Source organism: Mycobacterium sp. H4Y, assembly GCF_000364405.1.
GTDB lineage: Bacteria > Actinomycetota > Actinomycetes > Mycobacteriales > Mycobacteriaceae > Mycobacterium > Mycobacterium intracellulare.
The window spans coordinates 922,113-979,783 of sequence record NZ_AKIG01000001.1 but is presented as its reverse complement, the minus strand read 5'-3'; the positions used below and the strand labels follow the sequence as shown (position 1 = coordinate 979,783).

The following is a 57,671-nucleotide window of genomic DNA, read 5'->3' as shown; positions in this document are numbered from 1 at the left end:
ACCAGGCGCCCGTCCACGCCTCGATCCAGGCGTGACTGCGCCCTTCCACGGTGTCCCCGACGACGGCGTCGCGTTTGGGATGCAGGTATCCCGAAACGTAGTGCGCGGGAATCCCCATGCCGCGCAACAACATCAGCGTCAGGTGTACGAAGTCCTGGCAGACACCCTTGCCCGCCTTGAGCGCGTCCAGCCCCGACGAGTGCACGCTGGTTGTTCCCGGCAGGTAGTCCAGTTCGTCGCGCACCCAATGGGCCGCGGCGACAACGGCTTCGGCCGGCGCGTGGGTTTTGCTGATCTTCTTGCCCACCGAGGCCACCCGCTTGCTGGCGGGGGCATGCCCGGTGGGGCGGAGCAAATCGTCGAAGCGATCGATCACGGCATCCGAGCGCAGGTCGTCCCAGCCCACCTCGGTGGCCGGGGCCTCGGCGCGTTCGGTCTCCACGACCGAAGAGGACATCACCGTCAAATCGGTGTGCGGCGCGTGCAAATCGAACGCCGTCACCGCGGTACCCCAATAGTCGATGTAGCGGTAGGACCGGGTTGCCGGGATGGTTTCGACGCGGTTGAGGATGACGTTCTGGCGGTTGTTCGACCGCGGCGTCAGCCGGGCTTCGTTGTAGGAGGCGGTCACCGGTGACTGGTAGGCGTACCCCGTGGTGTGCACCACCCGCAGCCGCCACATCAGCCGTCCTCTTTCCTGCTGACCAGTCGGGGGCGCTGACCGGCGTCCGACCACGCCACCCACGGCGTGATGTGAAAGTACTGCAGCGCCAAGGCTTCCCCGACGTCGTGGCAGGTGCGCTGCAGGCCCGCCAGCCGGCTTTCCAGCGTCTCGAGCAGTACCCCGGGCTGGACGAACTCCAACTCGCTGCGGGCCTGCCCGAGCAACCGCTGGGCCTCGGCGGTCGCCCCGATCCGGCTCTGCCGATTGCGGACCAGTTCGTCGAGGTTGTGTTCGGCCAGCCGCAGCGAGTAGAACACCGAACGCGGAAACAGCCGGTCGAGCAACATGAACTCGACCACCCGCCCCGCGTCGAGCACACCGCGATACGTGCGCAGATAGGTGTCATGCGCGCCCGCCGACCGTAGCAGCGTCACCCATGCCGGGGACGAGGCGCTGTCCCCGACCCGCGACAGCAACAGCCGCACCGTCATGTCGACGCGCTCGATCGCCCGGCCCAAGACCATGAAGCGATACCCGTCGTCGCGCGACAGCGTGGAGTCGGCCAGCCCGGCGAACATCGCCGCCCGCCGCTCCACGAACGACAGGAAGTCATGCGGCCCAAGGCGTTTGGCGGCGCGCTCGCGTTCGGGCAGGGCGTGGTAGGTGGTGTTGAGGCACTCCCAGATCTCGCTGGACGTCACCTCCCGCGCTGACTTCGCGTTTTCGCGGGCCGCGGTGATGGCGTCGACGATCGAGCAGCCGCCCTGGGCGTTTTTGCTGTAGGCCACCAAATCGGTCAACGACCACACGTCGAGTTCATGATCCGGTGGATCGATGCCGAGCACCCGCAACAGCAGGCGCGAAGCCTGATCGGGGTCGACGCTGGAATCCTCGAGCAACTGGTGCAGGACAACGTCCAGAATCCGCGCGGTGTCGTCGGCGCGTTCGACGTAGCGCCCGATCCAGTAGAGCGCCTCGGCGTTACGTGCCAGCATCGAACACCGCCCGTTGTTGCTGCTGCTGTTCGAGCTGCTCGCGCACGGGCCGTTCGGTGGGTTGCGGCTGTTGCGAGGCCAGCCGCGGCGAGTCGTCCAGCATGGGGTCGGGCATGGAGGTCGGCAACGCGCGCACCACCTCCGCCGCCTCGAGCTCGTGGTCGCCGGCTGATGCCCGCGACGCCAACACCCAGGTGTCCTTCGAGCCGCCGCCCTGGCTGGAGTTGACCACCCGTGACCCCTCGACCAGCGCCGTCCGGGTCAGGCCGCCGGGCAGCACCCAGACGTCGTTGCCGTCGTTGACCGCGAACGGACGCAAGTCGACGTAGCGGGGGGCGAGCGCGCTGCCGACCTGCGTCGGCACCGTCGAAAGCTCCATCATCGGCTGGGCGATCCAGCTGCGCGGATCGTCGCGGATCTTTTTGGCGACGGCCGCCAACTCCTTCTCGGAGGCCTCCGGGCCGAACACGATGCCGTAGCCGCCGGATCCCTCGACCGGCTTGAGGACCAACTCGTCGATCCGGTCGAGCACCTCTTCGCGTTCGTCGTCGAGCCAGCAGCGCAGCGTCTCGACGTTGGCCAGCAGCGGCTTCTCGCCCAGGTAGTACTCGATCATGGTGGGCACGTAGGTGTAGACGAGTTTGTCGTCGCCGACGCCGTTGCCGATCGCGCTGGAGATGACGACGTTTCCGGCGCGGGCGGCGTTGACCAGGCCGGCCACCCCGAGCACCGAGTCGGCGCGGAACTGCAGCGGGTCCAGGAAGGCGTCGTCGATGCGCCGGTAGATGACGTCGACTTGGCGCTCCCCTTCGGTGGTGCGCATGTACACCTGGTTGTCGCGGCAGAACAGGTCGCGCCCTTCGACCAGCTCGACGCCCATCTGACGGGCCAGCAGCGAATGCTCGAAATACGCCGAGTTGTAGACGCCCGGGGTCAGCACCACCACCGTCGGGTCGGCCTCGTTGGTGGCCGCGGAGTTGCGCAGCGCCCGCAGCAGGTGGGAGGCGTAGTCGTCGACGGAACGCACGCGATGCGTGGCGAACAGGTTCGGGAAGACGCGCGCCATGGTGCGGCGGTTCTCCATTACATAGGAGACGCCCGACGGCGAGCGCAGATTGTCCTCGAGGACCCGGAAATTGCCCTTTTCGTCGCGGATCAGATCGATGCCGGCGACGTGGATCCGGACGCCGTTGGGCGGGACGATGCCCATCGCCTGGCGGTGGAAATGCTCGCACGAGGTGACCAACCGGCGCGGGATCACCCCGTCGTTGAGGATTTCCTGGTCGCCGTAGATGTCGTCGAGGTACATCTCGAGCGCCTTGACCCGCTGGGTGATGCCGCGTTCGAGCCGGGCCCACTCGGCGGCCGAGATGACCCGCGGCACCAAGTCCAGCGGAAAGGGCCGCTCCTGGCCCGACAAAGAGAAGGTGATGCCCTGGTCGAGGAACGCGCGCGAGAGCGCTTCGGCGCGAGCCTTGAGCTCCGAGGCGTCCGACGGCGCAAGTTCGGCGTAGATGCCCTTGTAGGGGCCACGAACGGCGCCCTGGGCGTCGAACATCTCGTCGAAGGCCATGTCGTAGGCGTCCGAGGATGTGTTGTATCCGCCGAAAATCCGCTCAGAACGCGCAGCGCGAAAACCCCGCCTGGTCTCCTCAAGCTGGTTCGTCAGACTCACTGTTCAGATGCTGCCTCAAATCGATGTTCTGGCAGCCGACGTGTTCCCGTTTTGGGAGAAAACGTAACTCACTGATAACCTGGGCAATCGCTGTGGTGATTTCCGGCGCCCCAACCAAACGTCTGATCGAAGAAGGAACTCGAGCGTGGCCAACATCAAGTCGCAGCAGAAGCGCAACAAGACGAACGAGCGCGCTCGCCTGCGCAACAAGTCGGTGAAGTCGTCGCTGCGCACCGCCGTCCGCGCGTTCCGCGAGGCCACCAGCGCCGGCGACAAGGAGAAGGCCGCCGAGTTGCTGGTGTCGACCAACCGCAAGCTGGACAAGGCCGCCAGCAAGGGCGTGATTCACAAGAACCAGGCCGCCAACAAGAAGTCGGCGCTGGCGCAGGCCCTCAACAAGCTCTGAGGCCCGGCCTCAGCGTCCGCGCTGGGCGGCTAGCTCGGCAACCTGCCTGACCGCGGATTCCAGGGCGTAGTCGGCGTCGGCCACCGCCCCCTTGACGTTCGCGTTGAGCGCCGCGACCACCTGCATCGCCGCGGCCACCGTGTCGCGCGACCAATGCCGGGCCTGTTTCTGGGCCTTCTGCACCCGCCAGGGCGGCATGCCCAGCTGCGACGCCATCCGGTACGGATCGCCCGACAGCGGTCCGACCCGGCCGATGGTGTGGATCGCCTCGGCCAGGGCGTCCGCCAGTACCACCAAGGGCTCCCCTCGCATCATCGCCCAGCGCAGCGCCTCGGCTGCTCCCTCGATGTCGCCGGCCACCGCCTTGTCGGCGATGTCGAAGCCCTTCACCTCGGCCTTGCCGCTGTGATAGCGCCGCACCGCGGCGGCGTCGACGGCCCCGCCGGTGTCGGCGACCAATTGGGAGCAGGCGGACGCCAACTCGCGCAGGTCGGAGCCGACCGCGTCCAGCATCGCGGTCACGGTCTGCTCGTCGGCCTTGACGCGCAGGGCGCGGAACTCCTTGCGGACGAAGTCAATGCGTTCGCTGAGCTTGGTGATCCGCGCGCACGGGTGCACCTGGGCGCCGAGCTTCTGCAGGTCGGTGGCCAGCGCCTTGGCCCGCCCGCCGCCCGAGTGCACCACCACCAGCACGACGCCCGCCGGCATGTCGGTCGCGGCCGAAACAATCACTGCGGCAGCGTCTTTGCCCGCTTCGCCGGCCGCCTCCAGCACGACGATGCGTTCGTCGGCGAACAGCGAGGGGCTCAGCAGCTCGGCGAGCTCGTAGGTGCTGACGTCACCCGCCCGCATCCGGTTGACCGGAATGTCCGCGTCGTTGCCGGCCCGTTTCCGCGCCGACCGCAGCACGTCGGCCACCGCCCGCTCGACCAGCAGCTCCTCATCTCCCAGCACCAGGTGCAACGGCGAAACCTCGCTCACCCCATGATGGTGTCACGGCCGACCGACGATCCCGGACAGCGCCCAGGCCAGCCCGGCCAGCGCGGCCACTCCCGAGACGAGGCGGAACGGGCGCCACCGCCACAGCACGATCGCCAGCACGGTCACACCACCGACGAGCATCGTGCCGGGCGTGCCCTCCGGGACCGGCACCGTCGCCCCGGGCAGGCCGGCCGCCCAGCGGGCCACGCCGGCCACCCACCACAACTCGGGGCCGGTGAAGCGAATGAGCAGCCGCGCGGCGGCCGGCCATAGCGGGCAGAGTGCCGCGGCCGCGGTGCCCAACACCGTGATCGGCGCGATCACGGCCGCCACGACGAGGTTGGCGGCGGCGGCGACCACGCTGAACCGGCCGGAGATCGCCGCGACCAGCGGCGCGGTCACGATCTGCGCGGCCCAGGCGACGGCCAGCGCATCGGCCAGCGGCTTGGGCCAACCTCGGGCCGTCAGCCGCCGCGACCAGACCGGTGCGACGACGATCAGCGCGGCCGTGGCGAGCGCAGACAACGCGAACCCGACGTCGACGGCCAGCTGCGGGGCGACGGCAAACAACAGCAGCACCGTGGCGGCAAGGGCCGGAATGGCTTGGCGCCGACGCGAAGACAGCATGCCCGCCAACGCGATGGCGCCCATCACCGCGGCGCGCAACACGCTGGCGGTCGGTTGCACGACGATGACGAAGGCCACCAAAGCCAGCGCGGCAAGGACGACGGCCGTCCGGGGGCCGACCAATCGGGCCGAGAACAGCACGGCGGCACACACGATCGTCACGTTGGCCCCCGACACCGCCATCAGGTGCGTCATGCCGGCCGCGCGGAAGTCACGCCCCATGTCGCTGGACACCGCCGAGGTGTCGCCGAGCACCAGCGCGGGCAGCAGCGCGGCCTGCTCGCCGGGCAACGCCTCGCGGACCGCCGCGGAGAACCGGCTGCGCACGCTGTGCGCCACCCGTTGCACGGCGCCCGCGGCGCCCATGGTCGGCCGGCCCGACGCGTTGAGCACCGCGACCGTCAAATCGCGCCGCATCGGGCGGCCGATGCGCGCGCTGAACCGCAGCGGCTGTCCCACCATCAGCCCACCGAAATCCGCGGCGCGCGCGAAAACGACGACCCGCCCGGAGGTCTCGTCGTCCCGCAGGCGTTGCAGGGTGGCCCGAAACATCAACCGGGCGCTACCCAACGACACCGGGCTCTCGGTGGGGGTGACCGTGACCGCGGCGGTCATGCCGTACACCGCGGCGATCGGGTGGTGATCGACCGCGTCGGCGCGCAGCGCGATTGCGAACCCGAAACCCGCCCCCACGACGCCGATCGCCGCGAGCGCGGCGCTGATCGCCCGTAACCGCGTCCCTGCAGCGGGACGGTCTCGCGCGCGCCACGCCAGCGCTGCCGAGGCGCCGATCAACACGACGCAGCACCAGGCGAGGGCGCGCCCGATCGGCCACCAGATCCCGCCGGCGGTGACCGCCCAGCAGGTCAGCGCCGCCGGCACCAGGCGCACATCGACTCGGGCGCCGGGCGGGGCACCCAACGCGGGGTGATGCACCCGGGTCAGACACGGACCAGGGCGCGTAGCTTCTCCAGCCGCGCCGGCCCGATGCCCTCGACATCGGCGAGCTGGTCCACGCTGGTGAACTTGCCGTTGGCCTGCCGCCACGCCACGATCGCGGCGGCGGTGACCGGCCCGACGCCCGGCAGCGCGTCGAGTTCCTGGACGGTCGCGGTGTTGAGGTTGACCGCCTCGCCCGCTTTCGGCTTGACCGATCCCGACCCCGGCCGCGGGGGCGGCGCTTTCGACGTGGGCGTCGATCCGGAGGCGACCGAACTGCCCAGCGCCGTCGGCTGCCCCGGCGCGGGAGCGAGACCGACCACGATCTGCTCGCCGTCGCCGAGCGGTCGCGCCATGTTCAGTCCGATGGTGTCGGCGCCGTTCACCGCGCCGCCGGCGGCCTGCAGCGCGTCGGCGATGCGGGCGCCGGGCGCGAGGGTCACCAGCCCAGGGGTGTGCACCAGGCCGACCACGCTGACCACCACCGGGTGGTCCGGTTCGGCGGCGGGGCTCGCCGAGGAGCGCGGGCTCGCCGTCGACACCTTCTCCACCGGCGGCAGCTTGGCCGACATCACCGGCGCCGGCCGGTCGCGCACCAACGTGAACACCGTGACCAGCACGGCCAGCGCCGCCACGATCGCCAACCCGATGGCGCCCGCGCGTCCCGGGTCGGCGCGCACCTTCGCCACCCAGCCCCGATCGTGGGACGCGTCGGGCAGCCAGCGCGGCAGCAGCGAGTTCTGGTCGTCGTCCGCGGAGTCCTCGGCCGACGTCGTCCCGGAATCCCCGGCAGCCGCATCGGCATCCGGTTCGGCGCGGAGCCGCCGCTGCAGGCGCTCCGCCGGAAGTTCTGTTCGCATGGGCCGACCGTAGGTCCGACCGCAGCCGCAACCGCCCCGCCGAAGGACGCCTCCGGGCCGATCTGTGGATTAACCCGAGGCTGTGCACAGGGCTCGCACGGGATGGGTCAAGATGGAGGTTGAGCGAACGACCAGCATCGCCAGAAATCGGCTTTGGGCGGCGGGTCGCCACGGTCACCCCGACACGACAGGAGGCTGCCATGCAACTGGCGCTCACACCCGAGGAAGCCGCGTTCCGCGACGAACTCCGCAGCATCTACACGACCAAGATCCCGCAGGAGTTGCGCGACCGGGTGCGCCAGGGCTCGGCGGAAGTGAACCGCGACGACATCGTCACCAGCCACAAAATCTTGCACGAACACGGTTTGGCGGTACCGAACTGGCCGGTCGAGTGGGGCGGCAAGGACTGGACGCCGACCCAGCACCAAATCTGGGCCGACGAGATGCAGCTGGCGTGCGTCCCGGAGCCGCTGAACTTCAACACTAAGATGGTGGGCCCGGTGATCGCCGAATTCGGTTCGGAGGAAGTCAAACAACGCTTCCTGCCCCCGACGGCCAGCCTCGACATCTGGTGGTGCCAAGGGTTCTCCGAGCCGGAGGCCGGGTCGGACCTGGCGTCGCTGCGCACCACCGCAGTCCGCGACGGCGACAGCTACGTCGTCAACGGCCAGAAGACCTGGACCACCCTCGGCCAGTACGCGGATTGGATCTTCTGCCTGGTCCGCACCGACCCGCAGGCGCCCAAGCGCCAGGCCGGCATCTCGTTCCTGCTGTTCGACATGAAGACGCCGGGCATCACGCTGCGGCCCATCAAGACGATCGACGGCGGCCACGAGATCAACGAGGTGTTTTTCGAAGACGTCCGCGTGCCGGCCAATCAGCTTGTCGGAGAAGAGAACAAGGGCTGGACGTACGCGAAATTCCTGCTGGGCAACGAGCGCACCGGCATCGCCGGCGTGGGCCGGACCAAGGTGCGTCTCGCCGAGGTGAAGAAGCACGCCGCGGCCACCGGGGTGCTCGACGATCCGTTGTTCGCGGCGCGGCTGGCCGAAGCCGAAAACGAGCTGCTCGCACTGGAACTCACGCAGTCGCGCGTCGTCACCGACTCCGCGAACGGGCAGCCCAACCCGGCCTCGTCGGTGCTCAAACTGCGCGGCAGCCAGTTGCAGCAGATCGCCACCGAACTGCTCGTCGAGGTCGCCGGGCCGGATGCGCTCCCGGCCAACGGCGAAGACATCTCGTCGCCGTCCTGGGCCCAGCACAGTGCGCCGCACTACCTCAACTACCGCAAGACGTCGATCTACGGCGGCAGCAGCGAAGTGCAACGCAATATCATCGCGTCCACCATTCTGGGATTGTGAGGCAGCCATGGACTTTCAGTTGAGCGACGAGCAGTCCCTGCTCCGCGACACCACCCGCGACCTGCTGGCGCGCACCTATGACCCGGAAAGCCGCAACAAGGTCATCGGCTCCGATCTGGGCTGGAGCCGCGAGGTCTGGAGCCAGCTCGCCGACACCGGGATCCTCGGGCTGGGATTCGAGCCCGACGAGTCCGGCCAGATCGAGATCGCGGTGGTGCTGACCGAGATCGGGCGCCGGCTGGCCCCCGAACCCGTCCTGCACGCCGCGCTGGGACCGGGTGCGCTGATCGCCGAGCTGGGCAGCCAGGATCAGAAGCAGCTGCTCGACGAGGTCGCGTCCGGGCAACGGCTGCTGGCCTTCGCCCACCTCGAGCCGGGCCAACGCAGGCCGTCCGCCGAGTTGGCCACCAAGGCTGCGCAGCAAGGTGATTCGTGGACGGTGAGCGGCCGCAAGAACCCGGTGCTCGCCGGGGACTGCGCCGACACCTTGGTGATCAGCGCCGCCCTGCCCGACGGCGGCACGGGCCTGTTCCTGGTCGACGCGGGCGCCGAAGAGACTTTGACACGGCACCCGTACCGCACCTTCGACGGGCAGCGCGGCGCCCAGATCGACCTCGACTCCGCCGCCGCCGAACCTCTGGGTGAGGCGGCCGACGCGTCGGGCGCCATCCGCAACGCCATCATCCGCATCCAGTCGGCGCTGTGCGCCGAGGCGCTCGGGGCGATGGAGGAATCGCTGCGCCTGACGACCGATTACCTCAAGACCCGCAAGCAGTTCGGTGTCACGCTCAACAAATTCCAGGCGCTGACACAGCGGGCCGCCGACATGTACGTGTCGCTGGAACTGGCCCGCAGCATGAGCCTGTACGCGGCGATGTCGATCGCCGACGGCAACCTCGATCCGGTGATCGCCTCGCGCGCGAAACTGCAGATCGGCCGCTCGGGCCGGCACATCGCGCAGGAGTCGATCCAGATGCACGGCGGCATCGGCGTGACCGCGGAGTACCCGATCAGCCACTACGCCGCCCGGCTCACCGCCATCGAACACACGCTGGGCACCTCCGGTGAGCACCTGCACAACCTGATCGACCGGCTCGGCGACTACGAGCTTGTCCGCCTCTGACCCATGGCCGAGCTGTCGGACAGGGTCATCGAGTTTCTGTCGGCCGGCACCCGCACCGGGATGCTGGGGTACGTCGCCGCCGACGGCCGGCCGCTGGTCACCCCGGTGTGGTTCGTCGTCGACGAGGGTCAGCTGGCCTTCAACACCGGCCGTGACACGTCGAAAGGGCGTGCGATAGCGCGTGATTCACGCGTCGTGATCTGCGTCGACGACCCGCACCCGCCCTACTCGTTCGTCCAGGTTCAGGGCGTGGCGACGGTGAGCGAAGACCCCGCGGACGTGCTGGACATCGCCACCCGCACCGGCGCCCGGTACATGGGCGCCGAGCGCGCCGAGGAGTTCGGCCGGCGCAACTCCTCGCCCGGCGAGCTCGTGGTGCGGGTGCGGCCGACCAAGATCAACGCGGGATTCGACATCAGCGACTGAGCGCGTGACCGGCCGAACGTCGAGTTGTTGGGCCGACACGCCGGCTTTCCGCGCCACAAGTCCAAGTTCGCGCCGACGCGCCGGCGCCGGATGTTACGACGCCTCCTCGACCGGTTCCGGTTCCGCATCGGGCAGCTGGGCCACGAGATACTCGGCGAGCCCCCCGATGGTCGGATAGTCGAAGACCGCCGTCGCGTTGATGGTGAACTTGCCGCCGAACTGGCTGTGCAGCCGGTTGCGGAGCTCGATGGCCATGAGCGAATCCGTGCCCAGGTCCAAGAACCGGCTGCTCGCGGCGGGCGGCGACGCGAGTCGCAGGAAGTTCTGCACCTCGCGCTGCAGGAATTCGGTCACGAAACCGGCACGCTGGGGCACCGGAATCTCCATCAGCTGCTTGAGCAACTCGCTGTCACCGGTCACCTCCCCGGCGGCACTGGGCAACACCAGATCGAGGATCGGCGGACGCGAACTGCCCAGCACCTTCGCGGCACGCTGCCAGTTGGCCTTGAGGACGGTGGCCTGGCCGGTGCCGTTCGCGACGACCTCGGCGAGGGCGCCGAGCGCGGCCGACGGTTCCAGCGGAATCAGGCCCTGCGCACTGATATTGGCGGTCGCGGCCTCCGAAGACGCCATGCCCCCTTGAGCCCAGGGACCGAAGTTGACCCCCGTGGCGGGCAAGCCTTGCGCCCGTCGCTGCGCGACCAGGCCGTCGAGCAGCGCGTTGGCGGTCGCGTAGTTGGACTGGCCGGGCGAACCGAACAAACTCGACACCGACGACGACACGATGAAGAAGTCCAGCTCGTCGTCCTTCGTCAGCCTGTCGAGGTGGTAGGCGCCGATCGCCTTGGGCAACAGTGTCGTTCGGAATCGCTCCACGGTCTGCTGCGACAGCAGCGCGTCGTCGAGCACGCCCGCCAGGTGCACCACACCGGCCAGCGGCGGCAACTCCGACCGGATGCGCTCCAGCAGACCCGCCACCTCGGACTCGTCGCGAACGTCGGCGGTGAAGACGTGGACGCGGCACTTGTAGCGCTCGGTGATCTCCTCGATCAGCCGTTGCGCGTCCGCACCGGGCTCGCGCCGGCTGGTCAGCACGATGTCTCCGGCGCCGAGTTGGGCCAGATGCGACGCCGTGTGCAGACCGATCGCGCCGAGCCCGCCGGTGATCAGGTAGCTCCGATCGGGCCGCGGCTGCAGCGGATTCGGAATCTGGACCACGATCTTCCCGATGTGCCGCGCCTGCTGCATGCGGCGGAACGCGGCCCTCGCCTCGGTCAGGGGATAGATCTCGGCGGGCAGCGGCGTCCACTCGCCGTCGGCCAGACCTTGCGACACCTCGGTGAGCAAGTCGCGAATGCGATCGGGTTCGGTGAACATCACCGTGTCCAACGCCACGATCTCGTAGGCGATATCGGGACGCGCCTGCGCCATCTGCTCGGGTGTCCAGATGTCGCGTTTGGCGATCTCGGCGAAGCGGCCGTTCTGGGCGGTGGCCTTCAGCGTCGCCTCGATGAACCCCTCGCTGGTCAGGGAGTTGAGGACCACATCCACGCCGGCACCGCCGGTGTCCGCCAGGATCTGATCGGCGAAATCCGTTGTCCGCGAGTCGTAGACGTGCTTCACGCCGATCTTGCGCAGCGTCGCACGCTTGAAGGTGCTCGCCGTGGCGAACACTTCGGCACCGAACCGCTGCGCCATCTGGACCGCCGCCAGGCCCACACCGCCGCTGGCGGCGTGAATGAGGACCTTGTCACCGGGCTTCAGCTGCGCCCAGTCAAAGGACAGCCGCACCGTCAGCGCCGCGGCGGGAATGGTGGCCGCCTCGACCGCGCTCACCCCATCGGGGATCGGCGCCAGGAACTGGGCCGGCACGTTGAACCGGCTGGAGAACGCGCCCTGCATGGAGCCGTAGACACGTTGTCCCACTTCGACTCCGGTGACGCCGGCGCCCAATTGGGTGACGACGCCGGCGAAGTCGCCGCCGATCGGTCCGGGATCGCCCGGGTAGAGGCCGAGGACGTTGAGCACGTCGCGGAAGTTGAGGCCCGCGGCCTCGACCCGGACCTGCACGTAGCCCTCGTCCGGCGCGGGCACCTCCGCCTCGGTCAGCCGCAGGTTGTCGATCGCGCCGCGTTCGGTGGGCGCCAGGGCAAAGTCGCGCCCGCGGGGCACCGTGAGATGACCGCTGCGCGCCCACGGCAACAACCGCGAGGCCAGCAGCTTTCCTTGCCGCACGGCCAGTTCCGGTTCCTGGAGGGACGGGTCCGGGGTGCCCAGCAGCGCGGCCAGCGCGTGCACGGCCTCGGGTGAGCCGTCGCAATCAACGAGCTTGGCGCGCAGCGCCGGTTCCTCGTTGATCGTGGTGCGGCCGAAGCCCCACAGCGCCGCCTGCACCGGGTCGACGGGCTCGCCGGATTCGGTGGCCACCGCACGCTCGGTGACGATCCACAATCCGCCGGGCAGCTTCACCTCCCCGCGTTGCACGGTGTGCACGGCGCTGAGCAGATTGGCGATCTCGGTCTCGAGGCGCGCCGTGACGTCCGCGCTCGACTCTTCCCCGTTCGGCGCCGTGCTGCGCCAGACGATACCGGCGAACGGCAACCCGCGCTCGTGGGCTTGAGTCAGCACCTGCCCCAACGGATCCGGATCGTTGGCGCGGTCGAGCGGGATGCACCCCGGGACCTTGGCGGCCAGTTCGTCGAAGCCGGCGATCAGCCAGGTGCCGGCGGGCTCGCCGGCTTCTTCGCTCGCCGGTGGCGGCACCTCGTGCCAGCCGAGGGTGTAGAGCAGCCGGGTGGCGTCCCCACCCAGGCCCCGCAGCAGCGCCTCGCGCGGTGCGCGCTTGACCGTGAACTCGCGAATCCCGCCCAGGTGACGGCCATCCCGGTCCACGAAATCGAGGTCGAAGACCTGGGTTTCGCTGTTGAGTTCGCTGCTGTGCCACCTCGCGCGGCAGTAGAACCGCCGAGGCATCTTCTCCCGCAACGCCACTTGGCCGTAGCGCAGCGGCAGGAACAGATCGTTGACGCCCTGTTCGGCCGCGAGCAGCGCGGGGAAGGCCGGGAATGCGACACCGGTGCACAGGTCCATCAGCACCGGATGCATCGGTTCGCTGCCGAGTTGCTCGGCGAGTTCTTCGCCGACGAGGATGTCGCCGATCGCCTCACCCTCGCCGAGCCACAGCGACTTCAGGGACCCCGACCAAGTCGGCCCCCACGCCAGCTCCAGGTCGGCGAAGGTCTCGAACAATTCCTGCGGGCGCATGCGGTTCAGGCGCTCGACCGTTTCGTCGATCGGATCACCCTTGGCTGCCGGCTCGTCATCCGCGCCGGCGCTGACGGTGCCCTCGGCGTTCAGCGACCATTCGGCGCCGCGTTCACCGTACGGGCGGCTGTGCGCTTGGAACGTGGATACACCGCCGTCCTGCAGCGGGTGCAGGGTGAGCTGCACCTCGGCGAGAGCTCTTCTCGGGCAAGATGATCGGCTCGTAGAAGAAGACGTCCTTCACCCGCGCCGGGGCGCCGACCGCGGCCAAGGCCATCGCCGCGTAGGTAGCCCCGGGGACGACGACGGTCCCGTAGATGACGTGATCGGACAGCCACGGCTGCGATTTGACGGACAGCCTGCTGGTGTAGACCGAGTCGCCGGAGGCGAGGTCCTTCGCGTTGCCGAGAATGCCCGAGGACGGGCCGGCCCCGCCGTCGAGGGCGATGCCGGACGTCTTCGGCCAGAAGCGTCGGCGCTGGAACGGATAAGTGGGCAACTCGACCGTGCGACGCGGCTGACCATGCAGCGCAGCGAAATCGGGGCGAAGCCCGCCGACGTAGGCCGCGGCCAGCGCGTCGGCGATCTGGCGCCGATCGCCAATACCCTTGCGCAGCGAGACGATCGCGCGCGGCGCGGACAGGTGCTCCGGCCAGACCTGCACCGCGGCGCCCGTCAGTACCGGTTGCGGCCCGATCTCCATCAGCACCGAGCAACCCAGCGCCGCTACCGTGCGCACACTTTCGGCGAACTGCACCGGCTGCCGGGAATGCCGACGCCAGTACTGCGCGTCCAGCGGCGTCTGGGTCGTCAGCACGGCGCCGGTGCGGTTGCACACCAGCGGCATCGTCGGGGCGGCGAACCGGAATTGCGCCGCGTACGCCTCGAATTCGTCGAGCACCGGATCCAACAGTTCCGAGTGGAAGGCGTGGCTGGTCTGCAGCCACGTGCAGCGGATCCCCTCGTCACCGCACTTGGCGACGATCTGCTCGAGGTCCTCGCCCGGCCCCGACAGCACGGTGTTGGGCCCGTTGTACGCCCCGACCGACACTCGCGGGAATTCGCCGGCAGCCTGCTCGACGTGCTTGGCGTCGGCGAACACCGCCACCATGCGCCCGCCTTCGGGCAGGCTGCCGAACATCCGGCCGCGCTCGGCCATCAGCCGGGCGCCGTCCTCGAGGCTGAACACGCCAGCCACACATGCCGCCGCGTACTGGCCCACGCTGTGCCCCAGCACCACATCGGGTTGGATCCCCCACGACTGCCACAGCCGGGCCAGGCCCATCTCGACGGCGAACAGCGCCGGCTGCGCAAAGGACGTGTGCCGCAGCCTTTGCCCGGCTTCGCCTCCCGTTTCGCGATCGGTGGCGAACAGCACCTCCAGCAACGGATGCGGCAGGATCTCGGCGACCGCGTCGGCACAACGTGTCACGGTGTCGGCGAAAACCGGCTCGGTGTCGAACAATTCACGCGCCATGCCCGGGTACTGGCTGCCCTGGCCGGTGAACAACCACGCCGTCGTCGGGTGGTGGGTGTGCTCGCCCCGCACGACGCCGGGTCGCAGGCGATTCTCGGCCAATTCGGCCAGCGCCTCGCGCGCACCCTCGACCGAGTCCACGACCAGCGCGGCGCGGTGTTCGAAGTGCGAGCGGCCCGTTCCGGCGGTGAGGCACACCTCGGCGAGATCCGCGTCCGGGTGGGTGGTCAGCCACTTCTGGTAGCGCCACGTCAACGCCACCAGCGCTTCCGGTGACCGCGCGGACAGCGCCAGCACGCTCGGCTGTCCATCCCGGGCCTGGCCCGTCGACTCCGTCGCGGCGTCGTCGGCAGGGTGCCGGTCGGCGGAGGCGGCTCTCGCCGGCGCCTCCTCGACCAGCACGTGCGCGTTGGTGCCCGTGAACCCGAAGGAACTCACCCCGGCGCGCCGCGGTCTGCCGTTGGCCCGCCACGGCATCGCCGTGTCCACGACCCGCACCGGCAGCGAATCCCACGGGATGTGCGGCGACGGCTCGTCGAAGTGCAGGCTTTGCGGCAAGACCTCGTGCTGCAGCGACAACACGACCTTGATCAAACCGGCTGCGCCGGAAGCCGATTCGGTGTGCCCGATGTTGGTCTTCACCGAGCCCATCAGCAGCGGCCGGTCCGCGTCGCGGGCATCCCCGTAGGCGGCCGCGGCCGCCTGTACCTCGATCGGATCACCGAGCGGGGTGCCCGTCCCGTGCGCCTCGAGATAGTCGACGTCCCCGCCGGCCAGGCCGGCGCGCGCCAGCACCGAGCCGATAAGCCGTTGCTGCGCACCACCATTGGGCACCGTCAGACCGCTGGACGCCCCGTCCTGGTTGACCGCGCTGGCGGGGATGACCGCGCAGATCCGGTCGCCATCGCGCTCCGCGTCGCTCAGCCTCTTCAGTACGAGAATCCCGCAGCCCTCGCTGCGCACGTAACCGTCGGCGGAGGCGTCGAAGGTCTTGCAGCGCCCGACGGGCGAAAGCATCCGCGCGCGGGATGCCGCGACGACCGTCACCGGACTCAGCAACACGTTCACGCCGCCGGCCAGTGCCATGTCGCAGTCACCGGAATGCAGCGCCTGGCAGGCCTGGTGGACGGCGACCAACGCCGAGCTGCATGCGGTGTCGATCGCCACCGCCGGTCCTTCCAATCCCAGCGCGAAGGCGACCCGGCCGGAGATGGCGTTGAGCGCGTTGCCGGTGATGAAGTGGGGTTCGATCTTGTCGATCGACTCCGAGGACAACAGGTGCGCATATTCGTTGGCCGCCACGCCCACGAAAATCCCGGTTGGGCTGCCGCGCAAGGCGGCCGGCGCGTACCCCGCCCTTTCGAGGCCCTCCCACACGGTTTCGAGCATCAGCCGCTGCTGCGGCTCGATCCAGACGGCCTCGCGGGGTGAGATGCCGAAGAATTCGGGATCGAACCCGTCGATTTCGTCGAGGAAGCCGCCGAACCGCGTGTAGGTCTTGCCCGCTGCGTCCGGATCGGGGTCGTAGAACTCGTCGATGTCAAAGCGGTCCTCGGGGACCTCGCGGATCGCATCGACCCCGTCGGACAGCAACTCCCAGAACGCTTCCGGGTCGGGTGCGCCGGGGAAACGGCAGGACACCGCGACGATCGCGATCGGTTCATCCGTGCGCGTCGTCACGACCGATGCCGGCTGCGGTCTCGGTTTCGGCGACCCCGGGTCGCCGAGTTCGAGCACGTCGCGCAGCAGGTAGTCGGCCACGTCGGACAGCCGTGGGTGATCCATCGCCAGGGTGGCCGGGATCTCCTTGCCCACCCCCTGTTCGATGCGGCGCCGCAATTCGACGGCCATCAGCGAATCCATGCCGAGATCGAAAAAGCCTGCGTCCTCCCGGATCTCCGCGGCATCGACGCGCGTCACCTCCGCCACCGCGTCCCGCAGGTAGTCGGTCAGAAGTTTCTTGCGCTGCTGCACCGGGGCACCGGTGAGCCGCTCCACCAACGGGGTCTTCCCCGCGACGGTCGCGGACGGCCCCGCGGTACTCGTCAGGCCGGGCACCTCGCGTTCCAACTCCGCCAGGAACGCCCGCCTTCCCGCCTGCTGATAGAGCGGCAAGAAGCGGGCCCAGTCGATGCGGGCCACCACACCCTGCGCGAGGCCCTGCCCCGCCGCAGCGGCCACGGCATCGGCCAGACCCGCGAGCGCATCGGCGGGAGACAGCGTCCGGACTCCGCGCTGATCGAGTCGGGCGCGGGATTCCGCGTCGGCCATGCCCGCCGACCACGGCCCGAAGTTGACGCTGACGGCGAGGGTGCCCTGCCCGCGCAGGCGCCAGGCCAGCGCGTCGAGGAAGGCGTTCGCGGCGCCGTAGGCGGTCTGGCCGAAGCCGCCCCACACCGAGGCGATCGAGGAGGTGCTGATGAAGAAGTCGAGATCGAGGTCGGCCGCCGCCTCGCTCAAATGCCAAGCGCCCCAGACCTTGCCGGCGAAGACGCGATCGACCTCGGCGTCCTGCAGCGCGCTCAGCGGGGTGGTGCCGATCTCGCCCGCGGCGTGCACGATGCCGGCCAGTGGTGGCAGCTCGGCCTGCACGCTTGCCAGCAGGCGTGCCACGTCGTGCGCGTCGGCGACATCGGCGGCCACGACGCGGATCTGGCACCCGTGCTGTTCGCCCAGGGCGTTGATGCGCTGTTGCGTGGCATCGCTGGGATCCCGCCGGCCGGTCAGCACCAGATGCCGGGCGCCATTCGCGGCCAGGTAGCCGGCGATCTCCAGTCCGATCGCGCCCAGCCCGCCGGTCACCAAATACGTTGCGTCGCCGCGCAGGTGCAGCGGTGTCCCGCTCGGCGGCGCAGAGCGCCGCGCCAACCGGGGTGTGTAGACCGCCCGATCACGCAGCGCGAGCTGGTCTTCCCGGACGGCCGAGCCGTGCGGCGCGGCGATCCGGTCGACGAGCGCAGACCATTCGTCGGCCGCGTTGTCGCCGCCCCCTGACAGGTCCGCGAGTCCGCCCCACACGTGCGGGAGTTCCAGCGAGGCGGCTCGGCCGAATCCCCACAGGCAACTCTGATGCGGCGCCACCGTGTCCGTGTCGGCGACGCGCTGCGCGCCGCGGGTCACGATCCAGATGGGGCTGCGCAGTTCGGCGGCCACCGCCGCCCGAAAGACCCGCCGCGTTCCGCCCAGGATCCGGTGTTGCATCCGCAACAGTGACCGCATCGACGGTGTGGCCCCGGCTTCCAGGGCCGCGACATGCACGATGCGTAACGCTGCATCGTCGGTTGCCGCAGCGCACAACGTTTCCGCGAGCCGTTCCTCGTCGGCGTCGGACGCCGGCAACCCGACCACTTGGTGCGGTTGGTTGCGCGCGGCCAGCAGGTCGACCAACGGCCGGACCGCGTCGGCACCATCGGAGACGACGATCCAGCTGCCTGCCTGGTCCACGTCGGCACCGGAGAGCGGAGAGGTTGCTCTGTCCCAGCGGATCTCGTAGCGGTCGTCCACGATGGACCGGGTCGTGCGCTGTTGATTGTGTTGCGCCGCAAGCTTGGTGAGCACCCGCAGGGTGTGCTGGTCGTCGCTCGCACCGCCGAGCAGGGCGGCGAGTTCCTCGATCCGGCCGTCCTCGAGCAGGCGGACGGCTTCGGTTCGCGGTCCGCCGGTGTCCCCGGGTTGCTCGGGGCGCTCGCGATCGTCCCGGAACCAGTATTGACGGCGCTCGAACGGATAGGTGGGCAGGTCGAGCTTTCGCGCGTGCAGCCGCCGCAAGGCGGCGAAATCGGGCAGGTCGCCCAGCACATACGCGTCGGCGACCGCTTCGGTGATCTGGCGGTGGTCAGCGGTATTGCGCCGCAGCGACGTGATCACCCGGGGCGCGGTGACCGGGTCGGGCCACGCGCCGAGAGCCGCGGCGGTAAGGACCGGTCGGGGGCCGATCTCGAGCAGCAGTTTGCAGTTCATCTCGGCAAGCGTGCGCACGCTCTTGGCGAATTGCACCGGCTGGCGCGCGTGCCGGCGCCAGTAGGCACCGTCGAGCTTCACGCTGCGACCCAGCGCGGTTCCGGTGCGGTTGTCGACCAAAATCCGTTGCGGCGCAGCGAAGTCGAATCCTCCCGCATACGCCTCGAATTCGTCGAGGATGGGGTCCAGGAGCGCCGAGTGGAACGCGTGGCTGGTGTCGAGCCAGTCGCACCGGACACCATCGGCCGACAATGCGGCCACCGCGCGCTCCAAATCGGCTGCCGGACCGGACAATACGGTGTTGGCACCGTTGTAGGCGGCCACGGACAGGCTGGGAGACTCGTCGGTCAGCCGCTCGACCCGCTCGGCCGCGGTGAACACCGCGACCATCCGGCCACCGGAAGGCAAGCTGCCGAAGAGACGGCCGCGTTCGGCCATCAACAGCGCGCCGTCCTCGAGGCTGAGCACCCCCGCGACGCAGGCCGCCGAGTACTGGCCGACGCTGTGGCCCAGCACCACGTCGGGCTCGAAGCCCCACGACTGCCACAGCCGGGCCAGGCCCAGCTCCACGGCGAACAAGGCCGGCTGCGCATAGGAGGTCTGCTGCAGCGTCGCTTCGCTGTCCGGGCTGTCCACATCGAAAACGACGTCCAGCAACGGCTTTTCGAGAATGTCGGCGACGGCAGCGGCGCAACGATTCAGCGTCTCGGCGAACACCGGTTCGGTGTCGAACAACTCCCGGGCCATGCCGGGGTATTGGCTGCCCTGACCGGTGAACAGCCACGCCGTCTTCGGTGTGTCATGGGATTCTCCGCGAAACAAACCGGGCGCCGGGCGCTCCTCGGCGAGCGCGCCCAGCAGCTCCATGGCGGATTCGCGCGAATTGACCACCAACGCGGCCCGCTGCTCCAGGTGCGCCCGCCCCGCCCCGGCGGTAAAGCACACGTCCGCCAGGGTGGCCTCCGGGTTCGCGCTCAGCCAGACGCGGTATTCGTCGGCGAGCCGCATCAACGCCGCGGGCGTTCGGGCCGACAGCGGAAGGATGCTGAACCGCCGGTCCCCGGGCGCATCGAACGGGGTCGGTGCCGCGGGGACCGATACCGCCTGTTCGGGCGCTTCCTCGACAATGACGTGAGCGTTCGTCCCGGCAAAGCCGAATGAGCTGATCCCCGCAATGCGCCGTTGTCCGTTGCGTTTCCAGGGCGTGGCCTCCTTGACGACTTCCACCGCCAGCCGTTCCCAGGGGATGTGGGGCGACGGGTTCTGAAAGTGGAGGTGCTGGGGCAGCAGCTCGTTCTCCAGGGACAGGATCACCTTGATCACGCCCGCGATGCCCGCGGCCGCTTCCAGGTGTCCGATGTTGGTCTTCACCGACCCCATCAGCAGGGGCTGGTCGGGTTCGCGCCCGGTCCCCAGTACCGCTCCCGCGGCCTGGGCCTCGATGGGGTCGCCGAGCGATGTCCCGGTGCCGTGCGCTTCCAGGTACCCGACATCGCGGGGCTCGAGGTCGGCACGCTTGAGCGCATCGGCGATGACCCGTTGCTGGGCAACCCCGTTCGGAACCGTCAACCCACCAGAAGCGCCGTCCTGGTTGATCGCGCTGCCGCGGATCACCGCCCGAATCCGGTCCCCGTCGCGCAACGCGTCCTCGAGGCGTTTGATCACGATGACGCCACATCCCTCGCCGCGCACGTAGCCGTCGGCGGCCGCATCGAATGTCTTGCACCGACCGTCGGGCGCGAGCATGTGCGCGCTGGAGAACGTGATCATGGTGGCCGGGGTGAGCAGGACGTTGGCGCCGCCGGCCAGCGCGAGGTCACATTCGCCGAGGCGCAGGGCCTGGCACGCCTGATGGATGGCCACCAGCGACGAGCTGCACGCGGTGTCGACGGCGACAGAGGGACCCTGCAGCCCCAACCGATAGCTGATCCGCCCGGCCGCGGCGGCGTTCGACGTCCCGATGGCCATGTAGGCCTCGATCTCGGGATAGGTCAGCTCGTCGGAGGCCATTCCGAGGTAGTCGTGCGTGGCCAAACCGACGAAGACACCGGTGTTGCTGTCAGCGAGATCCGTTGGTGCGTAGCCCGAATGCTCGACCGCGCGCCACGCCGTTTCCAGCAAGATCCGGTGCTGCGGGTCCATCAACCTGACCTCGCGCGTCGACAAACCGAAGAACGGGGCGTCAAACCCCGTTACGTCGTCGACGAAGCCCGCACGACGGGTGACGACCTTGCCCGGCGCACCCGGCTCGGGGTCGAAGAATTCATCGGCATCCCACCTGTCCTGCGGCACTTCGGATATCGCATCCCGACCGTGCCGCAAGACGTCCCAGAACTCATCCGCGTCGGCGGCGCCCGGAAATCGCGCCGCATAACCCACGACCGCAAAACCCGATGCCGATTCCCCCAGACCTTCGACGGATGCCATGCGCTTGTCCTCTCTTGGCCGGTCAAGATCGATCCGCGCGGGGGCCCAGTTGCACTCGGAGAATCATGTCCTTTAGGCCAGCACCGCGTGTGCAGCGCCGCACTGCGCAGCGACAGCCGGCGCGGCCGTCGCCCTGCGTCCCCGCCCGGCCGCACGATCGCCACAACTCGATCGCCGCAACTCGGTCGCCAAAGACCGGTCGGATCCGTGAGCGAGTGTAGGCGGTGGCCCGCGCAGGGGTGCGACGGCGATCACTTCGAGGGTTATCTTGGTCGCGACGCCAGCGTGCCGCGGCAGTTCAAACCGAGGAGGACGAAGTTTTGCGCATCGGGAAGATAACGATCGGCTCACTCGATGATTGGACGCTGACGCCGGGCTCGGTCACCTCATGGCACCCGACCGCCGCGGCCGCCGAAAAGGCCCGACAAGCCCCGGTCAGCTCCGTGCCGGTCAGTTATATGCAGGGCCAACACCTTCGCAACTACCGCGACCGCACGGCCGCCGGACTGAATTTCTCACGGCAGATCATCGCCACCTGTGAGGTCGCCGGGACGTGCGACATCGCCGCCATGAACCACGCCGTCAACACGTACCTGCGCCGGCACGACACCTTCCGCAGTTGGTTCGAGGACACCGGTGACGGGGAGTTCATCAGGCACACCATCGGCGATCCCGCCGACATCGAATTCGCGCCGGTCGAACACGGCGAGATGACGGCTGAGGACATTCATGCTCACGTGGTGGCCATACCGAATCCGCTGGAATGGGGCTGCTTCACGTTCGGAATCATCCAGAGCGAGAACCATTTCACGTTCTTTGCGGCCATGGATCATGTCCACGGGGACGCGACATTGATCGGCACCACGATGATGGAGGCCAACGGCATGTACACGGCGTTGAGCGGGGGCGGTGAGGCCCTTACTCTTCCCGATGCCGGCAGCTTCGAGGATTTCTGCATCCGCGAACGCGAATACACGTCGGCGTTGACTCTTGATTCGCCTGAGGTGCGCGCGTGGATTGACTTCGCCGAGAACAATAATGGGGGCTTTCCCGAATTCCCGCTGCCGCTGGGTAACCCGCAGGAATCCAGTAGGAGCGACATGACCTCCGAACTGTTGATGGACGTCGCGCAGACGGAGCGATTCGAATCGGCCTGCGCGGCGGCCGGCGCGCGCTTTGTCGGGGGCCTGTTCGCCTGCCTCGCCCTGGTGGAGCACGAATTCACCGGCGCCCTGACGTATTACGGGCTCACTCCGCGGGATTCACGCAAGGCCACCGACAATTTCATGACGCAGGGTTGGTTTACCGGCTTGATTCCGATCACCGTGCCGATAGCCGCCGCCTCTTTCGGCGACGCCGCATGGGCGGCGCAGGCTTCTTTCGATAACAGCCTGGACATGGCAAAGGTGCCCTACTACCGCGTGTTGGAACTGGCGCCGTGGCTGAGCTGGCCACAGTCAAACTTTCCGGTGTCGAACTTCTTTCACGGCGGCGCCGCCCCCCTCAACGCCATTCTTGCCGCCGCCGACCTGGGACTCGCAAACAATATCGGGATCTACCCGGACGGCCGGTATTCACATCAGCTGACCATTTACATATTCCGGTACGGCGAGGGCACGGTCATGGCGATTATGCATCCCGACAACCCGGTCGCCCGGAAATCGGTTGTCCGCTATATGGAAGCGATGAAGTCGGTCTGTGTGCGGGTCGCCGGCAGCGGGAGCTGGGGACGCGTCGCGTAGCGTGGAGCACTTCGATGGCACGTGATGCGAAATCGCGTGGTTTGACCGGGCCCGGTCGAGGGCGGCCGAGTTGCCGCCGACCGGGGGTGAGGGCGGTATGCGACGGCTAGCCGATTTTGTGGTGCGGTGGCCCTGGGCAGTGATCGGGATCTGGGTCGCGATTGCGGTCGCGCTGCCGCTGACCTTCCCATCGCTCGGCGAGATGGCCGAGAAGCACCCGCTCGCCATCCTGCCCAGCGACGCGCCATCGAGCGTCACGGCCCGAAAGATGACCGAGGCGTTTCACGAGTCGGGCTCGGAAAACCTCCTGCTGGTGGTCCTGACCAACGACAAGGGTCTGGGCCCGGCCGACGAAGCCACCTACCGCACACTGGTGGATACGCTGCGCCAGGACACGCGAGATGTGTTGATGCTGCAGGATTTCGTCAGCACACCGGCCCTGCGCTCGGCCGTGACCAGCAAAGACCACAAGGCCTGGGTGCTCCCGGTCGGCGTTGCGGGCGAGCTGGGCACTCCCAGCTCGTATGCCGCGTTCAACCGGATCGACGGCATCGTCCAACGCGTCGTCAGCGGCACGCCGCTGACGGTCAACCTGACCGGCCCCGCGGCGACCGTCGCCGACCTCACGGTCGCCGGCGCTCGGGATCGGATGCCCATCGAGCTGGCGATCGCGGTTCTGGTGCTCGTCGTCCTGCTGGTGATCTACCGCAGCGCGGTCACCATGCTGCTGCCGTTGCTGAGCATCGGCACATCCCTGGTCATCGCCCAGGCGGTGGTAGCGGGCTACTCCCAACTGACCGGGTCGGGCGTCTCGAACCAGTCCGTCGTCTTCCTCAGCGCCATAATGGCCGGCGCCGGAACGGATTACGCGGTCTTCCTCATCAGCCGGTATCACGACTATTTGCGGTCGGGTGCGAATTCCGATGAGGCGGTCCGGCGTGCGATGTTCTCGATCGGCAAAGTGATCGCCGCATCCGCCGCCACCGTCGGCATCACGTTTCTCCTCATCAGCTTCGCCCGGATGGGCGTGTTCAAAACGGTCGGGGCGTCGGCGGCGATCGGGATCGGTGTGGCATTCCTCGCCGCGGTGACGTTGCTGCCGGCCATCCTGGTGCTTGCGGGGCGACGCGGCTGGGTCGAACCCCGGCGCGAACTGACCGCACGATTCTGGCGGCGTTCGGGCATCCGCATCGTGCGCCGACCCAAGGCCAATCTGATTGCCAGTGTGCTGGTGTTGATCGTCCTGGCCAGCTGCGCCGGACTGGTGCGCTACAACTACGACGATCGCAAGGCCCTGCGGACTTCGGCGCCGAGCTCCATCGGGTACGCCGCGCTGGATCGCCATTTCCCGGTGAATCAGTCCATTCCGCAATACATCCTGGTCCAATCGCCGCGTGACCTGCGCACGCCCAAGGCCCTCGCGGACCTGGAACAGATGGCGGACCGGGTCAGCCAACTGCCGAATGTCGCTGCCGTCAGCGGCATCACGCGCCCGACCGGCAATGTGCCGGAACAATTCCGGGCGACGTATCAGGCCGGCGCCATCGGCACCCTGCTGGCGGACGGGTCCACCCTGATCAAAGATCACACAGGCGACCTCAACCGGTTGGTCGCCGGCGCGGGCACGCTGGCCGACAACCTCGGCAACGTGCGAGGCCAGGTCGTCCAGCTCGCCGCGAGTGTGCAGGAACTGGAGAGCGCCTTCGCGTCGGCGAAGAACCAGTACAGCGGCGACGCGCTGGTGAAACAGGTCGACCTCACGGCCCAGCTCGTCGACCATGTCAACGCGATCAGCAATTCCATGGGTTGGAACTTCTCGGCGGCCAAGAACGTCTTCGCCTGGATAGGCCCGGTGCTGGCGGCGCTGCAGGGCAACCCGCGATGCGATGCCGATCCGTCGTGCAGCGACACCCGCGGGGCGTTCGAGCAACTGGTCGGCCCGCAAAACCAAGCGGACCTCGACGCGATCAACGAGTTAGCCCATCGACTGCAGGAGTCCCCGGACAAACGGACGCTCAAGGCGTCGACCGACCGCGTGCGCGCCTCGCTGGCCAAGCTCACCAAGGTGTTGCACTCCATGGGGTTGGACAAACCCGGTGGCATGCAAACGAATCTGAACACTGTGCAAGACGGCGCGAACCGATTGGCCGGTGGCAGCCGCCAGGTGGCCGACGCCGTTGCTCAACTCGTCGACCAACTCAAGCAGCTCGGTAGCGGGCTCAACGAGTCGGCGGCGTTTCTGTTGTCACTGAAACGCGATGCGGCACATCCGGCAATGGCCGGGTTCAATATCCCGCCCCAGCTGCTGCAATTGGAGCAGTTTCAGAAGGCGGCCAAGGTTTTCATTTCGCCGGACGGCCACTCGGTGCGGTATTTGGTTCAAACCAAACTGAATCCGTTCAGCACGGAAGCCATGGATCAGGTCAACGCGATCATCGCGGCGGCTCGGGGAGCGCAGCCAAATACCGCGTTGGCGGACGCCACGGTGTCGATGGCCGGATATACCGTCGCGCTGAAGGACACGCGTGACTACTACCAGCACGATATCCGGTTCATCATCGCGGTGACGCTCATCGTCGTGCTGTTCACCTTGATCGCGCTGCTGCGCGCGATTGTCGCGCCGCTGTATCTGGTTGCTTCCGTGGTCATTTCGTATTTGTCGGCGGTGGGCATCGGCGTGCTGGTGTTTCAATGTCTATTGGGCCAGCAATTGCATTGGAGTGTGCCCCCGCTGGCATTCGTGGTGTTGGTCGCGGTGGGGGCCGACTACAACATGCTGCTCGTTTCGCGAATGCGCGAGGAGTCTGGACACAGCATGCGTTACGGCATCATCCGGACGCTGGGCTCGACGGGCGGCGTGATCACCGCGGCGGGTCTGATCTTTGCGGCCTCGATGTGTGGCCTGTTGTTCTCCAGCATCAGCACCGTGGTCCAGGGCGGTTTCGTGATCGGGGTGGGCATTTTGCTGGACACCTTCTTGGTGCGCACCATCACCGTTCCCGCCATCGCCGCGCTGGTCGGACGGGCGAACTGGTGGCCGTCACACGGGGGCGTGCCGTCGCCAAAACCGTCACTGGATGGACGCGCCGAGCCGCGGCCCGGTTAGCACCTGCACATGATGTATGTGAGACTACGAGGCGAATCCGAGCGGTCAGGAGTAGGGATGAAGAAACTACTCGCGGGAGTGACGGCGCTGGTAACCGTCGGTGCCACAGGGTGTTTCGGCGTCAATACCGCGACCGCCGACGAGTCGCCCATCGGCGGTCCGCCGACCCCGGGGGCCCCGGGCGACCAGACTGCGTTCGCGCTCGGCGGGGCTCACGTTCTGGGCATCCCCTACGACGAGTACATCCGCCAGGAGGGCGCGCAATGGTTCCCCGGTCAGAAGCGCGAAATCGTCCGTTACCCCGCGGGCCAGGTTCAGGGGCACGTGCTGGAGCGGCTCTTCCCGGGCATCGGCAAGCTCGATGAGCAGTTCCCGGGTCTGGGCGCGGACGGCCCCAGCGTCGGCGAGTCGGTGGACGTGGGAATCGACAACCTCGATGCGGCGATCCGCACCGGCCGCCCGGGTACGGCGATCGGCTTGTCGGAGGGCGCGTTCGTGGTCGACGGCGTGCAGGCTCGGCTGGCGAACGACCCGACCGCTCCCCCGCCGGACAAGCTCAACTTCGCCACGTTCGGCGACCCGATCGGGCGTCACGCCTTCGGTCAGAGCTTCCTGACCGCCATGTTCCCGGTCGGCAGCGTCGTCCCCGCACTCGACTACACCATGCCGCCACCGTATGAGAGCCAGTACGACACAAACAGGTTCGTGGCCGCGTACGACTCGATCGCGGACTTCCCCGACCGGCCGGACAACATGTTCGCGCTCGCCAACACGCTGCTCGGCCTCGCCACCGGTCACACGGCGGTGGCCTTCACGAACCCGAGCATGGTGCCGCCGCAGAACATCAGGACGACGATCAACTCCAGGGGCGCGAAAGACACGACGATCATGGTTCCGGAAAAGCACCTTCCGCTGGTCATGCCGCTGAAATACGTCGGGATTGACGAGGACACGCTGAACAAGCTCGACGCGATCCTGATTCCCCGCGTGAATGCGGGCTACTCGCGAAACGACGACCCGTCGACCGCCCCGGTTCAGGTGGACCCGGTGCACGGCTTCGACCCGGCGGAGGTCACCGCGCCGGCCAACCAGGCGACCTTCGGCGGCGACGCCGACCCGCTCTCGCAGATCCTCGCCGGTGCCACGTCCGTGTTGTCGCACGGCGCAAGCGAAGTTACCGACTGAGCGCGCCTATGTCTCAGTCGTCGATCCTCGCCATGCTGCACGGACGTGCCAGCCTGCGGCCCCACGACGTTGCCTACACGTTCACCGACTATCAGCACGACTGGGACGGTGTGCGCGAGACGCTCACCTGGTCGCAAGTCTCGCGCCGCACACTCAATGTGGCACGGGACCTCGGCCCGCACGGGTCGGTCGGCGACAGGGCGGTGATCCTGGCGCCCCAGGGCCTGGATTACATCGCGGCGTTCCTGGGATCCATGCAGGCCGGGCTCATCGCCGTGCCGCTGCCGCTGCCGCATCGCGGTTCCAGTGATGCGCGGGTGAGCGCGGTCCTCGCCGACACGTCGCCGTCGGTGGTTCTCACGACGTCCGACGTCGCGGAGGATGTCGCCGAATACGTCGACCGGGCACGCATGGACGATGTCCCCAAGATCGTCGAAATCGATTCGATGAACCTCGATGTCGAGGGCGAAGCAAACGTTCCGACGGATGATTTGCCGACCGTCGCGTATTTGCAGTACAGCTCGGGTTCGACCCGAACGCCGACCGGGGTGATGATTTCGCATCGAAACCTCGAGGCCAATTTCGAACAGCTGATGCGCAGCTTCTTCGTGGACTTCGGAACCAAGTTTCCGACGGAGGCCACGATCGTGTCGTGGTTGCCCTTCTACCACGACATGGGTCTGGTGCTGGGCGTCTGCGCGCCCATCCTGAGCGGCCACCGCGCCGAGCTGACGAGTCCGGTCGGGTTCTTGGAGAGGCCGGCCAGGTGGATGCGAACGCTGGCCGAACATCCGCACACCTGGTCGTCGGCGCCCAACTTTGCCTTCGACCTGGCCGCCCGCAAGACCACCGACAAAGACCTCGCCGGCCTGGACCTCGGCGACGTGCTGGGCATCATCAGCGGCGCGGAGCGTGTCGAGGCCGCCACCCTGCACCGCTTCGTGGATCGGTTCGCGCACTTCAATTTCCGGGACCACATGATGCGTCCTTCATACGGCTTGGCCGAGGCGACCGTCTTCGTGGCGACCGGCACCTGGAGTGAATCCACGCCGGCGGGCCACTTCGACGCCGAAGAGCTCGGGGCGGGCCGCGTTCGGCCGTGCGCACCTGGGAGGGGAACGGGGACCGCGAAAGCGACGGCGCTCGTCAAGTACCGGGTGCCGCAGTCGCCCATGCTCCGGATCGTCGACAGCGAGACGAGCTGCGAATGCCCGCCCGACGCGGTCGGCGAGATCTGGGTGCATGGCGAGAACGTCGCCGACGGATACTGGCGCAAAACGCCGGCCGAGCAGCGATGCTTCGGCGCCACGCTCGTCGACCCGTCACCGGGGACGCCCGACGGTCCCTGGCTGAGGACCGGCGACCTGGGTTTCATCCACTCCGGCGAGCTGTTCATTGTCGGCCGCATGAAGGACCTGCTGATCATCCGCGGGCGCAACCACTATCCCGAGGACATCGAGGCGACGGTCCAAGAGATCACGGGTGGTCGGGTCGCGGCGATCTCGGTGCCGGTGAACAGCACCGAGAAGCTGGTCACGGTCATCGAGCTGAAGAAGCGTGGCGATTCCAGCGGGGAGACCCAGGACGTCAGGCACTGGCTCACCTCCATCAAAACCGACGTCACCTCGGCGATTTCCAATAACCACGGCGTGAATGTGGGGGACCTCGTCCTGGTACCGCCCGGGTCCATTCCGACCACGACAAGCGGCAAGATCCGGCGCGCCGCCTGTGTGGAGCAGTACAGCCAGCACCAATTCGCCCGTTTGGACGCCTGAGCCCGCCCGGTGGACGCGCGCGCGCCGGCCGGTAGCGCGCTTCGCATAATGGTTCCACCCCCGCAGCGGCAAAGGAGCCACGATGAGCGCAGCCAGCACTGACCGTCCCCTACGCGTCATCCAGTGGACGACCGGGAACATCGGGCGGCGCTCGCTGCACGCCATCATCGGGCGGCCCGACATGGAACTCGTCGGCGTGTACGCCCACGGCGAGGAGAAGGTCGGGGTCGACGCCGCCGAATTGGCGGGCTGGCCGCAGCCGACCGGGGTGCAGGCCACCAACGACATCGACGCGCTGATCGGTCTGGGCGCCGACGCGTGTTGCTACAACCCGTTGTGGCCCAACATCGACGAGCTGGTGCGGCTGCTGGAATCGGGGGTCAACGTGTGCACCAGCGCGGCCTGGATCACCGGCGGCAAGCAGACGCCGCAGGACCGCAAGCGAATCGAAGACGCCTGCCGACGCGGCAATTCGACGATCTTCGGCAGCGGCGCGCACCCGGGCATGACCAACATGGTCGGCATGGTGCTGTCCGCCTCGTGCGAGCGCGTCGACGAGATCCGCATCACCGAGTCGGTGGACTGCTCGACCTACGAATCGGCCGAAACCCAAACCGCCATGGGGTTCTCGCAAGACCCCGACACTCCGGGGCTGGCCGACAGCGTGCGCCGGGAGAGCGAGGTCTTCGCCGAGTCGGCCGCGATGATGGCCGACGCGATCGGCGCGAAGCTGGACAAGATGACCTTCGACGTCACGTTCACTGCGGCGACCGGCGACTCGGATCTGGGGTTCATGAAGATTCCCGCCGGAACCGTCGGCAGCGTCTACGGCTATCACCGCGGCTGGGTCGGCGATCGCAACGTCGTCAGCGTCGGGTTCAACTGGACCATGGGCAACCATGTCGTCCCGCCCAAACCGCTCGAGCACGGGCACGTCATTCAGGTGTTCGGCCTGCCCAACATGCGCACGGTTCTGCACTGCCTGCCGCCCAAGGACTGGACGGAGCCCGGGTTCATGGGATTGGGAATGATCTACACCGCGATGCCGGTGACCAACGCCGTCCCGGCGGTGGTGGCGGCCAGGCCGGGCATCGTGACGCTGGCGGATTTGCCGCCGGTCACCGGCCGGCTCGCCCGATAGGGCCTATGCCGTTCGCCACAGCCGGCCGCCCCAGGAGGAACGCTTGCGTGCACTATGGTTAGGATGCCTAGCTGAGCAAATTTTCCGTTGACATCGATGTCGTCGGCGATGGTTGGTGAGCTTTGCGGCGAGGCCCGAAGCGGTGGGCGAAAGGCGGTCAGGTGATGGCTGATCCGAAAACAGGTCCTCGCCCCGGCATCGTGACCCGCGTGCTCAAAAATGGGTGGATACCGCTGCTGCTGGTCGTCGTTCTGGCTTTGTCTGCACTCGTGGTGTCGCGGCTGCACAAGCTCTTCGGCTCGGAAGATCTCAACGCGAACGCCGGCAAGGGGATCGAAATCGTGCAGTTCAACCCGAAGGTCGTCGTCTACGAGATTTCCGGCGCCCCGGGCACCACGGCAAACATCAACTACTGGGACGAGAACGCCAACACGCATCAGGTCGACAACGCGCCGCTGCCGTGGTCGACGACGATCTCGACCACGTTGCCCTCGGTGAGCGCCAACATCATGGCGCAAAGCAACGGCCCCACGATCAACTGCAAGATCACCGTGGACGGCGTCGTCCGCGACAACCAGAACTCCGACGGCCATAACGCCCAGACCTTCTGCCTGGTGAAGTCCGCATGAGCAATGTGAACAACGAGACCGATTCCGGCGCCAGAAGCGCCGAAGACGACGCAGCCACCGGCCCCATCAAAGCGGGGGGCCTGTCGAAGGCCGAGCGCGGCCACCGCCCCTACCTCCCCCACGCGATCCGCATCTTTGCGATCCCGATCATCCTGGGCTGGTTAGTGATCACCGTCTTGGTGAACGTCCTGGTCCCCTCCCTGGAAGTGGTCGGCGAGGCGCATTCGGCGCCGATGACTCCCCTGGACGCGCCGTCGATGAAGGCGATGATGCGGCTGGGCAGTAACTTCCACGAATTCAACTCGAACAGCACCGTGATGATCGTCCTGGAGGGTCAGCAGCCGCTGGGCCCGGACGCGCACAAGTACTACGACAAGCTGATCCGAGACCTGCGCAAGGATCCCGCGCACATCCAGCACATCCAGGACTTCTGGGGCGACCGCCTGACCGCTGCGGGAGCGCAGAGCGCCGACGCCAAGGGCGCGTACGTGCAGGTGAACCTCGCCGGTAATCAGGGCACCACGCAGGCCAACGACTCCGTGGACGCCGTCCGCAAGGTGATCGATGAGAACAAGGCGCCACCCGGCGTGAAGGCCTATGTCACCGGCCCCGCGGCGCTGTCCGACGACATGCACATCATCGGTAACGCCAGCCTGGCCAAGATCACGCTGTTCACCCTGGGCGCGATCGCGATCATGCTGCTGCTGGTCTACCGGTCGATCGTCACGACGCTGATCCAGCTTTTCATGACCTTCGTGGCGCTGGCGTGTGCGCGGGGCGTCGTCGCGGTTCTGGCCTATAACAACGCATTCGGGCTCACCACGTTCGCCGCCAACATCCTCACCATGCTGGCGATCGCCGCGGGAACTGACTACGGCATCTTCCTCGTCGGGCGATATCAAGAAGCGTTGGCCGCCGGTGAGGACCGAGAAACGGCTTACTACACCACATTCAAGGGCGTCGCCCCGGTCGTCCTGGGCTCCGGACTGACGATCGCGGGAGCGACCTACTGCCTGAGTTTTACCCGGCTGCCCTGGTTCAACACCATGGGCGCGCCGGTGGCGATCGGCATGCTGGTCGTGGTGCTCGCCGGGCTTTCCCTCGGCCCCGCGGTCGTCTTCGTCGGCAGTCGCTTCCACTTCTTCGAAAGGCAGGCGAAGCGAGGGCGACTGTGGCGCCGGGTGGGCACCGCGGTAGTGCGTTGGCCCGCACCGATTTTGGCCGTCAGCGCCGCCATCGTCCTGGTCGGCATGGTGGCACTGCCGGGCTTCAAGCCCAGCTACAACGACCGTCACTACCTGCCGTTGTCCGCCCCCGCCAATCAAGGGCAAGAAGCCGCGAATCGGCACTTCTCCGAGGCCCGGATGAACCCCGACTTGTTGATGGTCGAATCCAACCATGACATGCGAAACCCGGCCGACATGCTGGTGTTGGACCGGGTGGCGAAAAACGAGATGCGCACGCTCGGCATCGCCATGGTTCAGGACATCACCAGGCCGCTGGGCATCCCGATTCAGCACAGCTCGATTCCGTTCCAGAACAGCGTCCAGAGCCAGACGACGATGCAGAACATGGGCTTTCTCAAGGAGCGCATGAACGACATCCTCAAAATGGCCGATGACTTGCAGACCCAAATCGACACCACGCAGCGCCAGTACGAGGTGTCGCTCGATTTGGCCAACGCCGCCGACGACAGCGCCAAGACCACGCAGGTGACGTCGCAGATCACCGACAGCCTGCGCGACCACATCGCCGATTTCGACGACACGTTCCGGCCTGTCCGTACGTACTTCTACTGGGAGAAGCACTGCTACGACATTCCCGTGTGCATCGGGCTGCGATCTTTGTTCGACACGTTCGACGGGTTCGACCAATTGGCCGAGCAGTTCCACTATTTGACGACCGACATCACGCACACCGCCAAAGCGTCACGCGACCTGACCGAGCTGTTTCCCACGCTGATCGCCACTTTGAAAACGACCAGAGGCATCACGCTGACGCTCTATCAGACGTTCAAGGCGATGATCGACCAGATGGAGGCGATGAGCAACACCGGGATCGTCATGGGTCAGAGCTTTGATCAGTCGAAGAACGACGACTTCTTCTACCTGCCACCAGAAGCCTTTGACAACCCCGACTTCCAGACGGGTCTGCGCATGTTCTTGTCGCCGGACGGTAAGTCGGCGCGATTCTTCATCACCCACCAGGACGATCCGATGACGCCGGAGGGAATCGAACGGGTGGCGGCCGAACGCACCGCCGCGCAGGAGGCGCTGAAGCAATCCTCGCTGGCCGACGCCAAGGTGTATCTCGGCGGAACCGCCGCGACGTTCAAGGACATGGCTGACGGTGAGAAGTACGACCTGATGATCGCCGTCATCGCGTCACTGACGCTGATCTTCATGATCATGCTGCTGCTGACCCGAAGCGTGGTGGCCGCGCTGGTCATCGTCGGCACCGCTGCCAGCTCGATCGCGGCGTCTTTCGGTCTGTCCGTGCTGATTTGGCAGGATTTGTTCGGCATCAATATCCACTGGATCGTGATGGCGCTGGCGGTCATCATCCTGTTGGCCGTGGGATCCGACTACAACCTGCTGCTGGTGTCCCGGTTCAGGGAAGAGATCCATCACGGCCTCAAGACCGGGATCATTCGGTCGATGGCCGGGACCGGTGGGGTGGTGACGGCCGCGGGTCTGGTGTTCGCGTTCACCATGGCGTCCATGCTGGGGAGCGATCTGCGCGTGCTCGGTCAGTTCGGGTCGACGGTCTGCATCGGTCTACTGCTCGACACGCTGATCGTGCGCACACTGCTGATGCCGTCGATCGCCACCCTGCTCGGGCGGTGGTTCTGGTGGCCGCAGGTTGTTCACCCGCGCGGCGACAACGCGCGACGCCCGGTCAGCGCCTAGGCCGATGGTGGCGACCCGCAGCGCCCGGCTTCGCCGCGCTTGCGATCGCCACTAAGCTTCCGCGAGTTGGACGCTCACCGCGACCGCGCCCGCGCCGACGTGCAGCGCCAGCACCGGTCCCAGCTCGGTGACGATCGCGGGCTCACACGCCGGTAGCCGCTTGCCCAGCGCCGTCGCCACCTCGGTGGCGCCGTCCGGGTTGTTGACGTGGTGCACCGCCAGGGCTGCGGTGCCGTCGTCGACGACCTGGCAGACCCGGTCGATCATCGCCTCCGTCGCGTGACTGATAGTCCGGACCCGTTGGGCCAGAACGAGTTTCCCGTCATCGATACGCAACAACGGTTTGAGCGCCAGCGCGGTGCCCAGCCAGGCCTTGGCGCCCCCGATGCGGCCGCTGCGGCGCAGGTTGTCCAACCGGTGCACCACGATGAAGGCGTGTCCGCGGGCCACTGCCTCGCGGGCAGCATCCGCGACGGTGTTCAGGTCACCGCCCGTGGCCGCCGCCCGGGCGGCGGCCACGGCCACGAATCCGGTGCCCATCGCCGCCGATTTGGAGTCGATGACCCGCACGTTGGGATCCAGATCGGCCGCGGTGCGCTCGGCGGCCCGGCAGGTTCCCGACAGCGCCGACGAAATGTGCACGGCCACCACACCATCGGCGCCGCTGTCGGCCAGCGCCTGTTGGTACGCGTCGGCGAGTTCGGCCGGGGTCGCCGCCGCGGTGGTCGCAGCCAGCTTGTGGATGTCACCCGGAATGTCGTCCACGCCGTCACGCAGGTCGGTGCCGTCGAGCAGGATGTGCAGGGGCACAACGCGTATCCCCCACTTGTCGAGCAGGTCGGCCGGCAGACGGGCCGACGAGTCGGTCACGACCACGACAGTCACGAGCGCTACCCGCGGGGTTTCTCGTTCGAGATGCCGGCCTCGGCGAGCGCCTTGAGCATCAGCTCCGCGACCGCCTGGTGGGCCTCGAAATTCCAATGGATTCCGTCGGGGTTTCCCCGGCCGTTCATAACGTGTTCTGCGACAGCGGCTTTGAGGTCGACCAGGGGTACATCGTGGCTTTGCGCCCACGCGGTGATGGCGGCCACGGTCCCCGCCCGACCGTGGTGGGCCCGGCCGTAGGTGTCGGCGATGTGCACCGACGGCAGCGAGGCCACGATCGGGATCCCGGGGCGGTTGAAATCGATTGCCCCACGGGTCTGTTCGAGATAGTCGGCGCTCAGGTGCGGCGGCAGGGCGGGCCTGGCCACCGGGGAGAGCCTGGGCTGCAGCCACCCGTAGCCGTCGCGCACCCACCGTCGCAGCCACGGCGGTCGCACGTAGCGGATCAGCTCACGCAGCGCGGTGGGCAGCACCGAGGGCAGCGAATCCATGCCGCCGGTGGCGAAGATGACGGCTCCCGCACGCGGTAGCGCCGCCCACGCCCGCGGGTCCTGGGTTGCCGCCCACCAGACGTCCCGACACGTCCAGCCGATGCGACCGATCAGCTCCACATCCCAATCCAATTGGGCAGCAACGATGTTCGGCCAGATGCGGGGATCGTCGGCGGGTAGGCCGCCGGTGGGGCCGTAGTAGGCCAGCGAGTCGGCGAAGATCAGCAGTGTGGGACGTTGTTCAGAGGACATCGTTGGACACCTGTGCCGAGGCGTTCCATACGTCCAGACGCCAGCGGATGCTCTCGAATTCGTCGTCCTCGTCGCCGGAATGGCCGGAAAGCTGAACCCAGCTGGCGTTGCCCATGCCACCCAGAACCGGCCAGTTGCCGACGGGAAGCTTCAACAACGCGGCCGACAGCGCGGCGATCAGCCCGCCGTGGGCCACCAGCACCACCGGGCGGTCCGGCCCATCGGGATCACCCCATTCCGGCTCGGCGGCGGCCAGTTCGGCGACCAACGGCACGCTGCGCGCCGCGACATCCACCCGGCTTTCGCCGCCATGCGGGGCCCAGGTGGCGTCTTCGCGCCAGGCCAATCGGGCGCCGGGGGCCTGCGCGTCGACCTCGGTATGGGTCAATCCCTGCCAGTCACCCAGATGCGTCTCCCGCAGCCGCTGATCCACCCGGATCGCCAAGCCGGTCACCTCCCCCAGCCTGACCGCGGTGTCGTAGGCGCGATGCAGGTCCGACGACACGATCAGCAACGGCTGCACCTTGCCCAGCACCTCGGCGGCGGCGATGGCCTGCGCCCGCCCGAGTTCGCTGAGTTCGGAATCGAGCTGGCCCTGCATCCGGCTGCCGGCGTTGAACTCGGTTTGCCCGTGCCGCAACATGATCAGCCGACGAATCTTCATTGCGCGCTCGAGTCTTCGGAGTCCCCGCCGCGCTCGTCGAGGTCCACCGGCACCACCGGGCAGTCGCTCCACAACCGGTCCAGGGCATAGAAGTCGCGGTCGTCCTGGTGCTGAATGTGGACGACGATGTCGCGATAGTCCAGCAGCGTCCAGCGGCCCTCGCGGGTGCCCTCGCGCCGCGCGGGTTTGTAGCCCGCCTTTCGCATTTTCTCCTCGACCTCGTCGACGATGGCGTTGACCTGTCGCTCGTTGGACGCCGAGGCGATCACGAAGCAGTCGGTGATGGCGAGTTGGGCGGAGACGTCGATGACGACGACGTCGTCGGCGAGCTTCGCGGCGGCGGCGCCGGCGGCCACCGTCGCCATGTCGATGGCTTCCCGCGTGGCGCTCACGTGGACTCCTCGCCGCCCGGCTTGCTGTAGAGCCGCCGCTTGGAGACGTACTGCACGACACCGTCGGGCATCAGGTACCACAGCGGACGGTGCTCCTCGGCGCGGCGGCGGCAGTCGGTCGACGAAATCGCCAGCGCCGGAATCTCGACGAGCGTCAACGCGTCATCGGCGAGCTCGCCCAGGACGCCGGTGATGTGGTCGTGGCTCAACTCGTAGCCGGGGCGGCTGACGCCGACGAAGCGGGCCAGGTCGAACAGTTCCTCCCAGCCTTGCCAGGACAGGATGGATTCCAGCGCGTCGGCGCCGGTGATGAAGAACAGCTGGGAATCCGGGTTCAGCGCGCGCAGGTCGCGCAGCGTGTCCTTGGTATAGGTGGGGCCGGCGCGGTCGATGTCGACCCGGCTCACCGAGAACCGGGGATTGGACGCCGTGGCGATCACGGTCATCAGATAGCGGTCCTCGGCGGCGGAGACGTCGCGGTCCTTCTGCCAGGGCTGGCCGCTGGGTACGAACACGACTTGGTCGAGGTCGAACAGGTCGGCGACCTCACTGGCGGCAACCAGGTGGCCGTAATGGATGGGGTCGAACGTCCCACCCATCACTCCTAACCTGCGAAGCTGCTTTTGCACGATGTGCCAGCTTACTTGAGGCGGTGATCAGGGCCTGTCCGAGCTGTCGTCACATGCGCCCCATCAGTCCCCGCTCGGGGTCGCATGCCTTGTGCCCACCTCCGAGCGACAACACCCGAGGCGGGCCGGCTTGTCGCTCGGAGGTGGGCGCAAGCAGTGTCGTCTCGGCCGGAGACTGCCGTGACTGGTGTGACAAGAGGTGCAGCAGCGACCTCACACGGGCAGCCGTGACCTCCCACGGGCAGCAGCGACCTCACACGGGCAGCAGCTGGTCGATCACCGCGGCCAACTGCTTGGCGGACCGGCATTCGTGCATGGCGATGACCTCTTGATAGCGCGGCACCGCCGAGTCGCCGCTTCCCCACAGATGCTTGGGCTCGGGATTCAGCCAGTGTGCGTGCCGGCTGGCGGTCACCATGTGCGACAGCAGCTCGGTTTCCGGGTTGCGATAGTTGGTGCGGCCATCCCCCAACACCAACAGCGAGGTGCGCGGGGAGAGCACATTCGGGAACGCCTGCACGAACGACGCAAACGCGTTGCCGTAGTCGGAATGGCCGTCGCGGCTGTAGACGCCCGACTCCCGGGTGATCCGCTGGATGGCCACGGCCAGGTCGGCCTCGGGCCCGAACATGTGGGTCACCTCGTCGGTGGTGTCGATGAACGCGAACACGCGAACGCGCGAGAACTGTTGGCGCAGAGCGTGTACCAGAAGCAGGGTGAAGTGACTGAACCCGGCGACCGAGCCGGAGACGTCGCACAGCACCACCAGTTCGGGCCGGGCGGGGCGCGGCTTGGCCAGCACCACGTCGATCGGCACCCCGCCGGTGGACATCGACTTGCGCAGCGTCTTGCGGAGATCGATCGACCCGGCGCGGCTGCGCCGCCGGCGCGCCGCCAGCCGGGTCGCCAGGGTCCGCGCCAACGGCGCCACCACCCGGCGCATCTGGCGCAGCTGCTCGCCGGAGGCGCGCAGGAATTCGACGTTCTCGGAAAGCTGGGGTATGCCGTACATCTGGACGTGATCGCGGCCCAGTTGCTCCGCGGTGCGCCGCTTGGTCTCGGCGTCGACCATCTTGCGTAGCTGGGTGATCCGCTGCGCCGCAAGGGCTTTGGCGATCTCCTCCTGTGTGGGCGTAGGTTCGTCGCCGTAGGAGGCGAGCAGCCCGGCCAGCAGCTTGCCCTCGAGTTCGTCCAGGGCCATCGCCTTGAGCGCCTGGTACGACGAGAAGGATGGGCCCCGGCTGGAACTGTATTTCCCGTAGGCCTCGACGATGCGGGCGATCATCGCCACCAGGCGCTCGTCCATGTCGGCCAGATCGGGGTTGTCGGCCAGCAGATCCAGCAGCATCTGGCGCATCGCCTCGACATCGTCGGGTGGCAACGCGTTGTCGTCCGGGGTGTAGTCGGCCTCGTCCTCCGCGACCACCGCGCGCGCGCCCAGCGCCGCCGGGAACCACAGGTCGAACATGGCGTCATACGTTTCGCGATGATCCGACCGGCGCAACACCGCGCACGCGATGCCCTCGCGCAGCACCTCGCGGTTGCCCAGGCCGAGGGTGGCCATCACCCGGCCGGCGTCCACCGTCTCCGACGGGCCGACCGAAATCCCCGCTGCCCGAAGCGCTTCCACGAAGCCGACCAGGTGCCCGGGCAGCCCGTGCGGGGCGAGCGGCCGGGAGGGGCGAATGCGGCGGGCGGCCATGGCGGTGTTCCTAGTTGAGCCGCAGCTCGCCGGCCGCGCGCTGTTGGTCGGATTGATGCTTGAGCACCACGCCCAGCGTGGCGGCGACGACCGCGTCGTCGATGGTGTCCAGGCCCAGCGCGAGCAGCGTGCGGCCCCAGTCGATGGTCTCGGCGATGGACGGCACCTTCTTGAGTTGCATCCCGCGCAGCACGCCGATGATGCGCACCAGCTCCTCGGCCAGGTGTGCGGGCAGCTCGGGAACACGGGACAACAGGATGCGGCGTTCCAAATCGGGGCTGGGAAAGTCGATGTGCAGGAACAGGCAGCGACGCTTGAGCGCCTCGGACAGTTCGCGGGTCGCGTTGGAGGTCAGCACCACCAACGGCGTGCGCTCGGCGGTGATCGTGCCCAGTTCGGGCACGGTCACGGCGAAGTCAGACAACACCTCCAGCAGCAGGCCCTCGATCTCGATGTCGGCCTTGTCGGTCTCGTCGATGAGCAGCACCGTGGGCTCGGTGCGCCGAATGGCGGTCAGCAGCGGACGCTGCAGCAAGAACTCCTCGCTGAACACGTCGTCCTTGGTCTGGTCCCAGTCCCCGGAGCCGGCCTGGATGCGCAAAATCTGCTTGGCGTGGTTCCATTCGTAGAGCGCGCGGGCCTCGTCGACCCCCTCGTAGCACTGCAGGCGCACCAGGCCCGACCCCGTGGCCTGGGCCACGGCGCGGGCCAATTCGGTCTTGCCCACGCCGGCCGGGCCCTCCACCAACAACGGCTTGCCGAGGCGGTCGGCCAGGAACACGGCCGTCGCGGTGGCGGTGTCGGGCAGGTAGCCGGTCTCGGCCAACCGCCGCGAGACGTCGTCGATGTCCTCGAACAGCGGCTTTGACCGGGCGGGCACACTCACAATCGGTTCTCCTAAAACGCTTTCTGCACGGGGATCTCAGGCCGGACGCGTCTGTCCGTCTCCCCACGCGATCCATTTGGTCGAGGTCAGTTCGGGCAGCCCCATGGGACCGCGGGCGTGCAATTTCTGGGTGGAGATGCCGATTTCGGCTCCGAAACCGAATTGCTCCCCGTCGGTGAACGCCGTGGACGCGTTCACCATCACCGCCGCGGCGTCGATAGCGTCGGTAAATCGTTGCGCCGCAGCCATATTGGTGGTCACGATGGCCTCGGTGTGGCCGGTGCCGTACTCGTTGATGTGGGCGATCGCGGCGTCGATACCGTCGACCACCGCCACCGCGATGTCCATCGACAAGTACTCGCGCCGCAGATCGTCCTCGTGTGCGTCCTGGGAAAAGCCCCCATGCACGGTCACGCCGGCGTCTTGCAGGGCGGTCACCAGACGCGGCAACGCCTCCGCGGCGACCGTGGCGTCGACGAGCAGTGTCTCCGCGGCGTTGCAGACGCTCGGCCGGCGCGTCTTGGAATTCAGCAAGATCCGCTCCGCGACGTCCAGATCGGCGCCCTCGTGGACGTATACGTGACAGTTGCCGACCCCGGTTTCGATCGTGGGCACCTGCGCGTCGCGGACCACCGCATTGATCAGGTTGGCTCCGCCGCGCGGGATGACCACGTCGACCAGGCCACGCGCCTGGATCAGATGCGTCACCGTGGCGCGGTCGTCGGACGAAAGCAGCTGCACCGCATCGGCCGGCAGGTCCTCGCTGACCAGCGACGCGCGCAACACCTGCACCAGCGCCTGGTTGGACCGGGTCGCCGACGAGCTGCCGCGCAACAGCACGGCGTTGCCGGACTTCAACGCCAAGCCGAACGCGTCGACGGTCACGTTGGGTCGGCCCTCGTAGATCATTCCGACGACGCCGAGCGGGACCCGCTGCTGGCGCAGCTGCAGCCCGTTCGGCAGCGTGTAGCCGCGCAACACCTCTCCGACGGGATCGGGGAGCCCGGCGACCTGACGCAGGCCCGCCGCGATGCCCTCAACTCGCTTGGTATCCAAGGCCAGTCGGTCGAGCATCGCGGTCGGCGTTCCGGCGGCGCGGGCGGCCTCGACGTCTTCGGCGTTGGCGGACAGGATCAATTCGGCGTGGGAGGTGACGGCGTCGGCCGCCGAGCGCAGCGCTTGGTCTTTGGCGACGGTCGGCAACAATGCCAGGACACGGGAGGCGACGCGGGCGCGGCGGGCGGCGTCGTGCACCTCCCGGCGCAGGTCAGGCTCCCGCTGTTGGGCCGCTCCGCTGCGCAATGGTGCCTGCAGACTCATTGAACCAGGGTATCCGGCCGCAAAAGCCCGGGTGACGCGGGCCGATCTACCCGACGCGCTCGCCGCGCCGGGCGGTGCGCACCTTGCTGCGCCGCTCCTCGAGGATGGTGCCGAAGTTCTGCAGCAGCGCCGGTGCGCGCATCACGAGATGCTCGATGTGTTCTCGGTCGATTTCGAGCGCCGTGACCTCTTCGACCGCATACGCGCTGGCCAGGTTGGGTTGGCGGGTCAACGCCGTCAGTCCGAGGAACGCCCCCTCGGACAGGGTGCTGATGGGCACGACCGTCCCGTCGTCGGCGGTGGCGGTGAGCTGCACCCGGCCGGCCACCAGGAACGTCATCGCCGTGGGCACCTGTCCGGCGTCCTCCACGAGCTCGTCGGTGCCGTATCGGACGATTCGCGCCGAGGAGCGCAATGACCGCTGTTCTTCGGTGCTGAGCCGCAGCGCCGGCGCCACCACCTCGCGCAGCGCGTGCTCCACGCGTTCGACCGTCGAGAAGTCGTCATCGGCGTCGTCGAGGTGCAGATTCTCCCGTCGGGCGGCGTACCAGGCCCACCGCAGGAACGTGGCCGTCGCGGCGCCGGCGTCGGCGGGTGAGTCCAACCCGATCGTCGTGCGATACTCGCCGGCGCCCACGGGCACCGAGCGAGGCACGCTGCCGGGCTTGAGCTGTGGCAGCGCCCGGGCCACCCGCGACAGCACCGCGCACACCCGGTCGGGCGCGTCGGCGGCGGAGAAGGTCGTCGTGATCGCCACTTTGTGCGGCCCGGGCGGGCGACTGAGGTTGGTGAACGACGTGGTGGCCAGCGCCGCGTTCGGCATGATCCGGATTCCGCTGCCGGTGTCGATGTGTACGGCGCGCCAGTTCACCTCGACGACGCGTCCGCGCGCGGTGCCGGTGTCGAGCCAGTCGTCGATCCGGAACGGTTGCTCGAACAGCATGAACAGGCCCGAGACGATCTGCCCGACCGAGTTCTGCAGCATCAGACCGATGACGACCGACGTGACGCCCAACGCGGTGAACACCCCGCCGATCCGCACACCCCAGATGTACGACGACATCACCGCCAGGCCAACGCAGATCAGCGCTATGCGGGCCACGTCGATGAAGATGGTGGGAAGCCTTTTGCGCCAGCTCTTTTCGGGAGCCCGCTCGAACACGGTCGCGTTGAGCCCGGACAACAGCAGCACCACCACCAGCAGGCCGAACACGGTGGTGAGGATGCGCACCGGGATGTCGCCGGCCGGAATCCCCGAGGCCTGAACCAGGAGCAACAACAGCGCGGCGAGCGGCAGCAGGTAGTTGCGCAGCAATCCGACCTGCCGGGCCAGGGGGCTTTGCCTGCGCAGCAGCGCATCGTGTAGTTCGGTCAGCAGGATCATCCCGACCGGCAATCCGATCGCGATACCGACCGCCCAGTAGAACCATGACGAGCCGAAGATGTTCATCACCGCTCCAGCAACCGGTAGATGGCCTGATCGGTCCCGCCGACCGAAATCGTGCCCGCCGCAGTGAACTGCCGGACATCGCGCATCGCTTCGTACACCTGCGAGCTGACATAAATGCCGGCCTGCGGTGCGCCGCTGTGCATTTGGTAGGCCAGACTCACCGCGCCGCCCCACATGTCGTAGACCAGGCCGGAGCGGCCCACCAATCCGCTGACCACGTTGCCGGTGTTGACGCCGACGCGAAGGCCCAGCTGATGGCGGCTTTGGCTGTTGAACCGATCGATGATGCGGCCGATTTCGAGGGCGAAGTCCACGGCACGGTGGATGCTGTCCAGTCGCGGGGTGACGACCCCACAGCTGGCGAGATAACCGTTGTGGAACGTGCGGATCCGTTCGACACCAAGGGATTCTGCGGCCGAATCGAACTGCCGGAAAAGTTCGTCGACGGTGCCCACCAATTCGTCTTCCGGCATCTCGGTGAACATTTCGTCGAGGCCGACGATGTCGGCGTAGATGATGGCGACGTCCTGATGTTTTTGGGCGATGGTCTCCTCGCCCTCGCGATAACGCTGCAGCACCGACTCGGGCATCAGGGCCAGCATCAGGCGATCGTTCTCGCGGCGCTGCTCGTTGAGCAGCTCCTCCTTGATCGCGAGGTTGCGGCTCATCTCGTTGAAAGCCGCCGTGAGATCGCCGATTTCGTCGCGGGTGCGCACCGGGATGTTGATGTCGTAGTCGCCGGAGCTGATCTTTCGGGTTCCCTCCTCGAGGCGCCGGACCGGGCGCACCGCCGCCTGGGCGACGAACATCGAGGCCACACAGATGGCGAAAATCATTGCCGTGACTGCGATCACGAGGTTCTTGCTGAACCGGCCCAGCCGCGCAAAAGCGTCGGAGTTGTCGCGGGTCGCCAGGATCGACCAGTGCAGATCGGAGTTGGGGATGTCCAGCGGCGCGTAGGCTTCCAACTCTCGATTGCCCGTGTAGTCGGTGGCGCTCATGACGCCGGTTTCCCCGCGCTGCGCGGCGCGAAGACCCGCGGTCGGCACCGGCTGGACCAACGTGGTGCCCCCCAGCCGCAGGGCCCGGTCCACGACGTCGGGCGGGGTGCCGGCCTCGATGGCCTCGTGCCGGTATTGTTTCGGGTCTTCGATGAATACCCTTGAGTCGGAACGCATCAGGTCGTCGGGGCCGGCCAGGTAGGTCTCGGTGGCCGGACCCATCCCCGCGGCTTCCCAATGCTTGTTGGCGGTCATGATCGTGTTGATCTTCCCGATCGGCACCGGCAGGGCCATGACCCCTTCGAATTTGCCGTTCATGCCGACCGGCGACACCACCCACGCGGTGGGGGTGTCCAGTTGCGGCTGATACTGCTGAAAGTCGGTGATCCAGACGAAGTCGACATCGTTGGACGCCACGGCTTTTTGGTAGGCGCCACGCAGGTTGGATCCGCGATAGGGACCGGTGAGAATGTTGGTCCCCAGATCCGGACCCTTCATGACGCTGTAGACGACGTTGCCCTGCATGTCCAGCAGGAGCGCATCCCGGTAATCGAAACGCGTGACGATGCCGCGCAGGAAAAAGTCGAAGCGGGCGTTGGCGGCCGACCACGCGCTGCCGTCGCCGGCGTCCTCGGCGGGCGGCGAGTCGGCCGTCGGCCTGGGCGCCGCGGTGTAGTGCGCCTGAAGGTATTTCTGCGCGTTGGAACTCGGCAGCACCGCCTTGAGATCGATCGCGTTACCGGTGATCCGTTTGATCGGTTTGATCATGTCGTTTTCGTAGTAATTGACCAGGGTCTGTTCTTCGGCCGGCGTGATGTTCGCGTTGGCCAGTTGGGCGAAGGCGGTGCTGAGGTTCGCCGTCGCTTCGTTGATGCCGAAACCGCCACTTTGCACGATCAGCGAACTCGTCAGCTCCCTGAACAACGCCTGCACTGCCCGCTTCTGGGACTCGCGCATCTCGATGAGCCGTTCGGATTCGACTTCCCGCAATGCGGTGCGGCCGGACACGGCTCCGATGAGACCGATCACCGCGACGCCCAAAATGCTCGAGAGCAGCATGGTGATCAGGATTTTGGATTGGATGCCGAACCGGAAACGGCTGCGCGGCTGGCGCGTACGCGTGACGGGCTGGTGAGCCGGGCCGGGTTCGATGCGGGGTGCGGCATCGGTTAGCTCGCTGGTCGTCAATTGCCTGCCCCTTTTCTCGGGATCCAGCTCCTCACGCAGCAGACTAGCGCGCGCACGCCGAGATATTGATGCGTTTGCCGTGACGCGATTGGGCGTCAAAGCGCCGGTGCCCCACGTGTGCATCGCCATCGCGACGCTACTAACGTCGGGCCCCATGGCAGGGGTATGCGTAGTGGGCAGCGTGAACATCGATCTGTCGCTGGGCGTCGGCGCCCTCCCGCGGCCCGGCGAAACGGTGTTGGCGTCGTCGATGACACAAGCCCCCGGCGGCAAGGGCGGCAACCAGGCGGTGGCAGCCGCGCGCGCGGGCGCGCGCGTGCAGTTCGTCGGGGCCGTCGGCGACGACCCGGCCGCCGAGCAGTTGCGCGCCCACCTGCGGGCCAACGGTGTCGGGCTCGACGGGGCCGTGGAAATCCCCGGGCCCAGCGGCACCGCCGTCGTCGTCGTCGATGCCAACGCCGAGAACACCATCGTCGTGGCGCCGGGAGCCAACGGGCGGTTCACGCTGACCGATGACCGCGCGCGCGGCGTGGTCGCCGACTGCGATGTGCTGTTGACCCAGCTGGAGATTCCGGTCGACACGGCGATCGCGGCGGCGCAACACGCCCGGTCGGCCGGAGCGGTCGTCGTCGTGAACGCCTCACCGGCCGGCCAGGATCCCGCTTCGCTGGGCGAGCTGGCGGCCGCCGCCGACGTGGTGATCACCAACGAAGAGGAGGCCAACGAATGGCCTTGGCGCCCAGCACACCTGGTGGTCACCCTGGGTTCGCGCGGCGCGCGCTACGCCGGCGCCGACGGCGAGTACTCGGTGCCCTCCCCCGCGGTGGACGCGGTGGACACCACCGGCGCCGGCGACGTGTTCGCCGGTGTGCTGGCCGCGAACTGGCCGCCCAATCCCGGCTCGGCGGGTGAGCGGCGACTCGCGCTACGCCGCGCCTGCGCGGCCGGCGCGCTGGCGACGCTGGTTCCCGGCGCCGGTGATTGCGCACCGGACGCCGAGGCGATCGACAAGGCGCTTCAGAACGCGTCCTAGCCGCTTTGCCCGCGGCGGCCGCGCCCTAGTTGTTCTTCACTGGCAGGTTGTGAACGCGTAGGCGGTCGATGGGTGTTTTTCCGCCGATGCCGGTGTGGGGTCGATGGTGATTGTAGTAGTGCAGCCAGTCCTGATAAGTCGCCGCGCGGTCGGCATCAGACAGGTAAGTCTGCGCGTAGGCCCATTCGCTGGCCAGGGTGCGGTTGAACCGCTCGACTTTCCCGTTGGTCTGAGGACGGTACGGGCGGGTGCGTTTGTGGGTGATCTTCGCGCTGAGAGAATCAGTGAAAGCCTTTGACCGATAACAGTTTCCGTTGTCAGTCAACACACGCCTGACGGTGATCCCGTGATCGACGAAAAACCCGTTAGCCCGCAACCAGAACCCGGCTGCGGTGTCTTTGCGTTCGTCGGTGAGGATCTCGGAGTAGGCCAGCCGCGAATGATCATCGACGGCATGGTGCAAAAACGCATACCCCACACCGCTGCGGTTACGTCGACCGGCTTGCCGTCCCAGTTTGCGGTGCCCGCCACCGTCGGGGATGCGGCCCAGCTTCTTGATGTCGAGGTGGACCAGGTCCCCGGGTGCGGGATGCTCATAACGGCGCGGTTTGGCCCGGCGCACCGGCAGCCCACTGGCCTGGTCGAGATGGCGCAGCAACGGCATGCGGTAACGGCGCAGCACCGCCTCCACCGTCGAGCGGGCCAGCCGCAGGTAGGCGGCGATGCGATGCGGGCCCCAGCGCCGCGTGAAGCGCACCTTGATGATCCGCCGCTCCCGACGCTGAGAAAGCCGACCTGGACTGCGATGTGGGCGACTGGAGCGGTCGACCATGGCCTCAGGCCCGCCGGCACGGTAACGGTCGGCCCATTTCTTGGTCGTGGCCGTCGAGCACTGGAACCGCTCAGCGGCTCGGGCATACGTCCAACCGTCATCGACGACACAACGAGCAAGCCGCAACCGGCCACGTGGGGTCAAACAGGCATTAGCGTGGGACATGAGGACCTCTCGGTAATCGGGGTGTGTGTGGTAACCACACCGATACCGGAGGTCCTCACCTACTTCCGCTCACCACGCCGTTCACAACCTGTCGAAGGGTTACACCTAGTCCTCGGGGATTTCGCGTTCGATCTCGTCGAGCCAGATGCGCGCGGACATGTCCGAGGGGGCGCGCCAGTCACCCCGCGGCGACAGCGCGCCGCCGTGCGACACCTTGGGCCCGTTGGGCAATGCCGAACGCTTGAACTGGCTGAACGAGTAGAACCGCTGCACGAATACCTGCAGCCAGTGCCGGATTTCCTTGAGCGAGTACGACGGACGCTTGTCTTCGGGAAATCCCGGCGGCCAGTTGCCTTGCTCGGAATCGCTCCACGCATGCCAGGCCAGAAACGCGATCTTTGACGGCCGGAATCCATACCGCAGCACGTGGAACAGTGAAAAGTCTTGCAGCGCAAACGGGCCGACTTTCGCCTCGCTGCTTTGCAGCTCTTCCTCTTCGCCGCTGGGAACCAGCTCAGGCGTGATCTCGGTGTCGAGCACGGACTGCAGCACCTCGCTGACCTTCGACTCGAACTGCTGCGAGGAAATCACCCAGCGGATCAGGTGCTGGATCAGCGTCTTGGGCACGCCGCCGTTGACGTTGTAGTGCGACATCTGGTCGCCGACACCGTAAGTCGACCAGCCCAGGCCCAGCTCGGACAGGTCGCCGGTGCCCAGCACGATGCCACCGCGCTGGTTGGCCAGCCGGAACAGGTAGTCGGTGCGCAAGCCGGCCTGGACGTTCTCGAAGGTGACGTCGTAAACCTTCTCACCGCGCGAGAACGGGTGATCGATCTCCTTGAGCATCAGCTGCGCGGTCTCGCGAATGTCGATCTCGGCGAACGTCACACCCAGGGCGCGGCACAGCTCGATCGCGTTGCGCTTGGTGCGGTCCCCGGTGGCGAAGCCCGGCAGGGTGAACGCCAGAATGTCGCTGCGCGGGCGTTGTTCGCGGTCCATCGCCCGCGCGGCGACGATCAACGCGTGCGTCGAGTCCAGCCCACCGGATATCCCGATGACGATCTTCGGGAAATCCAGCGCGCGCAAACGCTGTTCGAGGCCGGCTACCTGGATGTTGTAGCCCTCGAAGCAATCCTGTTCCAGCCGTTGCGGGTCGGCGGGCACGAAGGGGAACCGCTCGATCTCACGCCACAGCCCGATGTCGCCGCCAGGCGGGTCAAGCCGGAACTCGATGCGCCGGAACGACTCCGCCGTCGTCCGGTGGTGGCGCCGGTTGTCGTCGAACGTGCCCATCCGGAGCCGTTCCGAGCGAAGCAATTCGAGGTCGACGTCGGCGACGCTGCGCCGCTCCCCCATCGGAAAGCGCTCGGACATGGCCAGCAGGACACCGTTTTCGAACACCATGGTCTGCCCGTCCCAGGCCAGATCGGTCGTCGATTCGCCCGCGCCCGCAGCCGAATACACGTAGGCGGCCAGGCAACGAGAGGAGGCCGAACGAGCCAGCAGGCAGCGGTCCTCGGCGCGGCCGATGGTGATCGGGCTACCGGAAAGGTTGGCCAGCACCGTCGCACCCGCGAGCGCGGCCTCGGCGCTGGGCGGAATCGGCACGAACATGTCCTCGCAGATCTCCACGTGCAGCACGAGGCCGGGCACGTCGGAGGCGGCGAACAGCAGATCGGGACCGAACGGCGCCTCGACCCCCGCGAGCCGGATGGTGCCGCGCTCGTCGTCGCCGGGCGCGATCTGGCGGCGCTCGTAGAACTCCCGATAGGTGGGCAGGTACGACTTCGGCGCCACGCCGAGCACCTCGCCGCGGTGGATGACCACGGCGGCGTTGTAGATGCGGTGCCGGTGGCGGACGGGCGCGCCGACCACCAGGACCGGCAACAACTCGGCGGAGGCCGCGACGATGTCCGCGACGGCCCTGTCGACGTCGTCGAGCAACAGGTCCTGCAGGACGATGTCTTCAATGGAGTAACCGGACAGCGTCAGCTCCGGGAAAACGGCCAGCGCTACGCCGTCGTCGTGGCACTCCCGGGCCATCCGCAGGACCGCCTCGGCGTTCGCCGCGGGGTCACCGATGACGGTGTGATGCGTGCACGCGGCGACGCGGGCAAAGCCCTGGCTGTAAGCGTTGTAAAAGTCCATCGCCCTTCCATTGTCGCCTCGGGGGTGTCAACTCCTCGCCGCCGGGTATCCCCAACGCCATGAGCGACACAGCGGTCCTGGTCGTCGACATGATGAATACCTATCAACATCCCGACGCTGACGATCTAATACCCAATGTCGAGAAGATCATCGAGCCTTTGACCGATTTGGTCCGGCGGGCACGCACGTCCGACGAGGTCGACCTGATCTATGTCAACGACAACTACGGCGATTTCACCGCCGAGTTCTCCGGGATCGTCCGCTCGGCGCTTGACGGCGCGCGGCCCGATCTGGTGAAGCCGATCGCGCCGGCCGAAGGCAGCCGGCTGATGACCAAGGTCCGCCACAGCGCCTTTTATTCGACTGCGCTGGCGTACCTGCTGAGCCGGCTGGACACCAAGCGGTTGATCATCACCGGCCAGGTCACCGAGCAATGCATCCTGTACACGGCCCTGGACGCGTACGTGCGGCACTTCCCCGTCGTGATCCCGACCGATGCGGTCGCCCACATCGACGCCGACCTGGGCGCGGCGGCCTGCAAGATGATGGAGCAGAACATGTCCGCCGAGCTCACGACCGCGGCGGACTGCCTGGACCCGGCCTGATCCGTACCCTGGGCAGGTGACCGTCTCCCGCGCAGAATCCCCCGAGCTGGTCACGCTGCTGGCCGGGCGCCGGATCGCGGTGCTGACGGGCGCGGGCGTCTCGACCGATTCCGGCATCCCCGACTACCGCGGGCCCGATTCACCGCCCAGCAACCCGATGACCATCCAGCAGTTCACCGGCGACGCGGCGTTTCGGCAGCGGTACTGGGCGCGCAACCACGTCGGTTGGCGGCACATGGCCGACACGCTGCCCAACGCGGGCCATCGGGCGCTGGCGGCGCTCGAGGACGCGTCGGTGGTCACCGGCGTCATCACCCAGAACGTCGACCTGCTGCACACCAAGGCCGGCAGCCGCAGCGTCATCAACCTGCACGGCACCTACGCGCGGGTGATCTGCCTGAGCTGCGGCCACACGACGAGCCGCGCGGCGCTGGCCGAACAGCTGGAGGCGCTCAACCCCGGATTCATCGAGCGCGCCGAGGCGATCGGCGGGCTGGCGGTGGCTCCCGACGCCGACGCCGTCGTCGCCGATACCGCGTCGTTCCGCTACCTCGACTGCGCGCGCTGCGCCGGCATGCTCAAACCCGACATCGTCTATTTCGGCGACAGCGTTCCCAAACACGTTGTGGCAGCGGCCTATAGGATGGTCGACGAGGCCGACGCGCTGCTGGTCGCGGGGTCGTCGCTGACGGTGTTCTCCGGTTATCGATTCGTGCGGCACGCGGCCGCCCTGGGCATCCCGGTCGCCATCATCAACCGCGGCAGCACCCGCGGCCACGACCTTGCCACCGTGAAGGTCGACGGCGGCTGCTCCGAACTGCTCGCGCTGCTTGCCGACGAGTTATCGCCGCTGACAACGCATTAGAAGGTGCACGGCATGCTGCGCACGGCGTGCACGAAATTGCCCGCCAGGTACGTCGGCTCGCCCGCCTGGATGCCGGGCAGCTGACGAAACAGCTCGTGAAAGATGGCGCGCAGCTGCGCGCGGGCGACGTGCGCGCCGAGGCAGAAGTGCAGCCCGCCACCGCCGAAACCGACGTGCGGATTGGGGTCGCGCGCCAGGTTCAGGCGTTCGGGATGGTCGAACGCGTCGGTGTCCCAGTTGCCGGACGGGTAGAACATCACCACCTTCTCCCCCGCCAGAATGGTCTGACCGCCCAGCTCGATATCCGTCGCCGCCGTGCGGCGGAAGGTCATGACCGGGGTCGCCCACCGGATGAACTCCTCCACGGCGGTACCGATCCGGTTGTCGAAATCGTGGAGAAGCCAAGCCTTTTCGTCGGGGAAATCGGTGAGCGCCTTCAGCGTGTGGCTGATGGTCTGGCGGGTGGTGTCGTTGCCCGCCACCGAGAGCAGCACGAAGAACGCGGCCACCTCCGCGTCTTCCAGGCGGTCCCCGTCGACTTCGGCGGTCACCAGGCTGCTGATGAGGTCATCGCCCGGGCGCTCGCGGCGTTCCGTGGCCAGGGCGCCGACGACCTGGTGAAGGTACAGCTGGTTTTCGACCAGGACTTCCATCGCCGGACGTCCGTTGAGGAATTCCGGGTCGGCCCAGGAGACCAGGGCGTCGGTGGCGTGCGCCATGCGCTCGCGCTCGGATTCCGGGATTCCCATCATGTCCGAGAGGGTCCGGATGGGCAGCTCCTTGGCGCAGTGGTCGACGAAATCCGCACCGCTGCCGGCGGTCCGCAGTTCTTCGACGATGGTCTTGGCGTTGGCCTTGATCGAGTCTTCGATGCGGCGCACCTGCCGCGGGCTCAGCGCGGCGTGGGCGAGCTTGCGCAACTTGGTGTGCCGCGGCGGATCCATCGCCAGGAACGACTGCGACGCCTCGAGCAGCTCGACGGGAATGCTCTCGAACATCACCCCCTGGCCGGACAGGAAGGCGTCGTTGTTGCGGCTGACCGCGACGATGTCGGCGCGCCGAGTGACCGCCCAGAAGCCGGGATCGGTGGGGTCGGGCATCAGCGAGTCTTCGACCGGAGGATGCCAACTGACCGGGCGCTCGGCGCGCAGCACGGCGAAGGAGCGTTCGCGATCCGCCGCCGTCGTGGACCAAAACGCCCGCGAGGACAGGTCGATCTCGTCGTAGGCGCGGCCGGACTTCTCGGCCCCGGGTGTACCCGTCATCACGGCCATGGCGCTGTCCTCTCCTGTATGACGCCGGTCACAAACTCCACGCGACGATATGCCTAGACAGTGTGTCTAGTCAAGATGTCGAAAGCTCGGCTATGCTCGGCGCATGCCGTCGCTCACCCGCAAGCCGCAAGGCCACCGAAGCGTGGGGCGCGAGCAGCGGCGCGAGCAAATGGAGCGCCGGCTGCTCGACGCCACCGAACGGCTGATGCGCGACGGCGCGAGCTTCACCGAGCTCAGCGTGGATCGGCTCTCCGGCGAGGCGGGCATCTCCCGCGCCAGCTTCTACATCTACTTCGAGGACAAGGGCCATCTGCTTCGCCGACTCGCGGGCCAGGTGTTCGGCGACCTGGCCGACGGCGCGCGGCGCTGGTGGACGGTGGCCGGGCGGCACGACCCCGACGACGTGCGCGCGGCGATGAGCAGCATCATCGCCATCTATCGACGGCACCAAGCGGTGCTGGTCGCGCTCAACGAGATGGCCGCCTACGACCCACCGACCGGGGAGGCGTATCGCGAACTGCTGACCGGCATCTCCGAACAGCTCACCAGGGTCATCGAAGAGGGCCAGGCCGACGGCTCGATCCGCCCCGAGCTGGCGGCGCTCACCACGGCCAGCGCGCTGACCTGGATGGTCGAGCGCGCCTGCCAGCAGAACCTGCCCGCGCGGCCGCCCGGCTACGACGCCGAGCTAGCCGCCACCCTCGCCGAGATCGTTTGGGGCGCACTGTATCTCAAACCCACATCGGCGATTTGACCCCTAGCGCGAGCAGACGCAGAATCGCACGTTCGAAGAACGAATCATGCGATTCTGCGTCTGCTCGCCCTTAGACCGCCACCAGGTCGTCGGCGTGCACGGCGGGCCTGCGCAGCTCGCCGGGCAGCTCGCTGGTGGAGCGGCCCATCATGGTGAGCAGTTCCGTCGCGTCGTAGGCGACCACGCCACGGGCCACCATCGCCGCGTCCGGCCCGCGCAATTCGACGACGTCGCCGCCGAAGAACCGGCCGGACACCGCGGTGATCCCCGCGGGCAGCAGCGAACGGCGCTGCCCGACGACCGCGCGCACGGCGCCCTCGTCGAGGGTCAGCGCGCCGGCCGCCTCCGCGGCGTACCGCACCCAGAATTTCCGCGCCGACATCCGCGCGGGCCGCGCGGCGAACACCGTGCCGACGGAGGCGTCGGTGAGTGCGGTCGAGGCCTCGTCGGCGGCGGCCAGCAGCACCGGCACACCGGCGTCGGCGGCCAGCAGCGCCGACGACATCTTTGACGTCATGCCGCCGGTGCCCAAGTCACTGCCGGGCCCGGCGATCACGCCGACCAGGTCCGCCGAACCCGCGACCTCCGGGATGAACTGCGCGCCTTCGGTTTTGCGCGGATCGGAGTCGTACAGCCCGTCGATGTCGGACAACAACACCAGCGCCTCGGCACCGACCAGGTGGGCTACCAGCGCCGAGAGCCGGTCGTTGTCGCCGAACCGGATCTCGTTGGTGGCCACCGTGTCGTTTTCGTTGACGATCGCCACCGCGTGCAGTGCCCGCAGCCGATCCAGCGTGCGCTGAGCGTTGGTGTGCTGGGCGCGCATCGAGATGTCGTGCGCGCTCAGCAGCACCTGCCCGACCGTGCGTCCGTACCGGGCAAACGCGGCGCTCCACGAATTCACCAGCGCGACCTGACCGACGCTGGCCGCGGCCTGCTTCGTCGCCAAATCCCGTGGGCGACGGGACAATCCGAGAGGTTCGATGCCGGCGGCGATGGCACCCGAGGACACGATGACGACGTCGGTGCCCGCCTTCATCCGCGTCTCGATCGCGTCGGCGAGGCCGGCCAGCCGGCCCGCGTCGAATACCCCGGCTTCGGTGGTCAACGCGTTGGTGCCCACCTTGACCACCAGGCTGCGCGCGTTCCGGATGGCGTCACGCTGCGGGGTCACGGGCGCCGCTCCTCCGCATCGCTGCGCTCTGCATCGTCGCCGGCTCTGGTTCTGCGCTGGCGCCGGGCGGCCTTGCGCTCCGCGGCGCCGACCCGCTCGCTGCGCTCGAGCCGCGCGTCGGTTCCCCTGCCCGACAGCGCAACCTGTTGTCCCGCAGGCGTTTGCGGCTCCCAATCGAACGTCATGTCGCCGATGGTCACTTCGCACCCCGCGCGCGCACCCAGCCGCAGCAGTTCCTCCTCGACTCCGAGGCGCGCCAGGCGGTCGCCGAGATACCCCACGGCCTCGTCGTTGTCGAAGTTGGTCTGACGCACCCAGCGTTCGGGCCGCGCGCCGCTGACCACGAAGGCGCCTGGCTGCTGCGGATCCGGCTCGACGCGAAAGCCGCTGTCGTCGACGGGGATCGGACGGATCACCGGGCGGCGCGGCACGATCTCGGGTTGGGCGGCCTTGTATTCCGAGATCATCCTCCACAGCCCAAAGATCAATGGCTGCAGACCTTCTCGCGCGACCGTCGACACCAAGAACACCGGCCACCCGCGCTCGGCGATCTCGTCGTAAACGAACTCGGCGAGCTCGCGCGCCTCGGGAACGTCGATCTTGTTGAGCACCACCGCGCGCGGCCGCTCGGCGAGATCGCCCAGCGTCGCGTCCCCCCGCAGGGTGGGCGTATACGCGGCAAGCTCTGCCTCGAGAGCGTCGATATCGGAGATCGGGTCGCGGCCGGGCTCGGCGGTGGCGCAGTCGACGACGTGCACCAGCACGGCGCATCGCTCGATGTGGCGGAGGAAGTCCAGGCCCAGGCCGCGGCCCTGCGAGGCGCCGGGGATCAGGCCGGGAACGTCGGCGACGGTGAAGGTGTGCTCGCCGGCCGACACGACGCCGAGGTTGGGGACCAGCGTGGTGAAGGGGTAGTCGGCGATCTTGGGTTTGGCCGCCGAGATGGTGGACACCAGCGACGACTTGCCGGCCGACGGGAATCCGATCAGGCCGGCGTCGGCGACGGTCTTGAGTTCCAGCGTCAGGTCGCGGGTCTCGCCCTGCTCACCCAGCAGCGCAAAACCGGGAGCCTTGCGCGCGCGGGAGGCGAGCGCGGCGTTGCCCAGGCCGCCGCGACCACCGGCGGCCGCTTCGAAGCGGGTGCCCGCGCCCACCAGGTCGGCCAGCAGCCGGCCGTTGTCGTCGAGAACGACGGTTCCGTCGGGGACTTTGACTTCCAGGTCGGCGCCGGCGGCGCCGTCGCGGTTGCTGCCCATCCCCTGCTTGCCCGACGGCGCGGTGACGTGGGGATGGAAATGGAAGTCCAGCAGGGTGTGGACCTGGGGATCGACGACGAAGACGATGCTGCCGCCGCGGCCGCCGTTGCCGCCGTCGGGGCCGCCGAGCGGCTTGAACTTCTCGCGATGAACCGAGGCGCAGCCGTTGCCCCCGGAACCGGCGCGCGCGTGGATGACGACGCGGTCGACGAACCGAGGCATCGTGGGTCCTCTCACCCGTCTCGCTCGCCGAACGTGCGGCTACTGCGAGAATCGCCTCGAATTATCGCAGTGGGTGCACGCTCGCGGCGCTCAGTCGGTGGCTTGTCCGGCCGCGACGATGTTGACGGTCTTGCGGCCGCGCTTGATTCCGAATTCGACGGCGCCGGCTTCCTTGGCGAACAACGTGTCGTCGCCGCCGCGCCCGACGCCGACGCCCGGGTGGAACTTGGTGCCGCGCTGACGAACGATGATCTCGCCGGCCTTGACGACCTGGCCGCCGAATCGCTTCACGCCCAGCCGCTGTGCGGCGGAATCGCGACCGTTGCGCGAGCTGGAAGCGCCCTTCTTGTGTGCCATTGCGTCGTCCTTTACTCAGTGCTGTCTGTTCTTCGCCTGACGGCTCATCACTTGATGCCGGTGACCTTCAGGACCGTCAGCTGCTGACGGTGGCCCTGACGCTTGTGGTAGCCAGTCTTGTTCCGGAACTTGTGGATGCGGATCTTGGGGCCCTTGGTGTGCTCGAGCACCTCGCCGGTGACCGCGACCTCGGCCAGCGCCGCCGCGTCGGTGGTGACCTTGGCGCCGTCCACCACCAGTGCGACCGGCAGCGACACGTTCGAACCCGGCTCAGAGTCGAGCTTCTCGACCTTGACCACGTCCCCGACGGCGACCTTGTACTGCTTGCCGCCCGTCTTGACGATTGCGTAGGTCGCCATCGTTGCTCTGCTCCTTCTTCTAGCCGCTGCTCGGCGCGTCGCGCGCGAACCAGCCGCGGTGCACGTGGTGGGTCTGGGTTGCGGGCCTGCTCCGATTCCCCGGGAGTCCCGCTGCCGCCGGCCAAAGCTTAGTCGCCCGGCCTGACGACAACTGTCCAAGGGTACGTGACCAGCGGCTACAGGGTCAAACCGGACACGACCTGGCTGTCGGGGCTCAGTCCGCGTGGATCGGCGGCCCGGCGGGCCTGCCCGCCGCGCGTCGGCGCCGGGGGCGCCCCGGGGGCGGGCCGCCCTGGTCAGCCGCGGCCGAACCGCCGTCGGCATCGTCGGAGTCGTCGGAATCGTCGGAGTCCTCGGTGTCCAGGTCGTCGTCGTCGAGTTCGAGGTCCTCGTCGTCGTCGCCCAGGTCTTCCTCGTCATCGAGGTCATCGTCGTCCGAGTCGTCGTCGGAATCGTCGTCCGAGTCGTCGTCCGAGTCGTCGTCGGTGTCGTCGAAGTCCTCGTGGTCGGTGTCGGAGACGTCCTCGCCGCGCCGCGCCTTCTTCTCGTCGAACTCGTCGCCGGTTTCCTCGGTGGCCTCGTCGGATTCGTCGTCCTCGGTTGTCGCCTGTGTGGACGAGCCGGCCGCCATCGCCTTGAACATCGGGTGTTCGCCAGGAGCGTGGACGGGCACCTTTGCCACCACCGGCTCCTCGGCCTTGTTCTTCTTGCGCCGGCCGCGACGGCCCCCGGACTCGGACTTGCGGCCGTTCGACGGCGCCGAGTCCACCGGGTCGGTGTGCAGCAAGATGCCGCGGCCGCCACAGTTCGGGCACGACGTCGAGAAGGCCTCGACCAGCCCGGTGCCCAACCGCTTGCGGGTCAGCTGCACCAAACCGAGCGACGTCACCTCGGACACCTGATGGCGGGTGCGGTCACGGGCCAGCGCCTCGGTGAGCCGGCGCAGCACCAAATCGCGGTTCGATTCCAGCACCATGTCGATGAAGTCGATGACGACGATGCCGCCGATGTCGCGCAGCCGCAGTTGGCGCACGATCTCCTCGGCCGCCTCGAGGTTGTTCTTGGTGACCGTCTGCTCGAGGTTCCCCCCGGAGCCGGTGAACTTGCCGGTGTTGACGTCGACCACCGTCATCGCCTCGGTCCGGTCGATCACCAGGGTGCCGCCCGAGGGCAGCCAGACCTTGCGGTCCATCGCCTTGGCCAGCTGCTCGTCGATGCGGTGCACGGCGAACACGTCCGGCCCGCTCGACCCGTCCGGCCCGGCGGGCGGCTCGTATTTGCTCAGCTTCGAAACAAGGTCGGGCGCAACGGAATTCACGTATTCGTTGATGGTGCTCCAGGCCTCGTCCCCGGAGACGACCAGGCCCGCGAAGTCTTCGTTGAACAGGTCGCGGATGACCTTGACCAGCACGTCGGGCTCTTCGTACAGCGCCACGGCGGCCCCGGCGGCCTTCTCCTTGATCTCGATGGCCTTGGCCTCGATTTGCTTCCAGCGCTCCTGCAGGCGGGTGACGTCGTTGCGGATGTCGTCTTCCTTGACGCCCTCGGACGCGGTCCGGATGATCACCCCCGCGTCGGACGGCACCACCTCGCGCAGGATCTCCTTGAGGCGCTGGCGTTCGGTGTCGGGCAACTTGCGGCTGATCCCGGTCGACGACGCCCCCGGCACATAGACCAGGTAGCGACCCGCGAGCGACACCTGCGTGGTGAGCCGCGCCCCCTTGTGCCCGACCGGGTCCTTGCTGACCTGGACGACGACATAGTCGCCGGGCTTGAGCGCCTGTTCGATCTTGCGGTCGGACCCGCCGAGTCCGGCGGCTTCCCAGTTGACCTCGCCGGCGTAGAGCACGCCGTTGCGGCCGCGGCCGATGTCGACGAAGGCCGCCTCCATCGAGGGCAGCACGTTCTGCACGATGCCGAGGTAGATGTTGCCGACCAGGGACGCCGACGCGGCCGAGGTCACGAAGTGCTCGACGACGATGCCGTCCTCGAGGACCGCGATCTGGGTATACCGCGAACCCTGGTGCGGCGGCTCGCTGCGGACCCGGTCCCGGACGACCATGACGCGTTCGACGGCCTCGCGGCGGGCCAGGAA

The 57,671-nt window shown here is 67.8% G+C and carries 39 protein-coding genes and 1 pseudogene (2 of these 40 cut by a window edge); 15 read left to right on the top strand and 25 right to left on the bottom strand.

The window, feature by feature from the left end; translation table 11 throughout:
- The 3 genes in view from W7U_RS04400 to W7U_RS04390 are tightly spaced (each overlapping or abutting the next) and all read right to left on the bottom strand, a layout consistent with a single transcriptional unit that may run on beyond the window.
- A protein-coding gene (locus W7U_RS04400) for a transglutaminase family protein (RefSeq protein ID WP_008255278.1) crosses the window boundary here: on the bottom strand, window positions 1-682 show its 5' portion. Its footprint begins 158 nt before the window's first position; only the first 682 of its 840 coding nucleotides appear in the window; it begins with the start codon at window positions 680-682; its stop codon lies beyond the left edge, outside the window.
- The gene (locus W7U_RS04395; RefSeq protein WP_008255276.1) at window positions 682-1,659 is read right to left on the bottom strand and encodes an alpha-E domain-containing protein; all 978 of its coding nucleotides are present in this window, start codon (window positions 1,657-1,659) and stop codon (window positions 682-684) included. The genes W7U_RS04400 and W7U_RS04395 overlap by 1 nt, the downstream gene beginning before the upstream one ends.
- Window positions 1,646-3,334 (bottom strand): circularly permuted type 2 ATP-grasp protein, encoded by a 1,689-nt coding sequence (locus W7U_RS04390; RefSeq protein ID WP_020822106.1) that lies wholly within the window; start codon window positions 3,332-3,334, stop codon window positions 1,646-1,648. Before W7U_RS04390 ends, W7U_RS04395 begins: the two co-directional genes overlap by 14 nt.
- Window positions 3,335-3,479: 145 nt before the next feature.
- Between W7U_RS04390 and rpsT the strand changes: the two genes are divergently transcribed.
- The gene (gene rpsT / locus W7U_RS04385) at window positions 3,480-3,740 is read left to right on the top strand and encodes a 30S ribosomal protein S20 (protein WP_008255272.1); all 261 of its coding nucleotides are present in this window, start codon (window positions 3,480-3,482) and stop codon (window positions 3,738-3,740) included.
- Between the two features lie 9 nt (window positions 3,741-3,749).
- Here the strand turns inward: rpsT and holA are convergent, their stop codons facing one another.
- Genes holA through W7U_RS04370 form a run of 3 tightly spaced genes read right to left on the bottom strand, consistent with a single transcriptional unit; the run spans window position 3,750 to window position 7,147 of the window.
- A complete protein-coding gene (gene holA, locus W7U_RS04380) occupies window positions 3,750-4,703 on the bottom strand; it encodes a DNA polymerase III subunit delta (RefSeq protein ID WP_085976485.1) in 954 nt (317 codons plus the stop codon).
- Between the two features lie 30 nt (window positions 4,704-4,733).
- Window positions 4,734-6,239, bottom strand: a complete 1,506-nt coding sequence (locus W7U_RS04375) for a ComEC/Rec2 family competence protein (RefSeq protein WP_008255262.1) — start codon at window positions 6,237-6,239, stop codon at window positions 4,734-4,736.
- Window positions 6,240-6,289: 50 nt separating this feature from the next.
- Window positions 6,290-7,147, bottom strand: a complete 858-nt coding sequence (locus tag W7U_RS04370; protein WP_008255259.1) for a ComEA family DNA-binding protein — start codon at window positions 7,145-7,147, stop codon at window positions 6,290-6,292.
- Window positions 7,148-7,347: 200 nt separating this feature from the next.
- Here W7U_RS04370 and W7U_RS04365 point away from each other — a divergent pair, with 200 nt between their 5' ends.
- Genes W7U_RS04365 through W7U_RS04355 form a run of 3 tightly spaced genes read left to right on the top strand, consistent with a single transcriptional unit; the run spans window position 7,348 to window position 10,057 of the window.
- A complete protein-coding gene (locus tag W7U_RS04365; protein ID WP_008255257.1) occupies window positions 7,348-8,508 on the top strand; it encodes an acyl-CoA dehydrogenase family protein in 1,161 nt (386 codons plus the stop codon).
- A gap of 7 nt (window positions 8,509-8,515) precedes the next feature.
- Window positions 8,516-9,631: an acyl-CoA dehydrogenase family protein gene (locus tag W7U_RS04360; RefSeq protein ID WP_008255254.1), complete on the top strand. Its 1,116-nt coding sequence runs from the start codon at window positions 8,516-8,518 to the stop codon at window positions 9,629-9,631.
- A 3-nt stretch (window positions 9,632-9,634) separates the two neighbouring features.
- Window positions 9,635-10,057 carry a PPOX class F420-dependent oxidoreductase gene (locus W7U_RS04355; RefSeq protein ID WP_008255252.1) on the top strand — a complete coding sequence of 141 codons (423 nt, stop codon included), beginning with the start codon at window positions 9,635-9,637 and terminating at the stop codon, window positions 10,055-10,057.
- Between the two features lie 120 nt (window positions 10,058-10,177).
- On the opposite strand, the pseudogene W7U_RS04350 reads toward W7U_RS04355, so the two are convergent.
- Window positions 10,178-21,185 (bottom strand): annotated as a pseudogene (locus W7U_RS04350) (SDR family NAD(P)-dependent oxidoreductase); the annotation flags it as partial.
- A gap of 320 nt (window positions 21,186-21,505) precedes the next feature.
- Here W7U_RS04350 and W7U_RS04345 point away from each other — a divergent pair.
- From W7U_RS04345 to W7U_RS04315, 7 genes are all read left to right on the top strand, one after another.
- Window positions 21,506-22,927 (top strand): condensation domain-containing protein, encoded by a 1,422-nt coding sequence (locus tag W7U_RS04345; RefSeq protein ID WP_008255251.1) that lies wholly within the window; start codon window positions 21,506-21,508, stop codon window positions 22,925-22,927.
- A 97-nt stretch (window positions 22,928-23,024) separates the two neighbouring features.
- A complete protein-coding gene (locus W7U_RS04340; protein ID WP_051070677.1) occupies window positions 23,025-26,033 on the top strand; it encodes an RND family transporter in 3,009 nt (1,002 codons plus the stop codon).
- Window positions 26,034-26,090: 57 nt separating this feature from the next.
- Window positions 26,091-27,218, top strand: a complete 1,128-nt coding sequence (gene pe, locus W7U_RS04335; protein WP_020822102.1) for an acyltransferase PE — start codon at window positions 26,091-26,093, stop codon at window positions 27,216-27,218.
- Window positions 27,219-27,226: 8 nt separating this feature from the next.
- The gene (locus W7U_RS04330) at window positions 27,227-28,993 is read left to right on the top strand and encodes an AMP-binding protein (protein ID WP_008255247.1); all 1,767 of its coding nucleotides are present in this window, start codon (window positions 27,227-27,229) and stop codon (window positions 28,991-28,993) included.
- A gap of 82 nt (window positions 28,994-29,075) precedes the next feature.
- Window positions 29,076-30,134, top strand: coding sequence for a dihydrodipicolinate reductase N-terminus domain-containing protein (locus W7U_RS04325; protein ID WP_008255246.1), 1,059 nt, complete (start codon window positions 29,076-29,078; stop codon window positions 30,132-30,134).
- A gap of 164 nt (window positions 30,135-30,298) precedes the next feature.
- Window positions 30,299-30,763 carry an MmpS family transport accessory protein gene (locus W7U_RS04320; RefSeq protein WP_179945074.1) on the top strand — a complete coding sequence of 155 codons (465 nt, stop codon included), beginning with the start codon at window positions 30,299-30,301 and terminating at the stop codon, window positions 30,761-30,763.
- Window positions 30,760-33,672 (top strand): MMPL family transporter, encoded by a 2,913-nt coding sequence (locus W7U_RS04315; RefSeq protein ID WP_008255244.1) that lies wholly within the window; start codon window positions 30,760-30,762, stop codon window positions 33,670-33,672. The genes W7U_RS04320 and W7U_RS04315 overlap by 4 nt, the downstream gene beginning before the upstream one ends.
- A gap of 51 nt (window positions 33,673-33,723) precedes the next feature.
- On the opposite strand, the gene W7U_RS04310 is transcribed toward W7U_RS04315, so the two are convergent.
- The 10 genes from W7U_RS04310 to W7U_RS04265 all read right to left on the bottom strand — a co-directional run bounded on the left by W7U_RS04310 (window position 33,724) and on the right by W7U_RS04265 (window position 44,532).
- Window positions 33,724-34,557 (bottom strand): DegV family protein, encoded by an 834-nt coding sequence (locus W7U_RS04310; RefSeq protein ID WP_008255243.1) that lies wholly within the window; start codon window positions 34,555-34,557, stop codon window positions 33,724-33,726.
- Between the two features lie 5 nt (window positions 34,558-34,562).
- Window positions 34,563-35,300 (bottom strand): diglucosylglycerate octanoyltransferase, encoded by a 738-nt coding sequence (gene octT, locus W7U_RS04305; protein WP_008255242.1) that lies wholly within the window; start codon window positions 35,298-35,300, stop codon window positions 34,563-34,565.
- The gene (gene gpgP, locus W7U_RS04300) at window positions 35,290-35,964 is read right to left on the bottom strand and encodes a glucosyl-3-phosphoglycerate phosphatase (protein ID WP_008255240.1); all 675 of its coding nucleotides are present in this window, start codon (window positions 35,962-35,964) and stop codon (window positions 35,290-35,292) included. The genes octT and gpgP overlap by 11 nt, the downstream gene beginning before the upstream one ends.
- Window positions 35,961-36,356, bottom strand: coding sequence for a ribosome silencing factor (rsfS, locus tag W7U_RS04295; protein WP_008255239.1), 396 nt, complete (start codon window positions 36,354-36,356; stop codon window positions 35,961-35,963). Before rsfS ends, gpgP begins: the two co-directional genes overlap by 4 nt.
- Window positions 36,353-36,985, bottom strand: a complete 633-nt coding sequence (nadD, locus tag W7U_RS04290; RefSeq protein WP_072501239.1) for a nicotinate-nucleotide adenylyltransferase — start codon at window positions 36,983-36,985, stop codon at window positions 36,353-36,355. The genes rsfS and nadD overlap by 4 nt, the downstream gene beginning before the upstream one ends.
- Window positions 36,986-37,238: 253 nt before the next feature.
- The gene (locus W7U_RS04285; protein ID WP_008255235.1) at window positions 37,239-38,687 is read right to left on the bottom strand and encodes a VWA domain-containing protein; all 1,449 of its coding nucleotides are present in this window, start codon (window positions 38,685-38,687) and stop codon (window positions 37,239-37,241) included.
- Window positions 38,688-38,697: 10 nt separating this feature from the next.
- Complete coding sequence (locus W7U_RS04280; RefSeq protein WP_008255233.1) at window positions 38,698-39,573, bottom strand: MoxR family ATPase; 876 nt, start codon at window positions 39,571-39,573, stop codon at window positions 38,698-38,700.
- A gap of 36 nt (window positions 39,574-39,609) precedes the next feature.
- Window positions 39,610-40,893, bottom strand: a complete 1,284-nt coding sequence (locus W7U_RS04275; protein WP_020822099.1) for a glutamate-5-semialdehyde dehydrogenase — start codon at window positions 40,891-40,893, stop codon at window positions 39,610-39,612.
- 46 nt (window positions 40,894-40,939) lie between these two features.
- The gene (locus tag W7U_RS04270) at window positions 40,940-42,343 is read right to left on the bottom strand and encodes a mechanosensitive ion channel family protein (RefSeq protein WP_008255230.1); all 1,404 of its coding nucleotides are present in this window, start codon (window positions 42,341-42,343) and stop codon (window positions 40,940-40,942) included.
- A complete protein-coding gene (locus W7U_RS04265; protein ID WP_008255227.1) occupies window positions 42,343-44,532 on the bottom strand; it encodes an adenylate/guanylate cyclase domain-containing protein in 2,190 nt (729 codons plus the stop codon). The genes W7U_RS04270 and W7U_RS04265 overlap by 1 nt, the downstream gene beginning before the upstream one ends.
- 154 nt (window positions 44,533-44,686) lie before the next feature.
- Here W7U_RS04265 and W7U_RS04260 point away from each other — a divergent pair, with 154 nt between their 5' ends.
- The gene (locus W7U_RS04260; protein ID WP_080588112.1) at window positions 44,687-45,565 is read left to right on the top strand and encodes a ribokinase; all 879 of its coding nucleotides are present in this window, start codon (window positions 44,687-44,689) and stop codon (window positions 45,563-45,565) included.
- A 25-nt stretch (window positions 45,566-45,590) separates the two neighbouring features.
- Here the strand turns inward: W7U_RS04260 and W7U_RS04255 are convergent, their stop codons facing one another.
- Window positions 45,591-46,562, bottom strand: a complete 972-nt coding sequence (locus tag W7U_RS04255; protein ID WP_036428693.1) for an IS481 family transposase — start codon at window positions 46,560-46,562, stop codon at window positions 45,591-45,593.
- Window positions 46,563-46,667: 105 nt separating this feature from the next.
- Window positions 46,668-48,710 carry an NAD(+) synthase gene (locus W7U_RS04250; protein ID WP_008255224.1) on the bottom strand — a complete coding sequence of 681 codons (2,043 nt, stop codon included), beginning with the start codon at window positions 48,708-48,710 and terminating at the stop codon, window positions 46,668-46,670.
- Between the two features lie 59 nt (window positions 48,711-48,769).
- Between W7U_RS04250 and W7U_RS04245 the strand changes: the two genes are divergently transcribed.
- Complete coding sequence (locus W7U_RS04245) at window positions 48,770-49,315, top strand: isochorismatase family cysteine hydrolase (RefSeq protein WP_008255223.1); 546 nt, start codon at window positions 48,770-48,772, stop codon at window positions 49,313-49,315.
- A 16-nt stretch (window positions 49,316-49,331) separates the two neighbouring features.
- Complete coding sequence (locus W7U_RS04240) at window positions 49,332-50,180, top strand: NAD-dependent deacetylase (protein WP_008255222.1); 849 nt, start codon at window positions 49,332-49,334, stop codon at window positions 50,178-50,180.
- On the opposite strand, the gene W7U_RS04235 is transcribed toward W7U_RS04240, so the two are convergent.
- Window positions 50,177-51,454, bottom strand: coding sequence for a cytochrome P450 (locus W7U_RS04235; RefSeq protein WP_008255221.1), 1,278 nt, complete (start codon window positions 51,452-51,454; stop codon window positions 50,177-50,179). The two genes, W7U_RS04240 and W7U_RS04235, sit on opposite strands and share 4 nt — an antisense overlap.
- A gap of 103 nt (window positions 51,455-51,557) precedes the next feature.
- Here W7U_RS04235 and W7U_RS04230 point away from each other — a divergent pair, with 103 nt between their 5' ends.
- Window positions 51,558-52,208, top strand: a complete 651-nt coding sequence (locus W7U_RS04230; protein ID WP_008255220.1) for a TetR/AcrR family transcriptional regulator — start codon at window positions 51,558-51,560, stop codon at window positions 52,206-52,208.
- Window positions 52,209-52,278: 70 nt separating this feature from the next.
- On the opposite strand, the gene proB is transcribed toward W7U_RS04230, so the two are convergent.
- From proB to W7U_RS04205, 5 genes are all read right to left on the bottom strand, one after another.
- Entirely contained in the window at window positions 52,279-53,382 is a 1,104-nt protein-coding gene (gene proB, locus W7U_RS04225; RefSeq protein WP_008255219.1) for a glutamate 5-kinase, read from the bottom strand.
- A complete protein-coding gene (obgE, locus tag W7U_RS04220; protein WP_008255218.1) occupies window positions 53,379-54,860 on the bottom strand; it encodes a GTPase ObgE in 1,482 nt (493 codons plus the stop codon). Before obgE ends, proB begins: the two co-directional genes overlap by 4 nt.
- Before the next feature lie 90 nt (window positions 54,861-54,950).
- Window positions 54,951-55,217, bottom strand: a complete 267-nt coding sequence (gene rpmA / locus W7U_RS04215; protein WP_008255217.1) for a 50S ribosomal protein L27 — start codon at window positions 55,215-55,217, stop codon at window positions 54,951-54,953.
- Between the two features lie 47 nt (window positions 55,218-55,264).
- Window positions 55,265-55,576: a 50S ribosomal protein L21 gene (rplU, locus tag W7U_RS04210; RefSeq protein WP_008255206.1), complete on the bottom strand. Its 312-nt coding sequence runs from the start codon at window positions 55,574-55,576 to the stop codon at window positions 55,265-55,267.
- A gap of 214 nt (window positions 55,577-55,790) precedes the next feature.
- Window positions 55,791-57,671, bottom strand: the 3' portion of a protein-coding gene (locus W7U_RS04205; RefSeq protein WP_036428689.1) for an Rne/Rng family ribonuclease. Its footprint extends 939 nt past the window's final position; 1,881 of the gene's 2,820 nt are visible here — the last part of the coding sequence; its start codon lies off the right edge, out of view — the gene reads right to left on this strand; the stop codon is at window positions 55,791-55,793.

Excerpts from the sequence above, each read along its gene's own strand:
- W7U_RS04395 (WP_008255276.1), bottom strand. The coding sequence starts at position 1,659 with ATGCTGGCACGTAACGCCGAGGCGCTCTACTGGATCGGGCGCTACGTC.
- W7U_RS04370 (WP_008255259.1), bottom strand. The coding sequence starts at position 7,147 with ATGCGAACAGAACTTCCGGCGGAGCGCCTGCAGCGGCGGCTCCGCGCC.
- W7U_RS04365 (WP_008255257.1), top strand. The coding sequence starts at position 7,348 with ATGCAACTGGCGCTCACACCCGAGGAAGCCGCGTTCCGCGACGAACTC.
- W7U_RS04360 (WP_008255254.1), top strand. The coding sequence starts at position 8,516 with ATGGACTTTCAGTTGAGCGACGAGCAGTCCCTGCTCCGCGACACCACC.
- W7U_RS04355 (WP_008255252.1), top strand. The coding sequence starts at position 9,635 with ATGGCCGAGCTGTCGGACAGGGTCATCGAGTTTCTGTCGGCCGGCACC.
- W7U_RS04340 (WP_051070677.1), top strand. The coding sequence starts at position 23,025 with ATGCGACGGCTAGCCGATTTTGTGGTGCGGTGGCCCTGGGCAGTGATC.
- pe (WP_020822102.1), top strand. The coding sequence starts at position 26,091 with ATGAAGAAACTACTCGCGGGAGTGACGGCGCTGGTAACCGTCGGTGCC.
- W7U_RS04330 (WP_008255247.1), top strand. The coding sequence starts at position 27,227 with ATGTCTCAGTCGTCGATCCTCGCCATGCTGCACGGACGTGCCAGCCTG.
- W7U_RS04325 (WP_008255246.1), top strand. The coding sequence starts at position 29,076 with ATGAGCGCAGCCAGCACTGACCGTCCCCTACGCGTCATCCAGTGGACG.
- W7U_RS04320 (WP_179945074.1), top strand. The coding sequence starts at position 30,299 with ATGGCTGATCCGAAAACAGGTCCTCGCCCCGGCATCGTGACCCGCGTG.
- W7U_RS04315 (WP_008255244.1), top strand. The coding sequence starts at position 30,760 with ATGAGCAATGTGAACAACGAGACCGATTCCGGCGCCAGAAGCGCCGAA.
- octT (WP_008255242.1), bottom strand. The coding sequence starts at position 35,300 with ATGTCCTCTGAACAACGTCCCACACTGCTGATCTTCGCCGACTCGCTG.
- gpgP (WP_008255240.1), bottom strand. The coding sequence starts at position 35,964 with ATGAAGATTCGTCGGCTGATCATGTTGCGGCACGGGCAAACCGAGTTC.
- W7U_RS04285 (WP_008255235.1), bottom strand. The coding sequence starts at position 38,687 with ATGGCCGCCCGCCGCATTCGCCCCTCCCGGCCGCTCGCCCCGCACGGG.
- W7U_RS04275 (WP_020822099.1), bottom strand. The coding sequence starts at position 40,893 with ATGAGTCTGCAGGCACCATTGCGCAGCGGAGCGGCCCAACAGCGGGAG.
- W7U_RS04270 (WP_008255230.1), bottom strand. The coding sequence starts at position 42,343 with ATGAACATCTTCGGCTCGTCATGGTTCTACTGGGCGGTCGGTATCGCG.
- W7U_RS04260 (WP_080588112.1), top strand. The coding sequence starts at position 44,687 with ATGGCAGGGGTATGCGTAGTGGGCAGCGTGAACATCGATCTGTCGCTG.
- W7U_RS04255 (WP_036428693.1), bottom strand. The coding sequence starts at position 46,562 with ATGTCCCACGCTAATGCCTGTTTGACCCCACGTGGCCGGTTGCGGCTT.
- W7U_RS04250 (WP_008255224.1), bottom strand. The coding sequence starts at position 48,710 with ATGGACTTTTACAACGCTTACAGCCAGGGCTTTGCCCGCGTCGCCGCG.
- W7U_RS04245 (WP_008255223.1), top strand. The coding sequence starts at position 48,770 with ATGAGCGACACAGCGGTCCTGGTCGTCGACATGATGAATACCTATCAA.
- W7U_RS04235 (WP_008255221.1), bottom strand. The coding sequence starts at position 51,454 with ATGGCCGTGATGACGGGTACACCCGGGGCCGAGAAGTCCGGCCGCGCC.
- W7U_RS04230 (WP_008255220.1), top strand. The coding sequence starts at position 51,558 with ATGCCGTCGCTCACCCGCAAGCCGCAAGGCCACCGAAGCGTGGGGCGC.
- obgE (WP_008255218.1), bottom strand. The coding sequence starts at position 54,860 with ATGCCTCGGTTCGTCGACCGCGTCGTCATCCACGCGCGCGCCGGTTCC.
- rpmA (WP_008255217.1), bottom strand. The coding sequence starts at position 55,217 with ATGGCACACAAGAAGGGCGCTTCCAGCTCGCGCAACGGTCGCGATTCC.
- rplU (WP_008255206.1), bottom strand. The coding sequence starts at position 55,576 with ATGGCGACCTACGCAATCGTCAAGACGGGCGGCAAGCAGTACAAGGTC.